The sequence below is a fragment of the Streptomyces sp. DSM 118878 genome, assembly GCF_052936595.1.
In genome coordinates this window covers 3,741,267-3,797,495 of sequence record NZ_CP193622.1, presented here as the reverse complement: position 1 = coordinate 3,797,495, position 56,229 = coordinate 3,741,267, and the positions used below count along the sequence as shown (strand labels likewise).

Below are 56,229 nucleotides of genomic sequence, written 5' to 3'. Positions count from 1 at the left end.
CTGGTCCTTGACCTTCTTGGCCTGGGCCGTGGTGTCGAAGACGGCGACGCCGATGGTGACCGCGGTGCCGTCCTTGAGGTAGCTGGCGCGGATCAGGCGGGTGCAGTCGTTCTTGGTGAGGATCGCGCCGAGGGCTGGCTGGGTGACCGAGGCGCACTTCGTGGTGCTGTCGGTTGCGCCCTTCTTGTAGACGTTCTCGCCGGAGGTGAACGTCTTGCCGGGGAAGAGGCCCTCCGCGGTGAGCGGCGCCTTGTCCTTCTTGGCGCTGGAGATGTAGTCCTTCGGGTCCGGCGGGGGCGGCGGCGTGGTCGCCTCGAAGGACGGGCCCGGGTCCTTGCTCGCGCCGGGGATGTCGGCGGTGGCCGGGAGCTCGCTGGCCGGTTTGTTCGCCACGGAGGAGTCGTCGCTGTTGGCGGAGACGACGGTGATGGCCACGGCCGTCGCGATGCCGATCGTGGCGAACGCGCCGCCGCCGATCATCAGCCACTTGCGCCGCCGGGTACGCGCCTCGGAGGCCTCGGCGAGCGCCGCCCAGTCGGGTGTGGGCCCGCCGCCGGGTCCGCCCGTTCCCCCCGGACCCCACTGAGGTCCCCCTTGCCCAAAGCTCATGGGGCGCATCTTAGACGGGCACACGCGGATGTTGAGCGGGGGCCGGAGGGGGCTTCCGGCCTAGCCTGAGGCGTATGAACGCGGACAAAACGGGGGTTACGGGGTGGTTGTCGCGGCCTGCCGAGTGGCAGGTCCTCGTGGTGCTCGGGGCGGTGCTGCTCGCCGGGGCAGTCCGGGTGGGGCTGCGCTCGCCGGACGGCGGCATGGACAACGCCATCGTGGTGCGGGCCGCCGAGGCCTGGCTGCACGGCCGCTCGCCCTACGCCGACCGGCACTTCCTCTACCTGCCGGGGGCCGTGCTCGCCGCCGTGCCGCAGGCCCTGCTGCCGACCGCCGCGGCGCGCTTCCTGGTCCCCGCGGGCGTCACCGCGGGGCTCGCCGCCGGGTGGGCGTGCGCGCTGCGGCTGTACGGGGTCCCCTGGCGCAGCAGGTTCGCGGCGTACGGGCTCCTCGCGCTCGCGCTCGGCTTCGCCCCCTTCGGGCACCTCGTGGAGCTCGGCAACTGGACGGTGGCGTCCGCGGCGGCCCTGCCGCTCGCCCTGCTGCTCGCGTCCCGGGGCCGCTGGGCCGCCGCCGGTCTGGTGATCGGCGCCGCCGTCGCCGTGAAGCCGCTGCTCGCGCCCGCCGTGCTCCTCTTCGTCTTCGCCGGGCGGTGGCGGGCGCTCGCGGCGGCGGTCGGGCTGCCCGTGGTGGCCTCGCTCGGGGCGGCGCTGGCGATGCCGGACCCCGCCGGGTTCTTCACGCGGACGCTGCCGTTCCTGCTGCGCGGCGACGACGCCTTCGTACGGCTCTACGAGGCGTCGCCGGCCGCGGTGCTCGGGCGGCTCGGGGTGCCGCAGGCCCTGGCGACGCTGCTCGCGGGGGGTGCCGCCGCGGCCGGGGTGTGGTGTGCCTGGCGGCGGTGGGGGAGAGGTGACGAGGGGCCTTCGCGGGTGGTGGAGTGCGCCACCATGCTCATGCTTTCGGCCTTTCTCGTCTCCCGGCCCTCCTACGACCACTATCTGCTGGTCGTGCTTCCGCTGCTGCTCGCCGGGGTGCTCACGCCCGGGGCGCCGGGGCGCGGCCCGTGGTTCTGGGTGGCGCTTGTGCCGCAGATCCCGGGGTTCACCTGGCCGTGGCTGGAGCCCGGGACGCGGCGGGCCTTCAAGGACGCGGCCACGCTCTGTCTCCTCGCGGGCACGCTCGGCTGGACCTGCCTGGCGGGTAGAACCGCAGGTGAGCGCGGGTTGCCGCCGAGGATCGCGCCGGGCGGGCAGCGGATCGAGGCGGAGAACGCGGCGCGCGGCGGCTGAGGCGGGGCGGGTGATGGGGCACCGGAGTCGGAGCGGTGACCGTCGCGGGGCCGGGGGCAGGGCCCGCGGCCGGTTATCCTGGAGGTTCACAGGGCCGCCATGTCGGTGGAGCCGGCGTCGCCGGTCTCCAGGCCCGCGTTTTGACCCGTACGGGGCAGCGCGGGTATTCTGCGAGTTCGTTATGTGTATTGGCTTTCTCATTCTCACGTGAGGGGCCCTTACACCGGTCCACCGGGCCGATGACCAGCGGCAGGACTCGGTTGCGTCACCGAGGTCCGCCAGGGCTGTCGTACATCGTCCGTGGTGGCCATGTCAGGACCCCACCTCTGAAGAAGCGAAGGCTACGACACCGTGCGTACGTACAGCCCCAAGCCCGGCGATGTGACCCGCCAGTGGCACGTCATCGACGCCCGGGACATCGTCCTGGGCCGTCTGGCGACCACCGCTGCCACCCTCCTGCGAGGCAAGCACAAGCCGATCTACGCCCCTCACGTTGACACCGGTGACTTCGTCATCATCATCAACGCCGAGAAGGTGCACCTCTCGGGCAACAAGAAGACCCAGAAGATGGCGTACCGCCACTCCGGTTACCCGGGTGGTCTGCGTTCCGTCCGTTACGACGAGCTGCTCTCGAAGAGCCCCGAGAAGGCTGTCGAGAAGGCCGTCAAGGGCATGCTCCCCAAGAACACCCTGGGCCGTCAGATGCTCTCGAAGCTGAAGGTCTACGCGGGCGACCAGCACCCGCACGGCGCTCAGCAGCCGGTCCCGTTCGAGATCACCCAGGTCGCGCAGTAGTTCCGGCCACCCCCAAAGACGAAAAGAAATCTGAGGAGAATCGTGGCCGAGACCACCGTTGAGCAGCCGGTCGAAGAGACCGAGATCGCCGACGTCGAGCAGTACACCACCGAGTCCGAGGTCCCCGTCGAGGGCGAGTACACCTCGGAGTCGAACGCCGCGCGCTTCGGCGACCCGCAGCCGGCCGCCGGCCTGGGCCGTCGCAAGAACGCCATCGCCCGCGTCCGGATCGTCCCGGGCACCGGCAAGTGGAAGGTCAACGGGCGCACGCTCGAGGACTACTTCCCGAACAAGGTCCACCAGCAGGAAGTCAACGAGCCCTTCAAGGTGCTCGAGCTCGACAACCGCTACGACGTCATCGCCCGCATCTCGGGTGGCGGCGTCTCCGGTCAGGCCGGTGCGCTCCGTCTCGGTGTCGCCCGTGCGCTGAACGAGGCCGACGTCGACAACAACCGCGCGGCCCTCAAGAAGGCCGGTTACCTCAAGCGTGACGACCGTGCGGTCGAGCGCAAGAAGGCCGGTCTCAAGAAGGCCCGTAAGGCCCCTCAGTACAGCAAGCGCTAATCGCTGCCTGCTTGTACTGCTTCGTTCGCCCCGGCGGCACAGAATGTGCTGCCGGGGCGTTCGTCTATCAGGAACGAACGTTCGGAGGACAGCAGTGGGACGACTCTTCGGCACGGACGGCGTGCGTGGTGTCGCCAACGCGGATCTGACGGCCGAGCTCGCGCTCGGACTCTCCGTGGCGGCGGCGCACGTACTGGCCGAGGCGGGCACCTTCGAAGGCCACCGGCCGAAAGCCGTGGTCGGACGGGACCCGCGTGCGTCCGGGGAGTTCCTGGAGGCCGCGGTGGTCGCGGGCCTCGCGAGCGCGGGCGTGGACGTCCTGCGCGTCGGTGTGCTGCCCACCCCGGCGGTGGCGCATCTCACCGGTGCGCTGGGCGCCGACCTCGGCGTGATGCTCTCCGCCAGCCACAACGCCATGCCGGACAACGGCATCAAGTTCTTCGCCCGCGGTGGCCACAAGCTCGCCGACGATCTCGAGGACCGCATCGAGTCGGTCTACGAGCGGCACCGCACGGGCGCCCCCTGGCAGCGGCCCACCGGGTCCGGCGTCGGCCGGGTGAGCTCCTACGACCAGGGGCTCGACCAGTACATCGCGCACCTCCTCGGGGTGCTGCCCAACCGCCTCGACGGACTGAGGATCGTCCTCGACGAGGCGCACGGCGCCGCCGCGCGCGTCTCGCCGGAGGCGTTCGCGCGCGCCGGTGCCGACGTCATCACGATCGGCGCCCAGCCGGACGGCCTCAACATCAACGACGGCTGCGGCTCGACCCACCTGGACCTGCTCAAGGCGGCCGTCGTCGAGCACGGCGCCGACTTCGGCATCGCGCACGACGGGGACGCCGACCGCTGCCTCGCCGTGGACGGCGCGGGCGAGGAGATCGACGGCGACCAGATCCTCGCGGTGCTCGCCCTCGCCATGCGGGAGCACGGCACGCTGCGCGGCGACACCGTTGTCGCCACCGTCATGTCGAACCTGGGCTTCAAGCTCGCCATGGAGGCGCAGGGGCTCTCGCTCGTGCAGACCGCCGTCGGCGACCGCTATGTCCTGGAGTCGATGAAGGAGCACGGCTACGCCCTCGGCGGCGAGCAGTCCGGGCACGTCATCGTCCTGGACCACGCGACCACGGGCGACGGCACGCTGACCGGGCTGCTCCTCGCGGCGCGGGTCGCCGAGACGGGGCGTACGCTCGCCGACCTCGCCGGGGTCATGAAGCGGCTCCCGCAGGTCCTCATCAACGTGCCCGACGTCGACAAGTCCCGGGTGACGACCTCGGTCGAGCTGTCCGCCGCCGTCACCGAGGCCGAGCGCGAGCTGGGCTCCACCGGGCGGGTGCTGCTGCGCCCCTCGGGGACGGAGCCGCTGGTGCGGGTCATGGTCGAGGCCGCCGACATCGAGCAGGCGCGGTCCGTGGCGGGCCGCCTCGCCGACGTGGTGAAGTCGGCGCTGGGCTAAGCCTGTCGTGACCTCGCGGTACGTTGCCGCTGCCGGGCCCAGAGTGCCTTCTGGGCCAGCAGCGTCGCCGTACCCGCGAGGACGATGCCGAGCAGGTTGAGCAGGAGCTGTTCCGTCGAGCCCCAGGCCTGGCGGTACTCGGCGTAGCTGAAGGCGACCGCGGCGTTCGCCGCCGCGGGGACCGTCGTCACCGAGATCGCGACGCCGACCAGGGCACCCGACTTCGCCGAGGTGAGCGAGAGCGTGCCCGCGGTGCCCGCGAGGACCGCCACCACGAACGAGAACCAGTCGGGGCGGTAGATGAAGTTCGTGTTCGGGCGGTCCGCCCGCAGGGCTTCGTCGCTGAACAGGTTCATCGCGTCCATGAAGTAGCTGAAGCCCACGGTCACCGCCATCGCCGCGGCGAACCCCACGAGCAGCGCGGTCACCGCGCGCAGGGCCAGCCGGGGCGCGCGCCGGACGAGGGCCGTGCAGAATCCCGCGAGCGGGCCGAACTCCGGGCCCACGGCCATCGCGCCCACGATCAGGATCGCGTTGTCGAGCACGACACCGCAGGCCGCGATCATCGTGGCGAGGGTGATGAACGCGACGTACGTGGCCGAGAGCGTCGACTCCTCGTGGGTCGCTTCCGTGAGCTGCTCCCACAGGACCGCGTCGGCGGCCTCTCCCGGTGCGTCCTTCTCCGCCTTGTCGGCGCGCTCGGAGAGGGAGAGGTCGATGCTCTCGACCGCGATCGATCCCGTCTTGTCGATGCCCAGCGCGCGGAGGCCGTCGAGCAGTTCGTCGGCCGCCTCGCGGGCGGTGTCGCACATGACGACGTCGCCCGCGGGGTCGCGGGCCGCGCCGGGGAACACGGCCAGGTGCGTGGTCCCCGTGGTCCCCTCGATCAGGCGCACCACCGAATCGGTGGTGTCCGCGGGAGTGATCAGACGCAGGTGCAGCATGCCCGCACAGTAGTCGGGCGCCGGAGTGCGGACATACGGGCCCTGGATCAGAGTTTGCGCAGGCTCAGACGCTGCACCTTGTGGTCGGGGCCCTTGCGGACCACCAGGGCGGCCCGGCCGCGGGTCGGGGCCACGTTCTCCACCAGGTTCACCTTGTTGATCGTGCGCCAGGTCGTGCGGGCGTAGTCGAGGGCCTTCTCCTCCGAGACCTGTGTGTACTTGCGGAAGTACGAGGACGGGTCCTGGAAGGCCGTGAGGCGCAGCTTCTTGAACCGGTTGAGGTACCAGCGCTCGATGTCCTCCGTGCGGGCGTCCACGTACACGCTGAAGTCGAAGTAGTCGGCGAGGCCCACGCGGGTGCGGCCGTCGCTGCCGGGGAGCGCGGGCTGAAGGACGTTCAGGCCCTCGACGATCAGGATGTCGGGGCGGCGGACCGTGAGGCGCTGACCGGGCACGATGTCGTAGATGAGGTGGGAGTAGACGGGCGCCGTCACCTCTTCCTTGCCCGCCTTGATGTCCGCGACGAAGCGGGTGAGGGCCCGGCGGTCGTACGACTCGGGGAAGCCCTTGCGGGACATCAGGCCGCGGGATTCGAGCTCCTTGGTGGGGAGCAGGAAGCCGTCGGTCGTCACCAGCTCCACGCGGGGGTGTTCCGGCCAGCGGGAGAGCAGGGCCTGGAGGAGGCGGGCGACGGTCGACTTGCCGACCGCCACGGAGCCGGCGACTCCTATGACGAAGGGCGTGCCCGACTGCGAGCCCTTCTCGCCGAGGAAGGTGTTCAGGGCGCCGCGCAGGCCGTCGGTGGCGCCCACGTAGAGGTTCAGGAGGCGGGAGAGCGGGAGGTAGATGTCGCGGACCTCGTCCAGGTCGATGACGTCGCCGAGGCCCCTGAGTTTCTCCACCTCCTCCGCCGTGAGGGGGAGCGGCGTCTTCTCCCGCAGCGCGCTCCACTCGCTGCGGGTGAGGTCGACGTAGGGAGTCGCCTCCGGCTTCTGCCGGTGGGCGCTCCGCGGCGCCTTCATTGGCGCGGAGACCGAAGAGATCACAGTTCATTGTCGCGGCTGTGCGCGCGGTGGGCGGGGTGGGGTGTGTCACGCTGATCCGGTGATTATCGGGGTTGGCATCGACGTGGCGGAGATCGAGCGGTTCGGCGCGGCGTTGCGGCGCACGCCCGGGATGGCCGAGCGGCTCTTCGTCCCGGGCGAGCTGCTGCTGCCGAGCGGGGAGCGGCGAGGGGTGGCCTCGCTCGCGGCCCGCTTCGCGGCGAAGGAGGCACTGGCCAAGGCCCTGGGCGCACCCGGTGGCCTCCGGTGGACCGACGCCGAGGTGTACGTGGAGGACACCGGCCGCCCGAGGCTGCGGGTACGCGACACGGTGGCGGACCGCGCCGCCGAACTGGGCGTCCGCGCATGGCACGTGTCCCTGAGCCATGACGCGGGGGTGGCTTCGGCGGTGGTGGTGGCGGAGGGCTGAGGTGCCCGGCCCCTGGGCCTCGGGCCCGTGACCGGCTTCGGCCCGGGCCGGGCTTCGCAGGGCGGCATCAGCTCCGGGCGTCTCGCCAGGCCGCGGGGATGGCCTTCGCGACCTCCTGCGCGGTCACGGGCGCGCCGTCCGCCGCGTGCCGGGCGGCGAGGCCGTGCAGGTAGGCGGCGACCGACCCCGCGTCCCTCGCCTCCAGCCCGGCCGCGAGCAGGGACCCCGCGAGGCCGGACAGCACGTCGCCGCTGCCCGCCGTGGCGAGCCACGCGGTGCCCGTGGGGTTGACGCGGACCGCTCCCTCGGCGTCGGCGACCAAGGTGGTCGACCCCTTGAGCAGCACGGTCGCGCCGTACCGCGACGCCAGCTCCCGCACGGCGGAGAGCCTCGCCGACTCGACCCGCGCGCGGTCGACGCCGAGGAGCGCGGCGGCCTCGCCCGCATGCGGGGTGAGCAGCGTCGGCGCGCGCCGCTCGCGCACCCTGCGCTCGTCGGCGAGCCGCAGGCCGTCCGCGTCGATCAGTACGGGTACGTCGGCGTCCAGCACGTCGAGCAGCCGGTCCTCGTCGTCACCGAGGCCGGGACCCACGGCCCAGGCCTGCACCCGCCCGGCCTTCGACGGCGGCCCCGCGGAGACCAGGGCCTCGGGGAACCGGGCGATGACGGCGTCGGCGGCGGGCCCGGCGTACCGCACGGCGCCCGCGCCCCCGTGCAGGGCTCCCGCGACGCAGAGCACGGCCGCCCCGGGGTAGCGGGCCGACCCGGCGACGACGCCCACGACGCCGCGGCGGTACTTGTCGCTCTCCCCGGTCGGCACCGGCAGCAGTCGGGCCACGTCGGCGTACTGGAGGGCTTCGAGCGCCCGCCGGCCGGCCGGCAGATCGAGGCCGATGTCGACGAGCCGCACCGCTCCCGCGTACGCACGCCCCGGGTCGACCATGAGGCCCGGCTTGTACGTCCCGAACGTCACCGTCACGTCGGCGCGCACCGCCTCGCCGGGGACCTCGCCGGTGTCGGCGTCCACGCCGCTCGGCAGGTCCACGGCGACGACCACGGCGTCCCGCACGGCTGCCACCAGGCGCGCCGCGCGTTCGCGGAGACCACCGCGGCCCCCGATGCCGACGATCCCGTCGACCACGAGGCGGGCACCGGCGACCGCGGCCTCCGCGCGGTCGTCGTCGTCCGCCACGGCGCGGCCCCCGGCGGCGCGCAGGGCGGCGAGGCCGCCGGGGTGCGCACGGTCCGGGGCGAGCAGCACCGCGGTGACCCCCGCTCCCCGGCGGGCGAGCAGGGCCCCGGCGTACAGCGCGTCACCGCCGTTGTCGCCGCTGCCCACGAGGAGCGTGACCCGGCTGCCGTACACCCGGCCGAGCAGGCGGGCGCACTCGGTGGCCAGGGCGGCCGCCGCGCGCCGCATCAGGACGCCCTCCGGTCCGCGGGCCATGGCTGTTCGTTCGGCGGCCCGTACTGTTTCCACGTCGTAAGCACTTCGCATGCCGTCAGTCTTCCCCCGGACCGCCGCGGGAGCGACCGGCCCCGCCCGGGTGCTCTGAGACACTTGTGCGCGATGAACGAGACAGCCCCCTACCGCGTCCGCGCCGAGATCGACCTCGCCGCCCTCCGTGCCAACGTGCGCTCGCTGCGCGCCCACGCGCCGGATGCCGCGTTCATGGCCGTGGTCAAGGCCGACGCGTACGGCCATGGAATGGTGCCCTGCGCCAAGGCCGCCCGCCAGGCGGGTGCCACCTGGGTCGGGACCGCGACGCCCGAGGAGGCGCTGGCCCTGCGCGCCGCCGGTGTGCCGGGGCGGCTGATGTGCTGGCTCTGGACGCCGGGCGGACCCTGGCGCGAGGGCATCGAGGCGGACCTCGACATGTCGGTGAGCGCGCTGTGGGCGCTGCGCGAGGTGACGGCCGCCGCGCGCGAAGCGGGCCGCGCCGCCCGTATCCAGCTCAAGGCCGACACCGGCCTGGGCCGCAACGGCTGCGCGCCCGCCGACTGGCCCGAGCTCGTGGCGGCGGCCCTGCGCGCCGAGGCCGACGGGCTCGTCCGGGTCACCGGCCTCTGGTCGCACTTCGCGTGCGCCGACGAGCCGGGGCACCCCTCGATCGCCGCGCAGCTGACCGTCTTCCGGGAGATGGTGGCGTACGCCGAGGACCAGGGCGTCCGCCCCGAGGTCCGGCACATCGCGAACTCCCCCGGGACGCTCACGCTCCCGGAGACGCACTTCGACCTCGTACGGCCGGGCATCGCGATGTACGGCATCTCGCCGAGCCCCGAGGTGGGCACGCCCGAGGACTTCGGGCTGCGGCCCGTGATGACCCTCAGCGCCTCGCTCGCCCTGGTCAAGCACGTCCCGGCGGGCCTCGGCGTCAGTTACGGGCATCACTACGTCACCCCCGGTGAGACCACCCTCGGCCTCGTCCCCGCCGGGTACGGCGACGGCATCCCGCGGCACGCGTCGGGCACCGCCCCGGTCCTGGTCGCCGGCAAGTGGCGGACGGTCGCGGGCCGCGTGGCCATGGACCAGTTCGTGGTGGACCTCGGCGGCGACGAGCCGGAGGCGGGCGCCGAGGCGCTGCTGTTCGGGCCCGGCGACCGCGGGGAGCCGACCGCCGAGGACTGGGCGCAGGCGGCGGGCACCATCGCGTACGAGATCGTCACCCGCATCGGACCCCGCGTACCGCGCGTCCATGTGAATGAGCGGCCGGAGCCGGGAGAGACATCTACGAGCGGTCCGATCACTGACTAGGAGCGGCACGTGAGCGAGAGCAGCACGGGGGCCGCCGCGGCGGACGCGGCGGTGGAGGCCGTCGCCGCGGCCGGGAACTGGCGGCGCGCCGGGGTCGCGGGCGCCGCGATCGGTGTCATCGCCGCGGGCGCGGCGGCGGGCGTCGCCATAGAGCGGCTCACCGTCGGCCGCGGGATGCGCAAGAAGGCACGGCTCGCGCTCGACGCCGCCGGTCCTTACGGCTCGCTGCGGGGCATGCCGGGCACGGCGTACGCGGACGACGGCACCGAGATCTCGTACGAGGTCGAGGACGTCGGGACGGAGGAGAGCGGCGCGGAGACCGAGCCCGGCGGCAGGGGCGCCCGCGCGCGCCGCCTCTTCGGGCGCGGACGCGCGGCCCCGGCGCCCGTCACCGTCGTCTTCAGCCACGGCTACTGCCTGAACCAGGACTCCTGGCACTTCCAGCGCGCCGCCCTGCGCGGGGCGGTCCGCGCGGTCTACTGGGACCAGCGCAGCCACGCGCGGTCGGCGCGCGGCGTCGACCAGCTCGAACGGCGGGTGCCGGTCTCCATCGACCAGTTGGGGCGCGACCTGAAGGCCGTCATCGACGCGGCGGCGCCCGAGGGGCCGCTCGTCCTGGTCGGACACTCCATGGGCGGCATGACGACGATGGCCCTCGCCGACCAGTTCCCGGAGCTGATCCGCGAGCGCGTCGTCGGCGTCGCCCTCGTCGGTACGTCGTCGGGGCGGCTCGGTGAGGTGAACTTCGGTCTCCCGGTGGCCGGGATGAACGCGGTGCGCCGGGTGCTGCCGGGGCTGCTGCGGACGCTGGGCTCGCAGGCCGAGCTGGTCGAGCGCGGGCGGCGGGCCACCGCGGACCTCTTCGCGAGCGTCATCAAGCGGTACTCGTTCTCGCGCAAGGACGTGGACCCCGCCATCGCGCGGTTCGCGGAGCGGATGATCGAGGCCACGCCGATCGACGTGGTCGCGGAGTTCTATCCCGCCTTCGCCGAGCACGACAAGACGGAGGCGCTGGAGCACTTCGCCGGTCTGCCGGTGCTCGTGCTGGCCGGGGCCAAGGACCTGGTCACGCCGAGCGAGCACAGCGAGGCGATCGCCGCGCTGCTGCCGGGCGCCGATCTCGTCCTCGTGCCGGACGCGGGGCACCTCGTCATGCTGGAACACCCCGACCTGGTCACGGACCGGCTCGCGGAGCTGCTCGCCAGGGCGTGCGCGGGGCGCGCGTCGGCCAGTACGGGGACAGGGACGGGTACGGGTACCGGGACGGGTACGTCGGACCGGTGACACGGCGGGGCCCGGGGTGGCGCAGCGGCTAACGTGGACGCCATGGAAGCACCGCACCACCAGGCCCCCGCCAACGTCGCCGCGATCACCGTCAACTCCCCCGAACAGATGGGCGAGTTGGGTCGCCGCCTGGCCAAAATCCTGCGCCCCGGCGACCTCGTCATGCTCACCGGTGAGCTCGGCGCCGGCAAGACGACCCTGACCCGCGGCCTCGGCGAGGGCCTCGGCGTGCGCGGCGCCGTCACGTCGCCGACCTTCGTCATCGCCCGCGTCCACCCGCCGCTCGGCGCGGGGCCCGCGCTGGTGCACGTCGACGCGTACCGCCTGGGCGGCGGGCTCGACGAGATGGAGGACCTGGACCTCGACGTGTCGCTCCCCGACTCGGTGATCGTCGTGGAGTGGGGCGACGGCAAGGTCGAGGAGCTGTCGGACGACCGCCTGCACGTCGTCATCGACCGGGCGGTGGGCGACACGGCGGACGAGGTCCGCGAGGTGACCCTCACGGGTCTCGGTGCCCGCTGGACCGAGGCGGATCTGGCCGCGCTGTCCGCGTAGTCCCGGGCCCCACGTGGTTCCCCGGCCGGAGTTTCCGACAAGGCGTCGGGAAATTGTTGCGCTGCGCGGTCCGGGCGTGGTCACATGGGTGGTGGAACTGGTTAGGTCTACCTAACCACGTCTGCCCGAAGCCCCCAGGAGGCATCCATGTCGGCTTCAGAACGTGACGCAGATCCGCAACCGGAGCCGCAGCCACGGCCGCGGCCGCGGGGACTGCCGGGGCCGTCCGGCGCCGGGCACGCGGGGGCGCTGTCGATGAGTGACCTGCTGGCCTCCTGCGCGGCGGCGAGCGCGGTGTCCACGCCGCCCAGGGACCCGGCCGCCGCTACGGAACGACGACGACCTTGTCGCTGATGCCGGCGAACTCCCACATCGCGTCGCCGTGCTCGCGCGACTGACGGATGCCGCCGGTCTTCTTCGACGGGTCCGCCTTCGGCGTGGCCCCGTCGACCGCCGCGCTGAAGCCGATCGTGACCCCTTCGGCGTTCGTGAACCGCACGACGTGCTCGATCGCCACGCCGTCCGTACCGGTGACGGCGCCCTGGCGTGAGCCGACGGTGTAGGTGCCCGGCGCCGGGTCGACCGAGCCGGGCGTCACCTTGTACGTGGTGCGCGCCTTGCCGGAGTCCTCGACCAGCCAGACGCGGTCGGCGCCCAGGGAGTACACGACCCGCTCGCCGTCACCGGACTGCCGCGGCACCGCCACCGGGCCGGTCTTCTCCTTGGGGGAGCCCGATGCGGAGGCGGCGGGGGACTTGGACGAGGGCTTGGCCAGGCTGTCCGGCGCACTGGCCGAGGCCTGGTAGGCGAGGAACCCGACGGCGGCGAGCGCGGCGGCGGTGAGCCCGGCCACGATTCCCGAGCTGCTCCTTGACACCTTGCGCCACCCACCTTTTCGTACTGCGTACGGCTACGTGTTGACGGTAGCAGCAGGGGCCCCGCATCCCGGGGCGGCCGTGCGACGTGCGCCGGAGCCGTAGGCTGTTCGCGTGCTCTTGCTCGCTCTGGATACCGCAACGCCCGCCGTCACCGTCGCCCTCCACGACGGCTCCCGAGCCGTCTCGGAGTCGAGCCAGGTCGACGCCCGCCGCCACGGGGAACTGCTGCTTCCGGCCGTCGACCGCGTGCTCGCCGAGGCGGGGCTCCGCCTCGACGCCGTGACCGGCATCGTCGTCGGCGTGGGCCCCGGCCCCTACACCGGCCTCCGGGTCGGCCTGATGACCGCCGACACCTTCGGCCTCGCGCTCGGCGTCCCGGTGCACGGCGTGTGCACCCTGGACGGCCTCGCGTACGCCTCGGGCATCGACAGCGGCCCCTTCGTGGTCGCCACCGACGCCCGGCGCAAAGAGGTCTACTGGGCGCGTTACGACGACGCACGCACGCGTACGGGTGAACCCGCCGTCGACCGGCCCGCCGACATCGCCGCCGAGGTCGAGGGCCTGCCCGCGGTCGGCGCGGGCGCCCTGCTCTACCCCGACACCTTCCCCGACGCCCGCGGCCCCGAGCACGTCTCGGCCGCCTCGCTCGCGGCCCTGGCCGCCGAGCGGCTCGCGGCGGGCGAGGAGCTCCTGGAGCCCCGGCCGCTGTACCTGCGCCGCCCGGACGCGCAGGTGCCGAAGAACTACAAGGTGGTCACCCCCAAGTGACCCAGGTGACCGCCCAAGCCGTGCTGCGCGAGATGCGCTGGTGGGACATCGACCCGGTGTTCGCCCTGGAGAAGGAGCTCTTCCCGGACGACGCCTGGTCGCGCGGGATGTTCTGGTCCGAGCTCGCCCACGCGCGCGGACCGCAGGCCACCCGCCGCTACGTGGTCGCCATGGACGGCGACCGCCTCGTCGGGTACGCGGGGCTCGCCGCCTCCGGAGACCTGGCCGACGTCCAGACGATCGCCGTCGCCCGCGACCACTGGGGCACGGGCCTCGGCGCCCGCCTCCTCACCGACCTGCTCCAGGCCGCCACCGCGTTCGAGTGCGCCGAGGTGATGCTGGAGGTGCGGGTCGACAACACACGGGCCCAGAAGCTGTACGAACGCTTCGGCTTCGAGCCCATCGGCTTCCGGCGCGGCTACTACCAGCCCGGCAACGTGGACGCCCTGGTGATGCGCCGCACCGACCCCTCCACTACCGCAACAGGCGTACAAGGAACCGAGATTCATGGCTGACTCGCGCGACGAACCCCTCGTCCTCGGCATCGAGACCTCCTGCGACGAGACCGGCGTCGGCATCGTCCGCGGCACCACCCTGCTCGCCGACGCCGTCGCCTCCAGCGTCGACGAGCACGCCCGCTTCGGCGGCGTCGTGCCCGAGGTCGCCTCCCGCGCGCACCTGGAGGCCATGGTGCCGACCATCGAGCGCGCCCTGAAGGACGCCGGGGTCAGCGCCAGGGACCTCGACGGCATCGCGGTCACCGCGGGCCCCGGGCTCGCGGGCGCGCTCCTCGTCGGCGTCTCGGCCGCCAAGGCGTACGCGTACGCCCTCGACAAACCGCTCTACGGAGTGAACCACCTCGCCTCGCACATCTGCGTGGACCAGCTGGAGCACGGGCCGCTGCCCGAGCCGACCATGGCGCTCCTGGTCTCCGGCGGCCACTCGTCGCTGCTGCTCTCCGCCGACATCACCTCGGACGTGCGGCCGCTCGGGTCGACCATCGACGACGCGGCGGGCGAGGCGTTCGACAAGATCGCCCGCGTGCTGAACCTCGGCTTCCCCGGCGGCCCCGTCATCGACCGGTACGCGCGCGAGGGCGACCCGGCGGCGATCGCCTTCCCGCGCGGCCTCACCGGGCCGCGCGACGCCCCGTACGACTTCTCCTTCTCGGGGCTCAAGACGTCCGTCGCCCGCTGGATCGAGGCGAAGCGGGCCGCGGGCGAGGAGGTGCCGGTGCGGGACGTGTCGGCGTCCTTCCAGGAGGCGGTCGTCGACGTGCTGACCCGCAAGGCCGTACGCGCCTGCAAGGACGAGGGCGTCGACCACCTCATGATCGGCGGCGGCGTGGCCGCCAACACGCGGCTGCGGGCGATGGCCCAGGAGCGGTGCGAGAAGGCGGGCATCCGGCTGCGCGTGCCGCGCCCCAAGCTGTGCACGGACAACGGCGCGATGGTCGCCGCCCTCGGCGCGGAGATGGTGGCGCGCAACCGCTCGGCGTCCTCCTGGGACCTGTCGGCGGACTCGTCGCTGCCGGTGACGGAACCGCACGTCCCGGGGCACACCCACGACCACGACCACGTGCACGAGGTCAGCAAGGAGAACCTGTACCCGTGACCGTCGCGCTGATGTGGGAGGCCCGTGCCGCCGAGGGGCGGGGCGAGGAACTGCTCGCGTGGGCCAGGGCGCGGGAGCTGCCCGGTGAGCCGGTCCGCCGTGAGCACTTCAGGGCGCCGGGGGACCGCGTCCTCGTCATCACCTGGTGGGACGCGGCCTACGACGCCGACCTGCCGGAGCTGCCGGAGCCCGCGCCGGACCTCGTGACGCGCGCGGTGCACCGCTGGCGGTTCGAGTCGGCCGACGCCGGCTGAGCGCCTGTGCCGTGCCCCGGATCTGACGCTCAGTGCCTCCGGTACGTCAGCAGGTACCGCCAGAACAGCAGCTGCCGCACGCTGCTGCCGGGCAGGAGGCGTGCGGCCTCCGCGCGGATCTGGGGGAGCGTCATGTCCGGCTGCCGCACGGGAGCCTGGAGCGGCGGCGCGTGTGCGCCGCGCAGGCGCTCACCCGCGTACACCGTCACCCGGGCCACCGCGTTGGCGGGCGACGCGGCCAGGTCCCACCACGTCATTCCCGCGTAGCAGCCGAGGACCAGCAGGGTGCCGCCGGGCGCGAGGGCGGCGCGCAGGCGCGTGACCGTGGAGAACGGCATGTGGTGCAGGCTCGCCAGGCAGGTGATGACGGCGTAGCGGCCCTCGGGCAGCTCCTCCTCGGTCACATCGGCCCGCCGGAAGCGGGGGCCGCCGCCGGTCGCCCGGGCCTCGGCGATGACCTCGGCGGAGGGGTCGAGCGCGTCGACCTCGTAGCCGCGCGCCGCGAGGAGGCGGGCGAAGCGGCCGGTGCCGCAGCCGATGTCGAGGGCGGCGCGGCCGTGCGGGGGCAGGTCCCGCGGCTTCGCCAGGTTCCGCAGGAGCAGCCGGTGGTAGTGGTCGTTGTGGTCGAAGGGCATGCGGGCGAGCCTGACACGGCCCCGCGCGGGCCCGCGCGGCCCCGCGGAAAAAAGAATTCCGAGAAAGTTCGGCGGCGGTGTCGATCCCGGCGTTCCCCGTTCGACGCCATGGTGAGAGGCGGGGAGAGGCCCCGCCGCCACCTGTGGGGAGACCACCATGCCGCGCTTCATGACGATGCTCCGCGTCGACGAGAAGACCGCGCCCGAGGGCGGCCCGAGCCCCGAGCTCCAGGAGCGCATGGGCGCGCTGCTCGAAGAGATCACCAAGGCCGGGGTCATGCTCGACACCGGGGGCCTCAAGCCGATCACCGAGAGCGCCCTCGTGACCTGGTCCGGAGGTGAACTGACCGTCACCGACGGCCCGTTCACCGAGACCAAGGAGGTCATCGGCGGCTACTCCATCATCCAGGCCAAGGACAAGGCCGAGGCGATCGAGTGGACGAAGCGATTCCTCAAGACGCACGAGGAGTACTGGACGATCACCGCGGAGGTACGGGAGCTCGAAGAGGGCTGAGAGCCTGTGTCATAGCCCCGCCGGGGCTTTGCGGCGGTTGCGCCGGGGTGCTCTGATGGACGGCCGTGAGCCAACCGCCGGAGTATCCCCGCCGCCCCATGGACCCGACCGCCCGCCACGCCATCGAGACCGTCTTCCGCATCGAGTCACCGCGTGTCATCGCGGGAGTCGCGCGGATCGTACGAGACGTCGGCATCGCCGAGGAACTGGCGCAGGACGCCCTGGTGGCCGCCCTCGAACAGTGGCCCGAGCAGGGCGTCCCGGACAACCCGGGCGCCTGGCTCATGACCACCGCCAAGCGCCGCGCGATCGACCTCGTGCGCCGCCGCGAGCGCTATGCCGACAAGCTGGCGGAGATGGGCCGTGACCTGGAGTCGGCGCCGCCCCACACCGACGAGCCCACCGACCCCGACGACATCGACGACGACCTGCTCCGGCTGGTCTTCACCGCCTGCCACCCGGTGCTCTCCGCCGAGGCCCGCGTGGCGCTCACCCTGCGTCTGCTCGGCGGTCTGACCACCGGGGAGATCGCCCGCGCGGTGCTCGCCCCGGAGTCGACCGTGGCGCAGCGGATCGTGCGGGCCAAGCGGACGCTGGCCGCCAGGGCCGTCGCCTTCGAGGTCCCGTACGGCACGGACCGGGAGGCCCGCGTCGGCTCGGTCCTCGAAGTCATCTACCTGATCTTCAACGAGGGGTACGCGGCCACGGCGGGCGACGACTGGCTGCGCCCCGGGCTCTGCGAGGACGCGCTGCGCCTCGCCAGGGTCCTCGCCGGGCTCATGCCCAAGGAACCGGAGGTGCACGGCTTGGCCGCACTGCTCGAACTCCAGGCCTCCCGCGCGGCGGCGCGCACCGGACCGTCCGGCGAGCCCGTGCTGCTCAAGGACCAGAGCCGGGCCCGCTGGAACCAGATGCTGGTCCGGCGCGGCTTCGCCGCCCTGGCCCGCGCGCAGTCCGCGGCCTCGGGGCGGGCCCTCGGGCCGTACGCGCTCCAGGCCGCCATCGCCGCCTGCCACGCCAACGCACCCACCTACGAGGAAACCGACTGGAGGCAGATCGCCGCCCTCTACGGCCTGCTCGCCGCCCGTGCCCCGTCCCCGGTCGTCGAGCTGAACCGGGCCGTCGCGGTCTCGATGGCGGAGGGGCCCGTGGCGGGCCTCACCCTGGTCGACGCGCTCGCCGGCGAACCGGCCCTGCGGGACTACCACCTGCTGCCCAGCGTGCGCGGTGACCTCCTCGTACGGCTCGGACGGACGGCGGACGCCCGTGCGGAGTTCGAGCGCGCGGCCTCGCTCACGCGCAACGCCCGCGAACGGGAACTGCTCCTCGGGCGGGCGGCCGGCTGCTGAGCACGACGACGGACAACCACCGCATCACCGACGACAGACACCGACCACAGACACCGACAACACAGGAGAAGCCGCGTGCAGCAGCTACTGCGGGTCCAGAACTTCACCGTCTCGACGGACGGATTCGGTGCCGGTGAGCACCAGAGCCTGGAGAAGCCGTTCGGCGACGCCGACCCCAGCTCCATGATGGCCTGGTGCGGTGCCACGGCGAGCTGGCCCAACCGCACCGAACCCGGCGGCAGCCGGGGCCTCGACGACTACTTCACGCGTGACTTCGCCCGGAACATCGGCGCCGAGATCATGGGCCGCAACAAGTTCGGACCCCAGCGCGGGCCCTGGGAGAACCACGACTGGCGCGGCTGGTGGGGCGAGGAGCCCCCGTTCCACACCCCCGTGTTCGTCATGACCCACCACGAGCGGCCCTCGTTCACGCTCTCCGACACCACGTTCCACTTCGTCGGCGGGGACCCGGCCACGGTCCTCGCCCGGGCCAGGGAGGCGGCGCGCGGCAAGGACGTCCGGCTCGGCGGCGGGGCCTCCATCATCCGGCAGTTCCTCGACGCCGGCCTCGTCGACACCCTGCACGTGGCGGTGTCGCCGGTGCGGATCGGCTCCGGAACGCGGCTGTGGGAGTCCCCCGACGAGCTGCTCGACCGCTACCACCTGGACGTCGTGCCGAGCCCGAGCGGTGTGACGCACCACCTGTTCTGGCGGAAGTGACGCCCGCCCCCGCGAGGGGTCAGCAGGGTGGCGCAGGGTGCCCGATCAGCATGGTCGGGGCGCCCGCCACCCGGGTGAGGAAGACGGTCGCGGAGTTCTTCCCCTGCGGCTTCACCTTGCGCCGCAGCTCCTCGGGCTCCACCGCCGAGCCGCGCTTCTTCACGGTGAGGACGCCGACCCCGCGCTCCCGCAGCAGCGCCTTGAGCTTCTTCACGTTGAAGGGCATCCGGTCGGTGATCTCGTACGCGGTGGCGTACGCGGTGGCGTGGAGCTCGTCGGAGGTGACGTACGCGATGGTCTCGTCGATGAGCCCGCCCGCGACCCGCTCGGCCACGTCGGCGACCAGGTGGGCGCGGATGACGGCGCCGTCGGGTTCGTAGAGGTAGCGCCCCACGGGCCGTACGGCGGGGTCGGGGAGCATGGTGGCGGGCGCGGCGCCGATCGTGGCCCCGGTGGGCAGCAGCGTCGCCCGCCGGGCCCCCGGCGTCACGTCGTCGCCGAACCACAGCACGGCCTCCTTCACGTCGCCGCGGTCGGAGATCCACTCCGCCGTGGCCTCGGCGGGGACCGCCTCGTGCGGGATGCCGGGGGCGATCTTCAGGGCGGCGCGCGGGGCCTCGCGCGCCGCCTCGACGGCCCAGGACAGGGGCGGGGAGTACGCCTCGGGGTCGAAGATCCGGCCGCGTCCGCCCCGGCGTGCCGGGTCCACGAACACCGCGTCGTACGCGGCGGTGTCGACCTCGGTGACGTCGGCCTCGCGGACCTCGATCAGCTCGGCGAGGCCGAGGGCGTCGGCGTTGGCGCGCGCGACGGCGCAGGTCAGCGGATCCCTGTCGACGGCGAGCACGGAGATCCCGGCCCGCGCGAGGGCGATCGCGTCCCCGCCGATGCCGCAGCACAGGTCGGCGAGGGAGCGCACGCCGAGCGCCGCGAAGCGCTCGGCGCGGTACGTCGCGACGGAGGCGCGGGTGGACTGCTCGAAGCCGTTCGGCGTGAAGAACATCCGCGCCGCGTCCCCGGCGGCGAACTTCGCCGCAGCGCGCTGCCGCAGGCGGGCCTGGGCCAGCGCCGCCGAGACGAGGGACGCGGGGTGCTCGCGGCGCAGCCGGGTGGCCGCGGCGAGCTCCTGGGCGGGCTCGACGTCCCGCACCTCGTCGAGCAGGGCCCGGCCCTCCTCGGTGAGAAGGGCGGCGAAGGCGGCGAGGGTCCCGCCGGGGTCGGCGTCGTGGGCGCTCGGCGTGTTCGGGTCGTTCACCTGCCCCATTGTGGGCCAGTCGGTGGATGGTGCCGGTCCCGGCGGCGGTGTCAGACCCTCGGCAGGGCGTTGAGCTGCGAGGATCCGGCGCCATGCAACTAGTACGACAAAAGGAAGATTCCGCCGTAAGGCGGAAGAACCAGACGCGTGCCGCGGTGGCCGTACTCACCGTCGCGGCGATCGCCTCGGGGTGCGCCTCCGGGGACGGCAGGGACGGCGCGCAGGGCGCCCACGGCCGCCGGGCGCTCGCGGCCCCGCCCGCCGACGCCCTCGACCTCTACGCCCACCGGCTGGACGCCGCCCAGGCCGCACGCGCTGCCGCCGCCAAGCGCTGGGGCCTGGCCGACCCCCCGCTTCAGGCGCCCGAGCCGCCCGCGACCAAGCCGCGCATCACGACCCGCAAGGGCTTCGAGGTGGCGGGGCAGTCCCGGCTGCCGCCGGTCTTCACCACGGTCCCGACCAAGCAGAAGGTCGTCTTCCTGACCATCGACGACGGCGACGAGAAGGACCCGGCGCTGCTGCGGATGATGAGCGACCTGAAGATCCCTTACACCGCCTTCCTCAGCGACTACCTGGTCAAGAAGGACTACGGGTACTTCAAGAAGATGCAGGACCGGGGGGTCACCCTGAACAACCACACCCTCCACCACCCCTACCTGCCCGGCCTCACCTACCAGGAGCAGCGCCGCGAGATCTGCGGGATGCAGGACGTCATCGGGAAGCGGTACGGCAAGCGCCCCGAACTCTTCCGCCCGCCCTACGGCAACTACAACCGGGACACCCTCCGCGCCGCCAAGTCCTGCGGCATCAAGGCCGTGCCGCTCTGGGCCTCCGAGGCCTTCGCCGACCACATGGAGTGGCGCGAGTGGGACCGGGACCTGCACCCCGGCGACATCATCCTCACCCATTTCCGTGGCCGTGAGGACTGGCAGGGCACCATGCCGGACATGGTCCGCGAGGTCATGAGGACGGTCACCGACAAGGGTTACGCGGTGGCCAGACTGGAGGACTACCTGTGACCCCCGGGGCGCGAGCGCACCGCCGCCTCCTGGCCGGAGCCGCCCTGGGCGCGCTGCTCGCGCCCGCACTCCTCACGGGCTGCGCGGAATCGGTGGACCCGATCGAGAGGCTGGGCAGGAAGGCGGCGGCGAAGGTTCCCTCGCGACTCACGGAGGAGCCGCGGAAGCCGGGGGCGCCGCAGAAGCCGGGGGCGCCGGGGGCGCCGAAGGGACCGCGGGCCAAGGAAGACCGTTGTCCGGGCAAGGCCACGCAGGGCGCGGCGAAGCCGCGGAGAACCCCGAATCCGTGAAAGCCAGGCGCCGCCAATTGGCACTCCGCTTGACCGAGTGCTAATCGCCGTCCTAGTCTCGCTTCTGGCACTCCCCGTTGGAGAGTGCCAACAGCGACGGGCAGGTCCGGCACCCGCGACGACGGATCCACCTGGTTGCCACACCTAAGATTTGACCCCGTGAGATCTCCGAAGGGGGAGACCGGATCGTGACGACCGCCAGCTCCAAGGTTGCCATCAAGCCGCTTGAGGACCGCATTGTGGTCCAGCCGCTCGATGCCGAGCAGACCACCGCCTCTGGCCTGGTCATTCCGGACACCGCGAAGGAGAAGCCCCAGGAGGGCGTCGTCCTGGCCGTGGGCCCGGGCCGGTTCGAGAACGGCGAGCGCCTGCCGCTTGACGTGAAGACCGGCGACATCGTGCTGTACAGCAAGTACGGCGGCACCGAGGTGAAGTACAACGGCGAGGAGTACCTCGTCCTCTCGGCTCGCGACGTGCTCGCGATCGTCGAGAAGTAATTTCACCCCGAAGCAACCTACTGCTTTGAGCTGCGCCCCTGGTCACCCCGCTGATTGCCGGGCGGCGAGGGGCGCAGTTCGTTCACCTGAGTTTTCGAGAGGGCTGAACCGCTCCCATGGCGAAGATCCTGAAGTTCGACGAGGACGCCCGTCGCGCCCTTGAGCGCGGCGTCAACAAGCTTGCCGACACGGTCAAGGTGACGATCGGCCCCCGTGGCCGCAACGTCGTCATCGACAAGAAGTTCGGCGCCCCGACCATCACCAACGACGGCGTCACCATCGCCCGTGAGGTCGAGGTCGACGACCCGTACGAGAACCTCGGCGCCCAGCTGGTGAAGGAGGTGGCGACCAAGACCAACGACATCGCGGGTGACGGCACCACCACCGCCACCGTGCTCGCCCAGGCCCTGGTCAAGGAAGGCCTGCGCAACGTCGCCGCCGGCGCCTCCCCGGCCGCCCTGAAGAAGGGCATCGACGCCGCCGTCGCGGCCGTCTCCGAGGAGCTCCTCGCCACCGCCCGTCCGATCGACGACAAGGCCGACATCGCGGCCGTCGCCGGTCTGTCGGCCCAGGACCCGCAGGTCGGCGAGCTCATCGCCGAGGCGATGGACAAGGTCGGCAAGGACGGTGTCATCACCGTCGAGGAGTCCAACACCTTCGGTCTGGAGCTCGACTTCACCGAGGGCATGGCCTTCGACAAGGGCTACCTGTCCCCGTACATGGTGTCCGACCAGGAGCGTATGGAGGCCGTTCTCGACGACCCGTACATCCTGATCCACCAGGGCAAGATCTCCTCCATCCAGGACCTCCTGCCGCTGCTCGAGAAGGTCATCCAGGCCAACTCCTCGAAGCCGCTCCTCATCATCGCCGAGGACGTCGAGGGCGAGGCCCTGTCGACCCTGGTCGTGAACAAGATCCGCGGCACGTTCAACGCCGTCGCGGTGAAGGCCCCCGGCTTCGGCGACCGCCGCAAGGCGATGCTCGGCGACATGGCCACCCTCACCGGTGCCACCGTCATCGCCGAAGAGGTCGGCCTCAAGATCGACCAGGTCGGTCTCGACGTGCTCGGCACCGCCCGCCGCGTCACCGTCACCAAGGACGACACCACGATCGTCGACGGCGGCGGCAACAAGGGCGACGTCGAGGGCCGCGTCAACCAGATCAAGGCCGAGATCGAGTCCACGGACTCCGACTGGGACCGCGAGAAGCTCCAGGAGCGCCTCGCGAAGCTGGCCGGCGGCGTGTGCGTCATCAAGGTCGGCGCCGCCACCGAGGTGGAGCTGAAGGAGAAGAAGCACCGTCTGGAGGACGCCATCTCCGCGACCCGCGCCGCGGTCGAGGAGGGCATCGTCTCCGGTGGTGGCTCCGCTCTGGTGCACGCCGTCAAGGTGCTCGAGGGCAACCTCGGCAAGGAGGGCGACGAGGCCACCGGTGTCGCCGTCGTCCGCCGCGCCGCCGTCGAGCCGCTGCGCTGGATCGCCGAGAACGCCGGCCTGGAGGGTTACGTCATCACCTCCAAGGTCGCCGAGCTCGAGAAGGGCTTCGGCTTCAACGCCGCGACCGGCGAGTACGGCGACCTGGTCAAGGCCGGCGTCATCGACCCGGTCAAGGTCACGCGCTCCGCGCTGGAGAACGCCGCGTCCATCGCCTCCCTGCTGCTCACGACCGAGACCCTGGTCGTCGAGAAGCCGGCCGAGGAAGAGGCCGACGCCGGTCACGGCCACGGCCACGGCCACTCCCACTGAGCCGCTGCGCTCGGCTTGAACGGTGACCGAGGCCCGGCTTCCCCTTACGGGGGAGCCGGGCCTCAGCCCTTTTCCGGTTCGCCGCCGGGCGCGGGTTGTTCGTGGCTGATCGCGCAGTTCCCCGCGCCCCTGAAACGGGGCTGCGCCCCGTCAGGGGCGCGGGGAACTGCGCGAGGACGGACCACGAGCCGCGGTCGGCAACGGCGAGAACCCGGCAGACGCGACGACCCCGAAGGGGCAGCTCTACTGGGGCCCGTACTTACGCCCCGTGCGAGACGTGATCCCGCCCAGCAGAGGGCGAGGCGCCAGCTTCGCCACACCCATGAGGGCCTTGTACCGAGGATCGGGAATCGACAGCGTCCGGCCACGGGCGAGGTCGGCCAAGGCGGCACCGACGACCTTGTCGGGATCGAGCCACATCCACTTGGGGATGCTGTCCGTGCCCATCCCGGCCCGCTCGTGGAACTCCGTGCGGACGAAGCCGGGGCAGAGCGCCATCATCCGTACCCCCGACCCCGCGAGGTCCTTCGCCGCGCCCTGGGTGAACTGCACCACCCACGCCTTCGAGGCCCCGTACGTCCCGCGCGGCAGGAACGCCGCCACCGACGCGACGTTCACCACCCCGCCCCTGCCGCGCTCGCGCATCGACTCCGCCGCCGCGGACGTCAGCCGGAGCACCGCCTCGCAGTGCACCTTGAGCATGGTCAGCTCGTCGGCGACGGGCACCTCCAGATAGCGGCCCTTGTTGCCGAACCCGGCGTTGTTGACCAGCAGGTCCACCGGGTCCCTGCGGCGGGCGAGCCGCCGCGCCACGGCCTCGATGCCCTCATCCGTCGCGAGGTCGGCGGTCAGCACCTCCGCCTCGATACCGTGCCGGTCGTGCAGCTCGGTCGCCTGGTCCCGCAGCCGTTCGGTGTCGCGCGCCACCAGGACGAGGTTGTGCCCGTCACCGGCGAGGCGGCGCGCGAAGGCGGCGCCGATGCCGGCGGTCGATCCCGTGATCAGAGCCGTAGTCATGGTCCAAGGCTAGTGAGATCCGGTGCCGGGCGCGTCGCGCGGCCCGGTCACCGCGGAGATCAGGAGGCCTGGGGCCCGTACCGCGCCACGTAGGCGCGCGCCTTCTCCGCCGCGCCGGGGTGCAGCGCCTCGCCCGCTTCGAGCAGTCGCGGCAGCAGTTCCTTCTCCGTGGTGACGGCACGGAACTGGAGCGCGGCGGTGATCCCGTGCTCCGGCCTGTGCACCACCTCGACCGCGTCCCCGGCCCGGACCACACCCGGTTCGAGCACCCGCAGATAGGCGCCCGTGACGCCCTGCCGGGTGAACCGCCTCACCCAGCCCTTCTCGCCCAGACGCCCCTGGAACGTCCGGCAGGGGATGCGCCCGCTCGTCACTTCGAGCAGCGGTCCGCCGCCGATCCGCCAGCGCTCGCCTATCCGCGCGCCGTTCACGTCGACGCCGGCCGTCGTGAGGTTCTCGCCGAAGACGCCGTTGGCCAGCGAGCGCCCGAGCTCGCGCTCCCAGGCGTCGAGGTCCTCGCGCGCGTAGGCGTACACCGCCTGGTCGTTCCCGCCGTGGTGCCGCAGGTCGCCGATCTCGTCGCCCGCGAGACCGCTGCCGCCGACGCCCTTGGGGCCCGGGGCCACGATGTGCACCGGCTCGTGCACGGGACGCTTGTCGATGCCGGTCAGGCCGGAGGGCGCGTCGGTGTACGAGGCGGCGACACGGCGCCCGATGTTCACGGAGAGGAGCTTCATGGCAAGCCAGATTAGGCGATCCACCTCAAAGCGGCGACGCAATATTTCGCTGGCTGCCCAAGCGTCGCTTATGCTCGAAGAATGATCGAGGCCCGTCATCTCCGTGTCCTGCGCGCCGTGGCCACCACCGGCTCCTTCTCGGCCGCCGCCCGCGAGCTCGGCTGCACCCAGCCCGCCGTGAGCCAGCAGATGAAGGCCCTCGAATCCTCGACCGGCACGCCGCTGCTGATCCGCACCGGCCGCGAGATGCGCCTGACGCAGGCGGGCGAGGCCCTGGTCCGGCACGCCGCGGGCATCCTCGCCGGGCTCACCGCCGCGGAGGAGGAGGTCGCCGCCATCGCGGGCCTGCGCGCGGGGCGTGTCCGGCTCGTCTCGTTCCCCAGCGGCAGCTCGACGCTGGTCCCCGGCGCCCTCGCGGCGCTGCGCGCGGAGCACCCCGGCACCCGCGTCTCACTCGTGGAGGCCGAGCCGCCGCGCTCGGTGGAGATGCTGCGCGAGGGCGACTGCGACGTGGCTCTCGCCTTCCGTTACGAGGGCCGGCGGCCGGCGCCCGAGGACAAGGGGGCCGCCGCGCCCACCGGGGAGGACTGGGACGACCTCGTCGTACGGCCGCTGCTCGCGGACCGGCTCGTCGGCCTCGTGCCCGAGCGGCATCCGCTCGCCGATGCGGAGGCGGTCACCATCGGTGAGTTCGCCGACGAGCCGTGGATCGCGGGGTGCCCGCGCTGCCGCAGGCAGCTCGTGGACGTCTGTGAGGGTGCGGGCTTCGTGCCCCGGATCGACTTCGCCACCGACGACTATCCGGCGGTGATCGGCCTGGTCGGCGCCGGCCTCGGGGTGGCGGTCCTGCCCGAGCTCGCGATCGAGTCCGTACGCCCGAGAGGGGTCCGTACGGTGACGGTGGAGCCGCCGGTGCGGCGGGAGATCGTGGCGCTCACGCTGCCGGACCTGGCGCAGGTCCCGGCCGTCGCCGCCACCCTCGACCACCTCGCGCGGGCCGCTGCCCGCTGAACTGCCCGGCTCCTCTGTACTGCCCGGCTCCGCCTGAACTGCCCTGTGCTGTCTGCTGCAACTGGCCCGTGCTATCTGAAAAAACGTTCCTTCAGTGGTGCGACGGCGCGGCCGCCGACGTCGTGGGTGACGCCGTGACGAGCCGGTTCCTGGCGCGCCCCATGAGCTCCTCGCGCTCGTCCTCCGTAAGGCCGCCCCACACGCCGTACGGCTCGCGGACCGCCAGGGCGTGAGCGGCGCATTCCGCGCGCACCGGGCACCGCATGCAGACCTCCTTGGCGGAGTTCTCACGGGCGCTGCGCGCCGCCCCCCGCTCACCCTCCGGGTGGAAGAAGAGCGAGCTGTCGACCCCGCGGCAGGCCGCGAGGAGCTGCCAGTCCCACAGATCTGCGTTCGGTCCGGGAAGGCGGGAGAAATCTGCCATTACTGGTCCCCTTGAAGCCGTGCTGACGCGGATACAGTGCCCAACAACCGTACATCTACGATCTAAGGAGATGAAAATATGACTCATTAGGAATCTAGCCTCAGACACCGCAAAAAGGGAAGAAAAGGCGCTAAATGGGGCAGCGCTTGTGATGAAAGCTTGAGGGTCTGCCGTGCCCACTCCGCCGTATCCGCGTCCTCACGTAGAGTGCCGAAGATGGCTGACTGCCCCGTAACTCTTTCGGGTGACCGTCGTTGAGAGTGCGAGGCGGTTGAAAGAAGAAGCGCTCGGGCAGGTGTCCGAGAGCGTCAACCGCACAGGTGACGAATAAGTACCAGCCTGGAGGCTCAAGGTGACGCGCAGCAGCTGTGAGAGCCGCGGAGGACAGTCATGACATCCGTCCTCGTGTGCGACGACTCCCCGCTTGCCCGAGAGGCGCTCCGCCGCGCGGTCGCGACCGTGCCCGGCGTCGAGCGTGTGACGACAGCGGCCAACGGCGAGGAAGTCCTCCGCCGCTGGGGCGCCGACCGCTCGGACCTGATTCTGATGGACGTACGCATGCCCGGCCTGGGCGGCGTCGAGACCGTCCGGCGGCTGCTGTCCGCCGACCCCGGTGCGCGCATCATCATGCTCACCGTGGCCGAGGACCTGGACGGGGTCGCACTCGCCGTCGCCGCCGGTGCCCGCGGCTATCTGCACAAGGACGCCTCCCGCGCGGAGCTGCGGGCGACCGTCACGCAGGCGCTCGCCGATCCGACGTGGCGGCTCGCCCCGCGCAGACTGCGTTCGGCCGAGATGGGCGCCGCGCCCACGCTCACCGCGCGGGAGATCCAGGTCCTTGAGGGCATGAGCCACGGCCGGTCGAACGCGGAGATCGGGCGTGAGCTCTTCCTCTCCGAGGACACCGTGAAGACGCACGCCAGGCGGCTCTTCAAGAAGCTCGGCGCCTCCGACCGGGCGCACGCGGTGGCGCTCGGATTCCGCTGGGGTCTGGTTCGCTGACATGTGCCGCCGCGGGGGCACGGCACTGCCCGTCCGCCCTGCGGTGAGCGGGGCGGGGCGGGGCCGCTGCCGGGCGCCGCGGGCGCGGTTGACGCCGCTTCGCGGCGGATGCCGCATCCTTGAGGGGTGGAGTTCCTCGGGGACGAGTCGATCGAGCGGGATGGGAGGGCGCAGGAGATGAGTTCCGGCGCACCTGCTCATAACGCTTCAGTGCACAACTACGGACGCGGTGCCGCGGACCAAACGCCGTCAAGGCACCATGGACCGATGCGCGATGACAAGACGACGGTGATCCGTGCCCTCGTCCTGCACGCCGTCGAGGGGGACGAGCAGGCGACGCACGACCTCCTCGCCCACGTCCACCCCCTCGCGCTGCGCTACTGCCGCACCCGGCTGTCCCGGCTGCCGGGTGACGCGCGGCACTTCGTGGAGGACCTGGCGCAGGAAGTCTGCGTCGCGGTCCTGCTCGCCCTGCCGCGCTACAAGGACACCGGGCGCCCCTTCGAGGCGTTCGTCTTCGCCATCGCGGCGCACAAGGTGGCCGACCTCCAGCGCGCGGCGATGCGCCACCCCGGGTCCACCGCGGTGCCCTCGGACGAGATGCCCGAGCGGCCCGACGACTCGCTCGGCCCGGAGGAGCGCGCGCTGCTCAGCAGTGACGCGGAGTGGGCCAAGAAGCTCCTCGCCAACCTCCCGGACAACCAGCGCGAGCTGCTGCTGCTCAGGATCGCCGTCGGGCTCACCGCCGAGGAGACCGGGCAGATGCTGGGGATGTCGCCGGGGGCGGTGCGGGTGGCCCAGCACCGCGCGCTGAGCCGCCTGCGGGCGCTCGCCGAGCAGTGACCTCCCGCACCTTCCCGGCCGTACGAACGCACAAAGCCAACGGATGATCTTGCTCGTGGAATGAGACACCCTCCACGGCCGTTAGCATGGACATCCGCACCGATCAAGGCCATTTGGGGAAGGTGTCATGACTGCAAACGTCGACGGAGTGCCCGAGAAATTCGCGACACTCGGGCTGACCTACGACGACGTGCTGCTGCTGCCGGGCGCGTCGGAAGTGCTTCCCAACGCGGTCGACACCTCGTCCCGCATCTCCAGGAACGTCCGGGTGAACATCCCGCTGCTCTCCGCGGCGATGGACAAGGTCACCGAGGCCCGCATGGCGATCGCCATGGCCCGCCAGGGCGGTGTCGGCGTGCTGCACCGCAACCTCTCCATCGAGGACCAGGTCAACCAGGTCGACCTCGTGAAGCGGTCCGAGTCCGGGATGGTCACCGACCCGATCACGGTGCACCCCGACGCGACGCTCGCCGAGGCCGACGCCCTCTGTGCGAAGTTCCGCATCAGCGGTGTCCCGGTGACCGACCCGGCGGGCAAGCTGCTCGGCATCGTCACCAACCGCGACATGGCCTTCGAGAACGACCGCAGCCGTCAGGTCCGCGAGGTCATGACGCCCATGCCGCTGGTCACGGGCAAGGTCGGCATCTCCGGCGTGGACGCCATGGAGCTGCTGCGCCGCCACAAGATCGAGAAGCTGCCGCTGGTCGACGACGCGGGTCGGCTCAAGGGCCTCATCACCGTCAAGGACTTCAAGAAGGCCGAGCAGTACCCTAACGCGGCCAAGGACGCCGAGGGCCGGCTGCTCGTCGGTGCCGCCGTCGGCGCCAGCCCCGAGGCGCTCGAACGCGCCCAGGCGCTGGCCGGGGCCGGGGTCGACTTCCTGATCGTCGACACCTCCCACGGTCACAACAGCAACGCCCTCAGCTGGATGTCGAAGATCAAGTCGAGCGTGGGCGTCGACGTGATCGGCGGCAACGTCGCCACCCGCGACGGCGCCCAGGCCCTGATCGACGCCGGTGTCGACGGCGTCAAGGTGGGTGTCGGACCGGGCTCGATCTGCACCACCCGCGTGGTCGCCGGCATCGGCGTTCCGCAGGTCACCGCGATCTACGAGGCCGCGGTCGCGGCCCGCGCGGCCGGCGTCCCGGTCATCGGCGACGGCGGCCTCCAGTACTCCGGTGACATCGGCAAGGCGCTCGCCGCCGGCGCCGACACCGTGATGCTCGGCTCGCTCCTCGCGGGCTGTGAGGAGTCCCCGGGTGAGCTGATGTTCATCAACGGCAAGCAGTTCAAGTCGTACCGCGGCATGGGTTCGCTCGGTGCCATGCAGTCCCGTGGCCAGGGCAGGTCCTACTCCAAGGACCGCTACTTCCAGGCCGAGGTCGCCTCCGACGACAAGCTCGTGCCCGAGGGCATCGAGGGCCAGGTGCCCTACCGCGGCCCGCTGGCCAACGTGCTGCATCAGCTCGTCGGCGGACTGCGCCAGACGATGGGCTACGTCGGCGCGGCGAGCATCGACCAGATGGAGAGCAAGGGCCGCTTCGTCCGCATCACGTCCGCGGGCCTCAAGGAGAGCCACCCGCACGACATCCAGATGACGGTCGAGGCGCCGAACTACAGCCGTACGAAGTAGCCGACGGACCCCACGCGCGCGTGCAGGGGCGGTCCCGGGTCACCGGGGCCGCCCCTGCGGTGTGTGTCGGGGATACTGGACAGGCAGACCAAGAGGGAAAGGCCACACAACGTGACTGAGATCGAGATCGGGCGCGGCAAGCGCGGCCGCCGCGCGTACGCCTTCGACGACATCGCCGTCGTACCGAGCCGGCGCACCCGCGACCCGAAGGAGGTCTCGATCGCGTGGCAGATCGATGCCTACCGCTTCGAGCTGCCCTTCCTGGCCGCTCCCATGGACTCGGTGGTCTCCCCGCAGACCGCCATCCGCATCGGCGAGCTGGGCGGCCTCGGCGTCCTGAACCTCGAAGGCCTCTGGACGCGGTACGAGGACCCGCAGCCGCTGCTCGACGAGATCGCCGGGCTTGACTCGGAGACCGCCACGCGGCGCCTCCAGGAGATCTACGCGGCCCCGATCAAGGCCGACCTGATCGGGCAGCGCATCAAGGAGGTGCGCGACTCCGGTGTGGTCACCGCCGCCGCGCTCTCCCCGCAGCGCACCGCCGAGTTCTCCAAGGCCGTCGTGGACGCCGGGGTCGACATCTTCGTCATCCGCGGCACCACCGTCTCCGCCGAGCACGTCTCCGGAGCCGCCGAGCCGCTGAACCTGAAGCAGTTCATCTACGAACTCGACGTACCGGTCATCGTCGGCGGCTGCGCCACCTACACGGCCGCCCTGCACCTGATGCGCACCGGTGCCGCGGGCGTCCTGGTCGGCTTCGGCGGCGGCGCCGCGCACACCACGCGCAACGTCCTCGGCATCCAGGTCCCGATGGCCACCGCCGTCGCCGACGTCGCGGCCGCCCGCCGTGACTACATGGACGAGTCCGGCGGCCGGTACGTGCACGTCATCGCCGACGGCGGCGTGGGCTGGTCCGGCGACCTGCCCAAGGCCATCGCGTGCGGCGCCGACTCCGTGATGGTGGGCTCCCCGCTGGCCCGCGCCACGGACGCGCCCGGCAAGGGCCACCACTGGGGCATGGAGGCCGTCCACGAGGACGTGCCGCGCGGCAAGAAGGTGGACCTCGGCACGGTCGGCACGACCGAGGAGATCCTCACCGGTCCCTCGCACATCCCGGACGGTTCGATGAACTTCTTCGGGGCGCTGCGCCGCGCCATGGCGACGACGGGCTACAGCGAGCTCAAGGAGTTCCAGCGCGTCGAGGTGACGGTCGCGGACGCGCAGCACAAGCGCTGAGGCAAGCGCTGAGGCAAGCGCTGAGGCAAGCGCTGACGATGACGCAGACACACGGAAGGGCCCCGGTACGCACGTACCGGGGCCCTTCTCGTCGTCACGGCCGGTGCGTCGTCACAGCCGGTGTGCCGCGCCCGCCGGGGTCGCGCCCCGCGTGTCCAGCAGGAGCTGGGCCTTCACGGCGAGCCCCTGGAGGTCGTACGTGCGGTGGTGCTGGAGGAGGATCGTGAGGTCGGCGTCGGCAGCCGCCTCGTAGAGGGCGTCCGCGCGCGGAACGGGGTGCCCGAGGACGTTCCAGGTCGGCACGTAGGGGTCGTGGTAGCTGACGGCCGCGCCCAGCTCCATGAGGCGCGTCGCCACCTCCTGGGCGGGGGCGCCCTGCTGGTCGGCGAGGTCGGGCTTGTAGGTGACGCCGAGCAGGAGCACGCGCGCGCCGCGGGCGGACTTGCCGTGCTCGTTGAGCAGGGTCGCCGAGCGCTGGATGACGTACTGGGGCATGCGGTCGTTGACCTGCTGGGCCAGCTCGACCATGCGCAGGGGGCGGGCGCCGCGGGCGGGCCCCGGGATGTCCATGGGGACGCCGTGGCCGCCGACGCCGGGGCCGGGGCGGAAGGCCTGGAACCCGAAGGGCTTGGTCTCGGCGCAGCGGATGACGTCCCACAGGTCGATGCCCATGTCGTGGCAGAGCACCGCCATCTCGTTGACCAGGGCCATGTTCACGTGCCGGTAGTTGGTCTCCAGGAGGTGCACGGTCTCGGCCTCGCGGGGGCCACGCGCGCGTACGACCTTGTCGGTGAGGCGGCCGTAGAAGGCGGCCGCCGATTCGGTGCAGGCCGGGGTGATGCCGCCGATGACCTTGGGGGTGCCGGCGTAGCCGTGGTCGCGGTTGCCGGGGTCGAGGCGGCCGGGGGAGTACGCCAGGTGGAAGTCGCGTCCGGCCTTGAGCCCCGAGCCGGATTCGAGGATCGGACGGACGAATTCCTCGGTGGTCCCCGGGTACGCGGGGGACTCAAGGATCACCGTGGTGTGCGGGCGCAGGCGCGCGGCCAGCGCTCGGGCGGCCTCGGCCACTTGGCTGAGATCGAGCGAGCGGTCGGCGGCGGGCGGAGTGGGCGCGCAGACGACGGCGGTGCGCACGCGGCCGAGCTGGGCGGAGTCGGTGGTCGGCCGGAAGCCCCTGGCGAGCATCCGGCGGACGTCCGCGGCGGTGAGGATCCCCTCGGCGCCGTCGCCTGGCAGTCGGCCGCCCGCCAGGTCCGTGGCGCGGGCGGGGTCGTAGCCGATGGTCGCGATGCCGTGTGCGACGGCGGTCTGGGCCAGGGGCAGGCCTAGGTGGCCGAGACCGATGACGGCGAGATCTGCGGGCATGGCGGTGGGCCGTCCTCCCAATAGCCGGAGCGGTACGAGCGCGCAAGCCCTGTGGACAAGAGGGGCGAGTGCAATGTCAGACTAGGAGTAAATATGACCGTTTTGCGGTATTGCGCCGTGCCGGGCTCCGGAGTGTTGTCCACAGGCTGCGGTTCGAGATCAGCGGGCGCGACGGAAATCTGGGCATGATGTGAGTCGGACCACACCCGATCCATGCGGGAGGCAGCGGTGAGGACAGCGACACTGGGACCGGCGGAGCGTGCCGAGTCACTGGCGGCGATGGCCGACCGGGAGCTGGACATCCTGGTAGTAGGCGCAGGCGTGGTCGGTGCCGGCACGGCGCTGGACGCCGTGACCCGCGGCCTGTCCACCGGACTGGTCGAGTCCAGGGACTGGGCTTCGGGCACATCCAGCAGATCGAGCAAGCTGATCCACGGCGGGCTGCGCTATCTGGAGATGCTCGACTTCGCGCTGGTGCGCGAGGCCCTGAAGGAGCGCGGGCTGCTCCTGGAGCGGCTCGCCCCGCATCTGGTGAAGCCCGTTCCGTTCCTCTACCCCTTGCAGCACAAGGGCTGGGAGCGGTTGTACGCCGGATCGGGCGTCGCGCTCTACGACGCCATGTCGATGTCACGCGGACACGGCCGCGGTCTGCCCGTGCACCGCCATCTGACGCGGCGCCACGCCCTGCGCGTGGCCCCGTGCCTGAAGAAGGACGCCCTGGTCGGCGCGATGCAGTACTACGACGCGCAGATGGACGACGCCCGCTATGTGGCCACCCTGGTGCGCACCGCGGCGGCGTATGGCGCGAAGGCCGCCAACCGCGCCAAGGTCACCGGCTTCCTGCGCGAGGGCGAGCGCGTGGTCGGCGCCCGGGTGCAGGACGTCGAAGGCGGCGGGGAGTACGAGGTCCGCGCCAAGCAGGTGGTGAACGCCACCGGCGTGTGGACGGACGACACCCAGGCGATGGTCGGCGAGCGTGGCCAGTTCCACGTGCGGGCGTCCAAGGGCATCCATCTGGTCGTACCGAAGGACCGGATCAACTCCACGACGGGCCTGATCCTGCGGACCGAGAAGAGCGTCCTCTTCGTCATCCCGTGGGGCCGGCACTGGATCGTGGGCACGACCGACACCGACTGGGACCTCGACAAGGCGCACCCGGCCGCGTCCAGCGCCGACATCGACTATCTCCTGGAGCACGTGAACTCGGTGCTCGCGAGGCCGCTCTCCCGCGACGACGTCCAGGGGGTGTACGCGGGACTGAGGCCCCTGCTCGCCGGGGAGTCGGACGCCACGAGCAAGCTCTCCAGGGAGCACACGGTCGCCCACCCCGCGCCCGGCCTGGTGGTCATCGCGGGCGGCAAATACACGACGTACCGCGTGATGGCCAAGGACGCCGTCGACGAGGCCGTGCACGGCCTCGACCAGCGCGTCGCCGACTGCGTCACGGAGGACATCCCCCTGGTGGGCGCCGAGGGATACCGGGCGCTGTGGAACGCACGGGCGAGGATCGCGGTCCGGACGGGCCTTCATGTGGTGCGCGTGGAACACCTGTTGAACCGGTACGGCGCACTGGCCGAGGAAGTGCTGGAACTGGTCACCGCGGACCCCGCCCTGGGCGCGCCGCTCCAGGCGGCGGACGACTATCTGCGGGCCGAGGTGGTCTATGCCGCCTCCCACGAGGGCGCCCGGCACCTGGACGACGTGCTGACACGCCGGACACGCATCTCCATCGAGACGTTCGACCGGGGCACGCGCAGCGCCCGGGAGTGCGCCGAGCTGATGGCTCCCGTCCTCGGCTGGGACAAGGACCAGATCGAGCGGGAGGTCCAGCACTACGAGAAGCGGGTGGAGGCCGAGCGGGAGTCGCAGCGCCAGCCCGACGACCTGACGGCGGACGCGGCGAGGCTGGGGGCGCCGGACATCGTGCCCCTCGGCTGACGCGGCGGACGCGGCTGACGCGGCCTGGATGCGGCGGACGTGGCTGTTGCGACCGAGGTGGGACCGCTTGTCCGTATTGGGCACGGTATATGACGAGGCGTCGGCTGACGCGAGCGACCGGGGAGGCCACGGCTTCGGGCGTGGCGACCTCGGCCGCAAGGGTCTACCGGGCTTGCTGTGAGGGCTGTTGGGCGCAGGGCCGCGGCCTGGGCCTTGCCTCGGCCGATGAGCGGCGGAAGAGTGGCCTCCGTGGCCGGCGCCGCGGGTTCCGGGTGCCCGGCGGGCAGACCGATCAGGTCCGCCGCGAGGAGGATCGGCCGCCGGCAGCCCGCTGTTGGCGCGTTGGTCCCGCCCCGCGCACGGTCCCTCATGGGGGTCGGTGGACCCTGGGCGCCGGGCGGTCCCCGAGTAGGGGACAATGAAGGCTCTGTCAGGGCGGGTTGCGCGGGTAGCAGCGGTAGCAGCAGAGGGGACGCATGTCGGACGCGGAGCAGACGGGTGAGGCCCGTCGGGACAAGAGCGAACGTCTCCTCGCCGGCCGGTACCGGCTGGGAGAGGTGCTCGGCCGCGGCGGCATGGGCACGGTGTGGCGCGCCAAGGACGAGACGCTGGGCCGTACGGTCGCGGTGAAGGAACTGCGGTTCCCCTCCAGCATCGACGAGGAGGAGAAGCGGCGGCTCATCACGCGTACGTTGCGTGAGGCGAAGGCGATCGCGCGCATCCGCAACACCAGCGCCGTGACGGTCTACGACGTCGTCGACGAGGACGACCGGCCGTGGATCGTGATGGAGCTGGTGGAGGGCAAGTCCCTCGCCGAGGTCATCCGCGAGGACGGAGTGCTCACGCCGAGGCGGGCGGCCGAGGTCGGTCTCGCCGTGCTCGACGTGCTGCGGTCCGCGCACCGCGAGGGCATCCTGCACCGCGACGTGAAGCCGTCGAACGTGCTGATCGCCGAGGACGGCCGGGTGGTCCTCACGGACTTCGGCATCGCGCAGGTCGAGGGCGACCCGTCGATCACGTCCACGGGCATGCTCGTCGGCGCGCCCTCGTACATCTCGCCCGAGCGCGCCCGCGGTCACAAGCCGGGCCCGGCGGCCGACCTCTGGTCACTGGGCGGCCTGCTGTACGCGGCGGTGGAGGGCGTGCCGCCCTACGACAAGGGTTCCGCCATCGCGACCCTCACCGCGGTGATGACCGAGGACGTGGAACAGCCCACGAACGCCGGGCCCTTGGAGAAGGTCATCTACGGCCTCCTCGTCAAGGACCCCGAGCAGCGGCTCGACGACGTGGGGGCGCGTGCGCTCCTGCGGGACGTCATCCACGCGCCGGAGACCAAGGCGGTGCCGGAGCCGGTCGAGGCCACGAAGGCGGTGCCGCTGCCGCCGGTCCCGAAGAGGCAGGCCAAGCCGGCCAAGCCGTCGAAGCAGGGCGGTCAGTCCAAGTCCGAGAAGAAGGCGGTCGCCGCTGCCGCCACCGGTGCGGCCGGCAGGTCCGGCAGCGGGGCCGGCCATGGTGCGGGCGGTACGGGTGCCGGGAGCACGCTCGGGGCCGCCGCCGTTCCGCCGCGGCCCGGAGCTTCGCCGAGGGTGCCGCCCAAGGCGTCGCTCACCGATGTGGTGCCGCGGCGGACGCTGGTGATAGTCACCGTGGTGGCCGTGCTCGCGGTGCTCGGCACGGTCCTCGCCTTCGCGCTCTCCGGCGGCGATGACAGCGGCTCCGGCAACGACAACAAGGGCAGCGACAAGGCCGCGTCCAGCGGGGCCAGTGCCGGGAACGACAAGAGCGACGACGAGAAGGACTCGGACAAGGCCACTGGTTCGGGCGGCGGCAAGGACCAGGCCCAGGGCGAGGACAAGAACAAGGACCAGGGCAAGGACGAGGACGAGGGCCAGGGGCATGACCCGGGCAAGGACGACGGCGACAAGCCCGCGGACGGCGCGGAGTCGACGTACAAGCACGACCAGGGCTTCAAGATCGGGCTGCCGAAGGGGTGGAAGTTCCAGTCCACGGGCCGCGCGGGCGCGCGGTTCAGCGGTCCCGACGGGCAGAAGCTGCTCATCGGGTGGACGACCACGCCCAAGGACAACCCGGTGAGCGACTGGAAGAACCAGGAGAACTACATGGTCCGGTCGCAGTATCACCGGATCCGCATCGAGAAGGTGGATTTCCGCGGCTGGAACACCGCTGACTGGGAGTTCACCTATGTGGACGGCGGGACCAAGTACCGGTCGGTGGACCGCGGCTTCGTCGTCAACGGCGGCCTGGGCTACGGACTGATGTACACGGCCAAGGCCGACGACTGGGGCAGTGACCAGCGGCGTTCCGCGTGGAAGACCTTTACCCGGACATTCCAGCCGAAGTCCTGAGCCGGACCGGCCATGGTCCCGGGCCGGCCATGGTCCCGGGCCGGGTCAGGCCGGGTCGGGCAGGGCCGGGACGCAAGCTTGGGCCTGAGATTTGGGCGCCGAGATCTCGTATCCCCTCATTGCGGTGCGGGTAGGGCACGTATCGTGAGTGCTTGCGGACCCTGCGCAGCCGCAATGAGCCGTAAGACGAACGGAATTGACCACCGGGCGGACGGGGAAGGCATCGTGGAGGACTACGCGGGTCGGGTGCTCGCCGACCGCTACCGCCTGCCGTTACCGCCCACGGATGAGTACGAACTGGCCGAGTCGCGGGCCTTTGACACGTACAGCGGGCAGGAAGTGCTGGTCAGGCAGGTTCCGTTGCCCGAGGTCGTCGAGGCGGAGGTCCTCGGCGAGGACGATCTGCCCGAGGGATTCGCGCCCCGGGCCGGAGCGGGAGCCGGTGGCGGCATGCGGCGGGCCTCGGCGCGGACGACGCGCAGGCCCACGGATCCCGCGGTGCGGCGCGCCATGGAGGCGGCGCAGACGGCCGCGCAGATACCTGATCATCCGCGGCTCGACCAGGTCTTCGACGTGTTCGCCGAGGACGGGTCGCTGTGGATAGTGAGCGAACTGGTGGCGGCGAGGCCGCTGGCCGCGCTCCTCGCGGACCGGCCCCTGAGCCCGTACCGGGCGGCCGAGGTCGCCGCGGACGTCCTCGCGGCGCTGCGCGTGCTGCACGCGCACGGCTGGGTGCACCGGAACATCACCACGCGTACGGTGCTGATCTGCGACGACGGCCGCGTGATGCTGACGGGCCTGGCGGCCGGGGCGGCCGAGGAGGCCCTGTGCGGGTACGACCCGCGGCCGGTGGAGGCCGGGGAGGCGGCCGGCTCCGCGGGCTCGGTAGGGAACGTGTCGGCGTACGAAGGGGCCTTCGAGCCGGGCCTGGACGGTGCCACCGAGTACGAGTCGGGGGAAGAGCCGCTGGAGCCCGCCCCGGAGGCGGGATTCGCGAGGACCACGGAGACCACGGAGGTCGCGGTGCGGCGGGCCGCCGAGGCGGCGGACACCGCTGGGGCGGCGTGGGGCGAGGCGCGGACCGCCCGTGCGGGGGCGGCCATCGCGGCGTACCGGGCGGGCACGCGGGCCGCGGCGCGCGTCGGCGACCAGGAGACCGGCGGAGCCGGGGGGCCGCAGCCGCGGAGTGGCCGCGGTGAGGCCGGGCAGGTCCGGTCGGCCGACCCCTCCGACCCCTCCGACCCCGCCGGGCACGACACGGACCCGGGGCCGCCCGGACGCATCACGGACCCGTACGGAGTGGCCGAGACGAAGCCGTGGCACGGCGCGGTGCCTCGCGGCAGCGCCCCGCAGGCCCCCACACCGCGGGCAGGCCGCGAGGCCGAGGGCCCGTACGCCCCGCGAGGCCCTCGCGAGGGCGGCGGCCCGTTCGCCCCGCAGGGCGCCGGTGAGAGCCGTGGCCTGCGCGAGGCCGGCGCCCCGGACACCCCCCGAAGCCCCGGCGAGGCCCGCGGCCCGTTCGCCCCGCGGAGCGGGCACGACGCCCGAAGCCCCCGCGAGGCCGGCACCACGCAGGCCCCGGAGCCCCCCGGCGAGGTCCAGCCCGTCCCCGCCCCCACCGGTGACTCCGGTGCGTGGGGAGACGATGGTGAGGCGCGGCGTGGGCCAGGTACTGCTTTGGACGCCGAGCGGGCCCGGCATGCGCGCATGGTGGTTGTCGGGGCCGTCACCGAGCGGTGGGCGCCCGAGCAGGCGGGCCCCGTGCACGAGAACTGGCAGCTCGCCGCGCCGATAGGACCGGCCACCGACCTGTGGGCCCTGGGCGCCCTCCTCTTCCGGGCCGTGCAGGGACACGCGCCCTACCCCGAGGACAGCACCGCCGAGCTGGTGCAGATGGTGTGCGCCGAGCCGCCCGCCTTCGCCGAGGAGTGCGGGCCGCTGCGGCCCGTGGTGGAGTCACTGCTGCGTCAGGACCCCACGGAACGCCTCGACTTCGAGGAGGTCAGCGGCTGGCTCCGCTCGCTCGTGCGGTCCGCGCCGGAGCCGGAGGCCGGGGCGCACGTCGTGCCGGTGCCGCCGTACGACGCCGGACGGCTGCCCGTCGTACGCCGCCGTGGCGAGGTCGTGCGCAAGCGCCGCGCGTCCGCTCCCGCCACCACCGGCGGGCACGGGCGGCACAAGCGCGGCCGGGGCAAGGCCGTGCGGGCGCCCAAGCCGCCGCGCGAGTCGCGGAAGCTGCGCGGGGCCCCGCGCCCCCACGAGGCCCCGCCCGCGCGTGAAGCCGCCCCCACGTCACGGGAGCGCGGCCCGTCGGGCCCGCGTTCGCTGGGGCGGCTGCTGCTGATCGCCATCCTGATCGGCCTGGTCGCGGCGATCGCGTACGCCATGCTGTTCATGCCCGAGAACGACGAGGGAGGCTCGGGCGACCGGGTCGGCTCCGCGGGCGAGGCCAGTTCGTCGGCCCCGCCGAGCCCGGACCCCAGCCACGAGGACACGGGCAAGGGCAAGCGCGAGGGCCGGGACGAAGACACGTCCGGCAAGAATTCCGGGTCGCAGAAGCCGCAGACCACCGGGCCCGAGCTGCCGCAGGGGTTCACACTCCGCAAGGACACCGAAGGGTTCCGCGTGGCCGTCGCGAGCGGCTGGGACCGGCAGGCCAAGAACGGCCGGGGCCAGATCCGTTACACCCACGCCGACTTCGAACTCCTCGTGGTGCCGGGACGCGACACGACCGACGGCTACGGCCGCGACCCCATGAAGTACCAGCGCGAGCACGAGCGCGAACTACAGCCGTTCCGCGACTCCTCCTGGGCCACCTCCAGCGGCATGCGGCGCGTGGACGTCGGCGGCCGGGCCATGGCCGAGGGCCAGTTCACGTGGCAGGACGACGCGGGTCGCGAGATCTACGTACGCAATCTCGCGATGGTCGTCGACGGCAGGTACCACGTGGTGCAGGTGCGGGGGCCGGAGGCGGAGCGGGACGAGGTGACGCGGCTCTACGAGCAGGCCTCGGCCACCTACCAGGTCGCCGACTGACCCTCAGAACACCACCGCGGCAGGCCGGACGGGCCTGTCCGAGTCCACCGCGGCAGGCCGTACGGCCCCGTCAAGACCCGCCCGGACATGACCGGCAAGCGTCACATTGAGGTCTACGTAACCCCCCTGCGGTTCCCTGCACGCGCCCCGCTCCTTAACCTGGGCCTGTCAAGACCATTGCGGGGGAACGTGAATCAGAGCCAGGGCCTGCTCCTCGCGGGCCGCTACCGACTCGGTGAGTCCATCGGCCGCGGTGGCATGGGACGGGTGTGGCGCGCGCAGGACGAGGTGCTGCACCGGACCGTCGCCGTCAAGGAACTGACGGCCGCGCAGTTCGTGCAGGAGGCCGACCGCGCGGTCCTTTTCGCGCGCACCCAGACGGAGGCGCGGGCCGCCGCCCGGATCAACCACCCCGCCGTCGTCACCGTCCACGACGTCATCCAGTACGACGACCGGCCGTGGATCGTCATGGAGCTGGTCGAGGGCTGTTCGCTGGCGGACGCCGTCAAGGACCAGGGCCGCGTCGAACCGGTCGAGGCCGCCCGTATCGGCCTGTGGACGCTGAGGGCGCTGCGGGCCGCGCACGCCGCCGGGGTGCTGCACCGCGACGTGAAGCCCGGCAACGTACTGCTCGCCGACGACCGCCGGATACTGCTCACCGACTTCGGCATCGCCGCGATCGAGGGCGACTCGACGATCACCCGCACCGGTGAGGTCGTGGGTTCGGTCGACTACCTGGCGCCCGAGCGGGTGAGCGGCGCCAACCCGGGGCCCGCGTCCGACCTGTGGGCGCTCGGGGCCACGCTGTACACGGCGGTCGAGGGGACGTCGCCGTTCCGGCGCACGTCGCCGCTCGGCACCATGCAGGCCGTGGTCACCGAGGAGCCGCCGCCGTCCGAGCACGCGGGTGTCCTGGCCCCGATCATCGAGGCGCTCCTGCGCAAGGACCCGGCGGCCAGGCCGACCGCCGAGGAGGCCGAGTCGATGCTGGCCGAGGCGGCGGAGGGACGGCGGCCGCATTCGGCGCAGGCGTACGTGCCGACGCAGGCGCACACCAGCCATCGGCATCCGGTCACCCCGTACGGCCAGACCACCCCGTACGGCTCGGTGGCCCCGCACGGCTCGACGCCCCCGCACGGCTCGATGGCCCCGCACTCCACCGGGGCCCCCACGGCGGTCCAGGGGGGCCAGGGGGGCCGCGGAGGCCACGACGTGCACGACACCCGCGGCCAGGGCTTCGTGCCGGCTCCGGCGAAGCCGCGCCGCCGCGGGTTCGCCGTCGCGGCCCTCGTGGTCGCGGCCGCCCTGCTCGGCGGCGCGGGAGTCCTCGGCTTCCTCCAGCTCACCGGGGACGAAGGGGGCCAGTCGCAGAGCTCCGGCGAGGACGCGGGGGAGTCCATGCGCGGCATACCCGCCGACTGGGTGCGCGTGCACGACCCCGACGGCTTCAGCCTCATGCTGCCCAAGGGGTGGCAGCGCCAGGTGAACGGTTCCCAGGTGGACTACACGCCGGACGACGGACGGCGCTTCCTGCGGATCGGTGTCGACAAGAACCCGCAGTTCGAGTCCCCGTACGCGCACCAGTTGAGCCTGGAGAAGAACCTGCGGAAGCTCACGGACTACCGGCGGCTGCATCTGGACTCCAACATGTTCCGCGACCAGCGGGGCGCGCTCTGGGACTTCAGCTGGACGGCGGGGGCGAACGACACCACCGCGGGGCCCCGGCGGGCCATCTCGCAGACCTATGTGAGCCGTGACGGCGTCGAGTACGCCATCTACCTCTCGGCCCCCGCCAAGGGCTGGGACAAGACCCGGCAGCAGTTCGACTCGATGCTCCGGGGCTGGCGGGAGGGCTGACCCGGGCCGCGAGTGCCCCGGCGTACCAGAGGGGCGCCCGGTGGCTGCGGCCGGAACCAGCCGCCCCGCGGCGAGACCCATTTCGTTCGTACACGTGTGGGGCATGATGGCCGCATGGGGAGCCTGGGAGACCACGCCGGCGCGGCCGGCGCCGGCGCGGGCAGAGCCGGCGGCGAGGGCGCCGACTCCATGGGGGGCGACGGCAACGCCCGCGTGATCGCGGGCCGGTACCGTCTGGACGCGCGGCTCGGCCGGGGCGGCATGGGCACGGTGTGGCGCGCCACGGACCTGCTGCTCGGCCGTCAGGTCGCCGTCAAGGAGCTGGACAGGGACGAGACGCTCTCGGACACCGAGGCCGCGCAGCAGCGTGAGCGCACCCTGCGGGAGGCCCGCGCGGTCGCCCAGTTGCGGCACCCGCACATCGTCGTCGTCCACGACGTCGTCGAGCACGGCGAGCAGCCCTACATCGTCATGGAGTTGATCGAGGGCGGATCGCTGGCCCGGCAGATCGGCCGGACCGGGCCGCTCGACGCGCAGGCCGTCGCCCGCATGGGCATCGACCTGCTCGGCGCCCTGAGCACCGCCCACGAGGCGGGCATCCTGCACCGCGACCTGAAGCCCGCCAACGTGCTCGTGGAGCGGGCAGGCGGCCGTGTCGTGCTCACGGACTTCGGGATCGCGCAGGTCAGCGGGGCGACGACGCTCACGGAAGTGGGGTCGTTCGTCGGCTCGCCGGAGTACACCGCGCCCGAGCGCATCGCGGGGGAGCGGACCGGGCCCGCCTCCGACCTCTGGTCGCTCGGCGCGCTGCTCGTCACCGCGCTCGCGGGCGAGTCGCCCTTCCGCAGGGACTCGATCGGCGGTGTCCTGCACGCCGTCATATACGAGGACATCCGGCCGCCGGAGCGCGCGGCACCGCTCCTCCCGGTCGTCACCGGCCTCCTGGAACGGGACCCGAGGCGGCGCCTGGACGCGGCGGGGGCGGAGCGGCTGCTCCAGGAGTACGTCGACACGGGGCGCATGTCCGCGCTGCCGCACGGCGGGAGGGGAGCGGGCCGTGAAGGCGCCGGACGTGGCCGCCTGGCGGATGCGCGCCGCGCGCTGCTGCCGAGGCGCGGCCGTGCCCTGGGCCCTCGGGGGCGCCAGAGACGGGCGGTGCTGATCACGGCCGCGGTGGTGGCGGCCGTGACCGGGGGCGCGGTCTCGGCCACCGCCCTGCTGCTCGGCAGGGACGGTGACGACGGCAAACCGGCCAGCACGGCGTCGCCCTCGCCCCCCGACGGCACCGCGAGCCCGAGCCCGAGCCCCACGGTCACCGTCACCAAGGAGACGCCCTCGTCCGGCGCCTCCACCCCGCAGGCGCCCGACGGCTACCGCCTGGCCGAGGACCCCGCGGGTTTCACGATCGCGGTGCCCCGCGGCTTCGTGCGCCAGAGCGACGGGGTCCGGATCTTCTACGCCTCGCCGAGCGGCACCTACCGCGTCGGCATCAAGGAGGCCGACCCGGAGCCGGGCGGTCCGCTCGCCGCCCAGCGCCGCGCCGACGACGAGGGGCCGCGCATCAACCCCGGCTACCGCAACGGAGAGGTCACCGAGACCACCCGCAACGGCCGCCCCGCGGCGCTCTGGGAGTTCATCTGGGACGACCCCGGCAAGGCGGGCGGCGAGCGGCAGACGTACGACCTGTGCTGGCGGGAGGGCGGCAAGATGTACGACGTGTGGGTCTCGGGGCCCGCGGAGGAGTCGGAGCAGGTGCGGAAGTACTTCGACACGGCTGTCGACACGTTCGTACGCCGGTAGCCGTCAGCAGCCTTGTCGTTGCCCGGCCGTGCATCACCCAGGTCACAAGTGTCCTGCTTGGCTGGAAACCGAGGTGTCGCACACGGTAGTGATGTGTGCATGAGTAACGACGGGGGATCCACGCATGGCCCGTACGACCCCACGACCTTCCGCCTTCAGCCGCCGCGACAGCAGCCCCCGCACGAGCCCCCACCCACCCAGGTGGTGCCGGAGCAGCAGGCCGCGGCCGACTCCGGCGCCGGGCGGCTGATCGCGGGCCGCTACCGGCTCCTCGCCAAGCTCGGGCACGGCGGCATGGGCACGGTGTGGCGCGCCAAGGACGAGACGGTCGACCGCGAGGTCGCGGTGAAGGAGCCGCGGCTCCCCGACCACCTGCCCGAGCGTGAACGCGCCAACGCGTTCGAGCGGATGCGCCGCGAGGCGCGCGCCGCGGCCCGCCTCGACCACCCGGCCGTGGTCAACGTCCATGACGTGGCGGTCGAGGACGGCCGGCCCTGGATCGTCATGGAGCTGGTGCACGGCCGCTCGCTCGGCGCCGCGCTCCAGGAGGGCACGCTGGGCGCCCGCGACGCCGCGCGCGTGGGCCTGGACGTCCTGAACGCCCTGGACGCCGCCCATCGGGCGGGCATCCTGCACCGCGACGTGAAGCCGGACAACGTGATGCTCGGCAACCACGACCGCGTCGTCCTCACCGACTTCGGTATCGCCCAGATCGAGGGCGAGACCAACCTGACGGACACCGGCGGCTTCGTCGGCTCGCCCGAGTTCATCGCCCCGGAGCGGGTGCTCGGCCAGCGCCCGGGACCGGCGTCCGACCTCTGGTCGCTCGGCGTCGTCCTGTACGCGGCGACCGAGGGCGTATCGCCCTTCCGCCGCAACAACACCCCCGCGACCCTCCAGTCCGTCCTGAACGCGACGCCCGCCGCGCCCGCGTCCGCGTCGGGCCCGCTCGCCGAGGCGATCAACCGCCTCCTGGCCAAGGACCCCGTCCAGCGGCCGAACGCCGCGCAGGTCCGCGCGCTCCTGGAGGAGGCGGTCAGGCCGCCGCAACCGCCGCCGCCGACACAGCACGTCACGGTCGTGGGCGGCGCCGACCAGGAGCGCGGCAAGGGGATCTTCCTAGGCCGCAAGGCGCTGGCCGTCGTCGCCGGTGTGGTCCTCGCGGCCGTGGCGGCCGGCGTGCTCGTGGCGCTGAACCCCTTCGGCGGCTCGGACGCGGAGGGCTGGGAGCGGCACGAGTCGAAGGAGCTGGCGGCGACCGTCGCCGTGCCGGAGGGGTACAAGAAGACCGAGGACGACAACAAGGAGCCGAAGAGCCACTGGGTCCAGTACACCGATCCGAGCGGCAGCGTCTGGATCAGCCTTGCCCTGGAGAAGAAGTCCGAGGACACCAGCGGCGAGATCGCCGAGACCGCCAACGCCGAGATGTGGGACGACAACGCCGACTTCAAGCAGTCCGGCAGCTCCGGCCTCGACATGGCCTCCGACCCCGCGCCCGTGAGCGACGGCAAGGAGACCACGTATCGGGGCCGCAAGGCCGCGGAGAACACGATCGTCTACTCCACCACCGACTCCCTGAACCCGCGTCCGCGCGAGCTGCGGATCCTGTACTACAAGACGGAGTCCGGCGACATGTACAAGCTGACGATCGGCTACCCGGGCAAGGGCGACTTCACCGGGCGCGGCCGTGAGGTCGCGGAGACCGCCGTCGCCGATCTGGAGCTCGACAAGCTCTGAGAAGCTCTGAGCGGCCGCCTCGGCGAGGTGGTAACGGCCTGATCAGCGGCTTTGTCGCCAGCAATTACTGGCGTCGTGTGAGTGACCCGTGAAGCCCGTTACCGATGGGTACCCAAAAGGCTCGGGTGGGCCTACTCTCACGAGCATGACGGACTCGCAGGCCACCGCAGCGCCCCTCGGTACGAACCCGACCGCCCCGGCTCCTGACGGCGCGCGCACCGCCGCCGACGTGGTCACGCCCGAGCTGATCGCCCAGCTCACACGTGACGTCATCGGCTCGGGGCGTACGGCCAACCACACGCCGCTCACCGGCGAGAAGCTGGCCGACCTGCCCGAGTCCACCCCCGACGACGTGGCCACCGCGTTCCAGCGGGCCCGCACCGCCCAGATCGCCTGGGCGCGGACCCCGGTCAGGCAGCGCGCCGCCGTCCTGCTCCGCTTCCACGACCTGGTGCTCCAGCGCCAGGCCGAGGTGCTCGACCTGATCCAGCTGGAGACCGGCAAGGCCCGCCTCCACGCCCACGAGGAGATCCAGGCCGTCGCGGTCGCCGCCCGGCACTACGGCCGCAAGGCCCCCTCGTACCTGAACCCCAAGCGGCACACAGGCGTCGTCCCGGTCCTGACCAAGGTCACCGAGAACCGCCAGCCGCGCGGCGTGGTCGGGCAGATAGCCCCGTGGAACTACCCGCTCGAACTGTCCATCGGCGACGCGCTCCCCGCCCTCGTCGCGGGCAACGCGCTCGTGATGAAGCCCGACACGGAGACCTGCCTCACCGCCCTGTGGGCCCGTGACCTGATCATCGAGGCAGGCCTGCCGGCCGAGGCCTTCCAGGTCGTGCTCGGCGAGGGCCCGGTCATCGGCCCCGAGGTCGTCAGGCACGCCGACTACGTCTCGTTCACCGGCTCCACGCGCACGGGCCGCGAGGTCGCGCAGGGCGCCGCCGCCCGCCTGGTCGGCGTATCGCTGGAGCTCGGCGGCAAGAACGCCATGCTGGTCCTCGACGACGCCGACGTGGGCAAGGCCGCGGCCGGCGCGGTGCGCGCCTGCTTCTCCTCCGCGGGCCAGCTCTGCATCTCCATCGAGCGGCTCTACGTCCACGAGTCCGTCGCCGACCGGTTCGTGGCGCGCTTCGCGGAGCGCACGAAGGCGATGCGGCTCGGCACGTCCCTCTCGTACGGCGCCGACATGGGCTCGCTCGTCGGCGAGCGGCAGTTGGAGACCGTCGTCCGGCACGTCGAGGAGGCCGTCGCGAAGGGGGCCACGCTCGTCGCGGGCGGCGTCGCGCGCCCGGACATCGGCCCCTACTTCTACGAGCCGACCATCCTGGACGGCGTAGAGGCGCCGATGGCGGTCTGCGGCGAGGAGACGTTCGGCCCGGTCGTCTCCATCTACCGTTTCACGGACGAGAACGAAGCGGTCGAGCTCGCCAACGCCACGCCGTACGGGCTCAACTCCTCGGTGTGGACGAAGGACGGCAGCCGGGGCCGCAAGCTCGCCGCCCGCCTGCGCACCGGCACGGTCAACGTCAACGAGGGCTACGGCCCCGCCTACGGCAGCGTGCAGTCCCCGATGGGCGGCATGAAGGACTCGGGCCTCGGCCGCAGGCACGGCTCCGAGGGCATCCTCAAGTACACCGAGGCGCAGACCGTCGCCCATCAGCGGCTGATGCCGCTCGCGCCCTCCTTCGGCATGGACGACGAGAAGTACACGGCGTTCATGAGCACCAGCCTGAAGGTCATGAAGGCCCTGCGGCTGCGCTAGGGCCCACGACCGACCCCGGCCGAAGCCTGACGTCTTCGTCAGTTCTCAACGAGGAGAGTCAATGTCACAGGAGAGCTCTGTCCCGAACCGGGCGGCCGACGACGCTTCGTACGACGGTGCGTCGCGCGACGGCGCTTCGTACGGCGACGGCTACGGTGATGACGGCTACGACTATGACGTCATCGTCGTGGGCAGCGGCTTCGGCGGTGCCGTGTCCGCGCTGCGCCTGACGGAGAAGGGCTACCGCGTCGGCGTCCTCGAAGCGGGCCGCCGCTTCACCCGCGAGTCCCTGCCCAAGAACTCCTGGGACCTCAAGAACTACCTCTGGGCCCCGGCCCTCGGCCTCTTCGGCATCCAGCGCATCCATCTGCTCGGCAACGTCATGGTCCTCGCCGGAGCGGGCGTCGGCGGCGGCTCACTGAACTACGCCAACACCCTCTACGTACCGCCCGCCGCGTTCTTCAACGACCCGCAGTGGAAGGACATCACCGACTGGCAGGCCGAGCTAGGCCCGTACTACGAGCAGGCCAAGCGCATGCTCGGGGTGCGCATCAACCCGACGACGACGCCCTCGGACGTCCACCTCAAGGCCACGGCCGAGGCGATGGGCGTCGGCGACAGCTTCCACATGGCGCCGGTAGGGGTGTTCTTCGGCGACGGCGCGGACGGGGACGGCACCTCGACCGCGCGGCCGGGCGCAGAGGTCCCCGACCCGTACTTCGGCGGCGCGGGCCCCGCCCGCAAGGCCTGCAACGAGTGCGGCGAGTGCATGACCGGCTGCCGGCACGGCGCGAAGAACACGCTCAACGAGAACTACCTCTACCTCGCGGAGAAGGCCGGCGCGGTGATCCACCCGATGACGTCGGTCGTCGCCGTCACCGAGGACTCGCGGGGCGGGTACGCGGTGTCGACGCTGCCCACGAACGACAAGCGCAAGGGCAAGGGCCGTACGTTCAAGGCCCGCGAGGTCGTCGTCGCCGCCGGTACGTACGGCACCCAGACGCTGCTCCACCGCATGAAGGACACCGGCCTGCTGCCCCGCCTCTCGCCACGGCTCGGCACGCTGACGCGCACCAACTCCGAGGCCCTGGTGGGCGCCCAGACCACCGACCGCCGCTACCGCAAGCGGCACGGCGCGCCCAAGGCCGACTTCACCAAGGGCGTGGCGATCACGTCGTCGATCCACCCGAACGCCACCACGCACATCGAGCCCGTCCGCTACGGCAAGAAGTCCAACGCGATGGGCAGCCTGACGGTGCTCCAGGTCCCGTACAGCTTCAAGGGCGGCAAGGCGCGGGTCGCCGGGTGGCTCGGCAACGTGGCCCGTCACCCGTGGCTGATGGCGCGCTCCCTCTCCAACCGGCGGTGGTCGGAGCGGACCATCATCGGGCTGGTCATGCAGTCGCTCGACAACTCCCTGACCACGTACCGCAAGGAGAAGGGCCTCGGCAAGGGCCTGCTGACCGCGCGGCAGGGCCACGGCGCGCCCAACCCCGACCAGATCCCCGAGGCCACGCGCGCGGCCACCATCCTCTCCGAGGAGATCAACGGCTTCCCCGGATCGAACATCGGCGAGCTCATGGGCACCCCGCTGACCGCCCACTTCCTCGGCGGCTGCCCCATCGGCGACTCGCCGGACACCGGCGTCATCGACCCCTACCACCGGCTCTACGGCCACCCCGGCATCTCGGTGGTCGACGGGGCGGCGGTCTCCGCGAACCTCGGCGTGAACCCGTCCCTGACGATCACCGCGCAGGCCGAGCGGGCCATGTCCTTCTGGCCCAACAAGGGCGCCGAGGACCCGCGACCCGCGCAGGGCCGGCGGTACGCGCGCCTCGCGGCGGTCGAACCGAAGAGCCCGGCCGTCCCCGCGGACGCCTTCGGCGCGCTGAAGCTGCCGTTCCTGGGGATGCCGACGGTGCCGCCCAAGAAGTAACCGACCGGCTCCGCGTCCACGTCCTCGGATAGTCCAGGTCCTCGGATACGCGGAAGGACCTGCGGATACACGTAAGGACCTGCGCCCCCCTCCGAGCGCAGGTCCTTCCGCGTGATCGTGGGCCGCTGTTACGCGGCGGTGTCGGTCTTGCGGCGACGGACGACGAACAGCGCGCCCGCACCGACGGCGACGGCGGCGCCGCCGACGAGACCGATGGTCGGCAGCATCGAGCTGGAGCCGGTCTCGGCGAGGCTGCCGGTCACGGGGAGCTCCTTGGCGCCGCCCTGGGGCACCTTGACGTCCGACGGCTTGACGTCGGGCTTCGGGGTGGGCTTGCCCGGGTTCTCGTTGGGGGTGCCGGGCTTGAGGATCGTCAGCGGGTAGTACGCGAACGAGTTGTGCACGCAGTTCGCCTCGCTGTCGACGTAGCCGCCGAGGCCGATCGCGTAGCCCTCACCGGTCGGGGCCTTGGCGCTGACGTTGAGGCGCAGCTTGACCGTGGCCTTGTCCTTGGGGCCGAGCTCGGGGGTGACACCGAAGGCGAGGCCGCCGTTCAGGTCACCGTCGATCGACGCCCAGGCATCGGTCTCCGAGTCCCAGTACTGGAGGTCGGCGTAGGTGCTCAGCCAGTCCTTCTCGGAGTCGCTGTCCGAGAACTTGTCCACGGCGGCGATCCAGTTCACCTCGCCGAGCGTCTTGTTCGTCGGGTTGGCGGCGGTCAGCTTGAACGCGTGCCAGCCGCTGCCCGCGACGATCTTGCCCGGCAGGCCCGTGAGCTTGATCCGGAGGTCCGAGCCCGCGTCCACGCCGTCGTCGTCGACGGGGCAGTCCACCGGCTCCTCGGTGGGCTCGTCGGTGGGCTCATCAGTGGGCTCGTCGGTGGCCGTGGGTTCGGTGGTCGGCTTGCCCGTCTTGGTCGGCTCGCCCGTCTTGCTGGGCGTCTGGCTGGGCGTCTGGGAGGGCGTCTGGGAGGGCTCGTTCGTCTTGGGCGGGGCATCCGTCGTGGACTTGGAGGGATCCGGCGTCCCCGTGGGCTTCTTGGCCGGATCGTCCGTCGTGGACTGCGAGGGGTCAGGCGTCTCGGCGGCCGCGAGCGGCGTCTGCGTGGTGGTGTCCCCGGTCGCGAAGGCGGCCGGAGCCGAGAGGAGCGCGATCGGGGCCAGAGCAGCCGTGGCCGCTGCTGCTGCCATGGCACGGCGAAGCTTCATGAAGACCTCAGGAAGTCCGGCGCACTGCCTGGGCGGCAGCACGGAGGTGGAGGCCTCCGCGGTGTGGACGCGGGTGTGGCCGTAGTTACTGCATGCATGACCTGCGATGGCTGTGAATGGTTGTCCCTGAATTCACATAATCCTTATGTGGCATGGATCACATTGCTTGTGCGGCCGCGAAGGGGTGCCGTAGAACTGCCACCGCCCTGAGGGGTGATGGGGGCAACCGACGGGTCTCACGGAGAAGGGGAGGGGACGGCGTGGCCATACCCGACGAGGTGTGGGAGAGGTTCGAGAACGACAGCGAGCGTGACATCCGTTCGTCGGCACCGAAGGAGCCGTCCGCGCGCGCCCGCATGGTGGCCGAACGGCTTCGGCGGCTCGACGAGGAGGCGGCCCGGCAGGAGGCCGCGCGGGCCGGGCGGTTCCGCCGCCGGCGCGCGAAGCGGGACGCCGAGCCCACGCGCTGGCGTCCCGACGACTGGCGCGCGGCGCCGACGGGCCCGGCCCGGGGAGGCCGCTCCGAGCGCTCGCGGCGGAGCCGCCAGGTGTGGAGCGTGGTGATCGTCTTCGGCGGCATGGCCCTGGCGATCGTGCTGCTCAGCCCGCTGCGGTTCTGGATCTGGGGCTGGTGAGCGGCGGGGCGCAGCACGGCGTACGGGGTACGGGGTACGGGGTACGAGGTACGGCGTACGGGTTTGATGGAACCGGTGGATCCGGTGGATCCGATGGAACCGGTGGTGATCTTCCTCCGTCGTAGGAGTGGTGCGCGTTCGTCAGGCGCAGGATGCCGGGGGAGAAGTCCGTGAAGTCAGTTGTGTCGCGTGCCGTGGTGGCCGTCTCGGTCGTCGCCGTTCTCGGTTCGACCGCCGCCTGCGGTGGGAGCGGGGGCGGGAGTGGGGCCGGGGACGGGCGAGGTGAGGGCGGCCCGGACGGCGGCGGGGGCGGTCGTGGTGGCGGCAGGCCGAGCGCGAGCGCGGCTCCCTCGCAGGGCCCCGGCGCACGGCTGGAGAGGGCGGCTCTCGCGGCGGGCGACATCAAGGGGTACGAGGTCGAGGAGCCGAAGGCTTCCGGCGGCGCCGCGAAGCCCACCGCCGCCCCCGACCCGCAGGCGTCCCCCGCGAAGTGCGCCCCGCTCGCCGCCCCGCTCGCCGCAGTTCCACAGAAGCCGAAGGCCCAGGTCGACAGAGTCGTGACCAGCGTGGACGACAAGGACCACACCACGACCGACGTCCGGCTCTCCGCCTACGCGGCAGCCGATGCCGAGCGCGTCATGGCGGACCTGCGCGAGGCGACGAAGGCGAAGCGGTGCGCCACCTTCCGCGTCGGCGGCCACCGCTACTTCGGCGTGCACCCGCTGCCCGCGCCGGACAAGGGCGACGCGTCGGTCTCGTACGCGTACGCGCACCGCGTGGGCGAGTTCGTGACCCGGGAGACCGTCACGGTCGTACGCAGCGGAGGCACGATCGCGACCTTTGCGGCATCGAACCTCTACAACCCCCAGGGTGTCCAGGACGACCGGCAGGCCGAGCGGGACGGCATGGAAGGCGGCGGCACACCCACTGCCGACGAGAACCCGAAGGTGGCGGCCGTGATCGTCGACGCGCAGCTCGCCAAGGTCTGACAAGTCCTAACTCACATGGGTGTAGTACAACCTTTTCGACGGTTTCCGATCGTTACGCAAATCACTGGCAAAGTCGGCGTGTCAGCCGCTTTTATTCGCTTCGGGCGGGGGGCCTGCAACCCGCAGGATGCGAACTGAAGGCGAGAAGAACGTGAAGTCAACTGTGTCCCGGGCCATCGTGGCCACTACGGTCACGGTCACGCTGGGGCTGACCGCGGCGTGCGGCGGCGACTCCGGCGACTCCGGTGACGGCAAGAAGCCGTCGGAACCGGCCAAGTCGTCCCAGCAGAAGGAGGACCCCAAGCCGGAGCCGGCGGAGAAGGAGTCGCTCTCCTCCGCCGACCTGGAGAAGGCCGTGCTCGCCAACGGCGACCTCAAGGGATACAAGGTCGAGAAGCTCTCCGCGGCGGACATGCCCGAGCAGACCGTGCCCGCCGACCCGGCCGACTGCCAGCCGTTCGCCGACATGTTCATGTTCGCCGGCGCCCCGGCGGCCGAGGCCCGCGTCGGCCGCACCATGACCGGCCCGGACGAGCTGGACGCCACGGTCATCTCGCTCGCCCTGCTCGCGCACGAACAGGCCGACGCCGAGAAGGTCATGGACGGACTCCGTACCGCCACGAAGAAGTGCAAGGCCTACGAGCACGCCGGCTCCAAGTACAGCGACGTCGGCGCCCTGACCGCCCCGAAGCTGGGCGACGAGGCCGTCTCGTACAAGGTCGTGGGCCTCATCGAGGACCAGAAGACGCCGATGAGCTTCACCGTCGTGCGCAGCGGCTCGACGCTCGCCGCCTTCTACTCGATCAACCTGCTCAAGCCGGAGAAGTTCGGCGTACCCGAGAAGGCCGTCGAGGCGCAGGTCGCGAAGCTCGAAAAGCTGTAGCCGCCGGAAGCCACGGCTGCGGTGCGTTGCACTGCGTCGTGTTGCGCTGCGGTGCGTTGCACTGCGTCGTGTTGCGCTGCGACGCACTGGGTTGCGCTGTGGGTGGCAGAGCGGAGGGCCCCGCGGGACGGATCCGCGGGGCCCTCCGCTGTCAGCACCGACGTCAGGGCAGCGTCGGTGCCGCGGGGCGGCGCCGGGGGAATTGCGCCGCTGGTCCGTGCGCGGAGTGTTTGACGCGCGGTGCACTGCGCGAGGTGGCCGACGGTGGCCGCCCCGGCGCACTAGGGGCGCACGCGTGGTCTCGACCATTGGCAATGAAGATGTGGACGGAGGCCGTCAGGCTCTCCTCGTACGCATCGTGCTCGATGGCCGACGGGGGGCGCAACCGTTCCGACCGCTTCTGTTCGACCGTTTCTCCCGGGAAACGGGGCGGAGGCCGGCCGACCCCGGGCGTCCCCGGAGCCGACCGTTCTCATGGGTGACCGGGCTGCTGTCCCCTGCCGTCCGGTCACGTCACTGAAGCGAGGTCCCACGGCGTACGGACACGATCCGTGCGCCTCATCGCTCCAGCGGAGCCACGCGTGGTTCTTGCGGGCCCGCCCCTGGCTGACACGGACACCGGGACCAACGAAGCCCGCCCGGAACCGGTCACGCGCCGTACGGGTGAGAGCCGATCCGAATTCAGGTTGACGCCGCTCTGCCGGCGGGGGCCGGTGGGGCGATCAGACGCGGCCCCGGCTCAGCTCCAGGAGCGTCATCGCGAGCGCGGTGCCGGGCTTGCCGAGCGCGTCGCTGTAGTGACCGAGGATCTCCATCTCGCGCGAGAGGTTCACGCGGCGCCCTCCCGAGGTGATGCGGGCCTCCTGGATGACGGCCGAGACGGCCATCCGTTCCTGGACCAGACCGATGATGCGGTCGTCGAGCGCGTCGATCCGCTCCCGAGCGTTCTCGATCGTGCCGACGGCCTCGGGCGTACGCGCGCCGGTCCTGTCGGCAGCGGCCTCACCGGAGGTGACTGGACTGGTCGTGCCGGCGGAGGCGGAGGCGGTCGTGGCGGAGGCGGTCGTGGCGGTGACAGGCGCGGCGGCGGTGGTGGCGATGGCGGCGGTGGTGGCGACGGCGGTGGTGGCGGCGACGGCGGTGGTCGTGGTCATCGGAGGCTCCTCGGGGGTTCGGTTCGGCCGGAGAGCCCCGGAGCGGCAAGGTCCGGATACGACGAAGCGCCCCGGGCCTTGTCGGCCCGGGGCGCCCGGTAAGTCGCTTGTCAGGTGATCAAGCAGCTCGACCATGGCAGCCGGCAGGCCGGTTGCCATAGGTAAAGAGGAAGTCGTAGCGCTTGGTCACGGAGTCAGTATGCCCCCACCGTCCCGCGCGGGGTCAAACGGCCCCGCGCGGGCGGCCCGGATACTGAGACACCCGCGCCGCCCGCCGCCCCCCTCCGCAAGCCCCGCTGCCCTGATCGACGTCTCTTGTCGCCACCGGTGGCCTCTTGTCGCCGTCCGGTGGCACCTTCTGGCGCGAGGGCCGTCGGATGCGACGAGGGTGCTCCCGTAGAGCCCGGTAGAATCGACAAAACAGCCCCTCTGCTCACGCACTGAGCCTCTCGCTCACCGCTCAACGCCGGAAGGCCGCCGCCGTGCCATCAGCGCCCCCCGCTGCCGCCGCTCCCGACACCGTTCTGGTCGTCGACTTCGGAGCGCAGTATGCCCAGCTCATCGCCCGTCGAGTCCGTGAGGCGCGGGTCTACAGCGAGGTCGTGCCGAGCACGATGCCTGTCGCCGAGATGCTCGCCAAGAAGCCCGCGGCGATAATCCTCTCCGGCGGCCCCTCCTCGGTGTACGCGGAGCACGCGCCCACCGTCGACCGCTCCCTCTTCGAGGCCGGCGTCCCCGTCTTCGGCATGTGCTACGGCTTCCAGCTCATGGCGACCACCCTCGGCGGCACGGTCGACAACACCGGCGCGCGTGAGTACGGCCGTACGCCGCTCGCCGTCTCCAAGGGCGACTCCACCCTCTTCGAGGGCACCCCGACCGACCAGTCCGTGTGGATGTCGCACGGCGACGCGTGCAGCGCCGCGCCCGAGGGCTTCACGGTCACCGCGTCCACGGACGTCGTACCCGTCGCGGCCTTCGAGGACGACGAGAAGAAGCTGTACGGCGTGCAGTACCACCCCGAGGTGATGCACTCCACGCACGGCCAGCAGGTCCTCGAGCACTTCCTCTACCGCGGCGCCGGCCTCAAGCCCGACTGGACGACCGGCAACGTCATCGACGAGCAGGTCGCCGCCATCCGCGAGCAGGTCGGCACCAAGCGCGCCATCTGCGGCCTCTCCGGCGGCGTGGACTCCGCCGTCGCCGCCGCGCTCGTACAGAAGGCCATCGGCTCGCAGCTCACCTGCGTGTACGTCGACCACGGGCTGATGCGCAAGGGCGAGACCGAGCAGGTCGAGAAGGACTTCGTCGCCGCGACCGGCGTCAAGCTCAAGGTCGTCGACGCCGCCGAGCGGTTCCTGAACGCCCTCGCCGGGGTCTCCGACCCCGAGGAGAAGCGGAAGATCATCGGGCGTGAGTTCATCCGTGTCTTCGAACAGGCCCAGGCGGAGATCATCGCCGAGGCACCGGGCGACCAGCCCGTGGAGTTCCTCGTCCAGGGCACGCTCTACCCCGACGTGGTCGAGTCCGGCGGCGGCTCCGGCACCGCGAACATCAAGTCCCACCACAACGTGGGCGGCCTTCCCGAGGACCTTGAGTTCCAGCTCATCGAGCCGCTTCGCAAGCTGTTCAAGGACGAGGTCCGGATGGTCGGCGCCGAGCTCGGCCTGCCGGACGAAATCGTCCAGCGCCAGCCGTTCCCCGGCCCCGGCCTCGGCATCCGCATCGTGGGTGACGTCACCAAGGAGCGCCTGGACCTCCTCCGCGAGGCCGACGCCATCGCCCGCGAGGAACTGACGGCAGCCGGTCTCGACCGGGAGATCTGGCAGTGCCCGGTCGTCCTGCTCGCCGACGTCCGCAGCGTCGGCGTCCAGGGCGACGGCCGCACCTACGGCCACCCGATCGTGCTGCGCCCCGTCTCGTCCGAGGACGCCATGACGGCCGACTGGACCCGCATGCCCTACGAGGTCCTCGCGAAGATCTCGACGCGCATCACCAACGAGGTCGCCGACGTGAACCGCGTCGTGCTCGACGTGACCTCGAAGCCGCCGGGGACCATCGAGTGGGAGTGACCTCCCTCCTGCCGTGAACGGTGCCGTCCGCCTCCCGCGAGGTGGGCGGCACCGTTCTTTCGCGTCACCCGGCCGGTCGGCGGGACCGGCAGGGCCTCTCAGGTGCGTCGCGTCGTCCGCAGCGGAGAACCCGGCTTCCACACCTGCACCGCGAGGTACTTCCCGTCCTCGATGTGCGTACGGACCACCTCCGTCAGCTCGGCACGGAAGAGATGGAACTCGTCCGGGTCCGGCGGGTGCACCGTGTCGGCATAGCGCGCGATGACCTGGGGGTCCCGCACCTCGACCGCACGGCCCGCGACCCGGACGTCCCCGTCGGCCATCTCCGG

Annotated in this window: 50 protein-coding genes (2 of these 50 running past the window's edge); 36 read left to right on the top strand and 14 right to left on the bottom strand. The window is 72.1% G+C overall.

Translation table 11 applies throughout. The features are described 5' to 3' along the window. Nucleotides 1–609, bottom strand: partial view of a hypothetical protein gene (locus ACRAKF_RS16650; RefSeq protein WP_447037968.1) — the 5' portion only. Its footprint begins 258 nt before the window's first position; the window shows 609 of its 867 coding nt (coding positions 1–609); it begins with the start codon at nucleotides 607–609; its stop codon lies beyond the left edge, outside the window. Between the two features lie 74 nt (nucleotides 610–683). Between ACRAKF_RS16650 and ACRAKF_RS16645 the strand changes: the two genes are divergently transcribed. The 4 genes from ACRAKF_RS16645 (at nucleotide 684) to glmM (ending at nucleotide 4,713) form a co-directional block, all read left to right on the top strand. Beyond that, a complete protein-coding gene (locus ACRAKF_RS16645) occupies nucleotides 684–1,901 on the top strand; it encodes a glycosyltransferase family 87 protein (RefSeq protein ID WP_447037967.1) in 1,218 nt (405 codons plus the stop codon). Between the two features lie 351 nt (nucleotides 1,902–2,252). Then, a complete protein-coding gene (gene rplM / locus ACRAKF_RS16640) occupies nucleotides 2,253–2,696 on the top strand; it encodes a 50S ribosomal protein L13 (protein ID WP_447037966.1) in 444 nt (147 codons plus the stop codon). A gap of 42 nt (nucleotides 2,697–2,738) precedes the next feature. Next, a complete protein-coding gene (rpsI, locus tag ACRAKF_RS16635) occupies nucleotides 2,739–3,260 on the top strand; it encodes a 30S ribosomal protein S9 (protein WP_447037965.1) in 522 nt (173 codons plus the stop codon). 94 nt (nucleotides 3,261–3,354) lie between these two features. Next, nucleotides 3,355–4,713 carry a phosphoglucosamine mutase gene (glmM, locus tag ACRAKF_RS16630; protein WP_447037964.1) on the top strand — a complete coding sequence of 453 codons (1,359 nt, stop codon included), beginning with the start codon at nucleotides 3,355–3,357 and terminating at the stop codon, nucleotides 4,711–4,713. Here the strand turns inward: glmM and ACRAKF_RS16625 are convergent. Continuing rightward, nucleotides 4,710–5,657 (bottom strand): DUF389 domain-containing protein, encoded by a 948-nt coding sequence (locus ACRAKF_RS16625; protein ID WP_447037963.1) that lies wholly within the window; start codon nucleotides 5,655–5,657, stop codon nucleotides 4,710–4,712. The two genes, glmM and ACRAKF_RS16625, sit on opposite strands and share 4 nt — an antisense overlap. Before the next feature lie 47 nt (nucleotides 5,658–5,704). After that, on the bottom strand, nucleotides 5,705–6,703 hold the full coding sequence (gene coaA / locus ACRAKF_RS16620) for a type I pantothenate kinase (RefSeq protein WP_447037962.1): 999 nt from the start codon (nucleotides 6,701–6,703) through the stop codon (nucleotides 5,705–5,707). A 58-nt stretch (nucleotides 6,704–6,761) separates the two neighbouring features. On the opposite strand from coaA, the gene ACRAKF_RS16615 reads away from it, so the two are divergent. Further along, a complete protein-coding gene (locus tag ACRAKF_RS16615) occupies nucleotides 6,762–7,130 on the top strand; it encodes a holo-ACP synthase (protein WP_447037961.1) in 369 nt (122 codons plus the stop codon). Nucleotides 7,131–7,197: 67 nt separating this feature from the next. Here ACRAKF_RS16615 and ACRAKF_RS16610 read toward each other — a convergent pair whose 3' ends face one another. Continuing rightward, complete coding sequence (locus ACRAKF_RS16610; RefSeq protein ID WP_447037960.1) at nucleotides 7,198–8,628, bottom strand: NAD(P)H-hydrate dehydratase; 1,431 nt, start codon at nucleotides 8,626–8,628, stop codon at nucleotides 7,198–7,200. Between the two features lie 72 nt (nucleotides 8,629–8,700). On the opposite strand from ACRAKF_RS16610, the gene alr reads away from it, so the two are divergent. The 3 genes from alr to tsaE are packed head-to-tail and all read left to right on the top strand — an operon-like array spanning nucleotide 8,701 to nucleotide 11,724. Then, nucleotides 8,701–9,885 (top strand): alanine racemase, encoded by a 1,185-nt coding sequence (gene alr / locus ACRAKF_RS16605; RefSeq protein WP_447037959.1) that lies wholly within the window; start codon nucleotides 8,701–8,703, stop codon nucleotides 9,883–9,885. A 9-nt stretch (nucleotides 9,886–9,894) separates the two neighbouring features. Beyond that, a complete protein-coding gene (locus ACRAKF_RS16600; RefSeq protein ID WP_447037957.1) occupies nucleotides 9,895–11,169 on the top strand; it encodes an alpha/beta fold hydrolase in 1,275 nt (424 codons plus the stop codon). Nucleotides 11,170–11,211: 42 nt separating this feature from the next. Then, nucleotides 11,212–11,724 carry a tRNA (adenosine(37)-N6)-threonylcarbamoyltransferase complex ATPase subunit type 1 TsaE gene (gene tsaE, locus ACRAKF_RS16595; RefSeq protein WP_447037956.1) on the top strand — a complete coding sequence of 171 codons (513 nt, stop codon included), beginning with the start codon at nucleotides 11,212–11,214 and terminating at the stop codon, nucleotides 11,722–11,724. A 325-nt stretch (nucleotides 11,725–12,049) separates the two neighbouring features. Here tsaE and ACRAKF_RS16590 read toward each other — a convergent pair whose 3' ends face one another. Next, nucleotides 12,050–12,601, bottom strand: a complete 552-nt coding sequence (locus ACRAKF_RS16590; RefSeq protein ID WP_447037955.1) for a hypothetical protein — start codon at nucleotides 12,599–12,601, stop codon at nucleotides 12,050–12,052. Between the two features lie 112 nt (nucleotides 12,602–12,713). Between ACRAKF_RS16590 and tsaB the strand changes: the two genes are divergently transcribed. Genes tsaB through ACRAKF_RS16570 form a run of 4 tightly spaced genes read left to right on the top strand, consistent with a single transcriptional unit; the run spans nucleotide 12,714 to nucleotide 15,238 of the window. Continuing rightward, complete coding sequence (gene tsaB, locus ACRAKF_RS16585; protein ID WP_447037954.1) at nucleotides 12,714–13,370, top strand: tRNA (adenosine(37)-N6)-threonylcarbamoyltransferase complex dimerization subunit type 1 TsaB; 657 nt, start codon at nucleotides 12,714–12,716, stop codon at nucleotides 13,368–13,370. Between the two features lie 32 nt (nucleotides 13,371–13,402). Next, a complete protein-coding gene (rimI, locus tag ACRAKF_RS16580) occupies nucleotides 13,403–13,885 on the top strand; it encodes a ribosomal protein S18-alanine N-acetyltransferase (protein ID WP_447042022.1) in 483 nt (160 codons plus the stop codon). Next, complete coding sequence (gene tsaD, locus ACRAKF_RS16575; protein ID WP_447037953.1) at nucleotides 13,878–14,984, top strand: tRNA (adenosine(37)-N6)-threonylcarbamoyltransferase complex transferase subunit TsaD; 1,107 nt, start codon at nucleotides 13,878–13,880, stop codon at nucleotides 14,982–14,984. The genes rimI and tsaD overlap by 8 nt, the downstream gene beginning before the upstream one ends. Further along, nucleotides 14,981–15,238: a hypothetical protein gene (locus ACRAKF_RS16570; protein WP_447037951.1), complete on the top strand. Its 258-nt coding sequence runs from the start codon at nucleotides 14,981–14,983 to the stop codon at nucleotides 15,236–15,238. The genes tsaD and ACRAKF_RS16570 overlap by 4 nt, the downstream gene beginning before the upstream one ends. A gap of 29 nt (nucleotides 15,239–15,267) precedes the next feature. Here ACRAKF_RS16570 and ACRAKF_RS16565 read toward each other — a convergent pair whose 3' ends face one another. Beyond that, nucleotides 15,268–15,873, bottom strand: coding sequence for a class I SAM-dependent methyltransferase (locus ACRAKF_RS16565; protein ID WP_447037949.1), 606 nt, complete (start codon nucleotides 15,871–15,873; stop codon nucleotides 15,268–15,270). Between the two features lie 157 nt (nucleotides 15,874–16,030). Here ACRAKF_RS16565 and ACRAKF_RS16560 point away from each other — a divergent pair, with 157 nt between their 5' ends. The 3 genes from ACRAKF_RS16560 to ACRAKF_RS16550 all read left to right on the top strand — a co-directional run bounded on the left by ACRAKF_RS16560 (nucleotide 16,031) and on the right by ACRAKF_RS16550 (nucleotide 18,456). Further along, the gene (locus tag ACRAKF_RS16560; RefSeq protein ID WP_447037948.1) at nucleotides 16,031–16,387 is read left to right on the top strand and encodes a YciI family protein; all 357 of its coding nucleotides are present in this window, start codon (nucleotides 16,031–16,033) and stop codon (nucleotides 16,385–16,387) included. 98 nt (nucleotides 16,388–16,485) lie between these two features. Continuing rightward, nucleotides 16,486–17,736, top strand: a complete 1,251-nt coding sequence (locus tag ACRAKF_RS16555; RefSeq protein WP_447042021.1) for an RNA polymerase sigma factor — start codon at nucleotides 16,486–16,488, stop codon at nucleotides 17,734–17,736. A 75-nt stretch (nucleotides 17,737–17,811) separates the two neighbouring features. Further along, a complete protein-coding gene (locus ACRAKF_RS16550) occupies nucleotides 17,812–18,456 on the top strand; it encodes a dihydrofolate reductase family protein (RefSeq protein ID WP_447037947.1) in 645 nt (214 codons plus the stop codon). A 19-nt stretch (nucleotides 18,457–18,475) separates the two neighbouring features. Here the strand turns inward: ACRAKF_RS16550 and ACRAKF_RS16545 are convergent, their stop codons facing one another. Further along, the gene (locus ACRAKF_RS16545; RefSeq protein ID WP_447037946.1) at nucleotides 18,476–19,720 is read right to left on the bottom strand and encodes a THUMP-like domain-containing protein; all 1,245 of its coding nucleotides are present in this window, start codon (nucleotides 19,718–19,720) and stop codon (nucleotides 18,476–18,478) included. An 83-nt stretch (nucleotides 19,721–19,803) separates the two neighbouring features. Here ACRAKF_RS16545 and ACRAKF_RS16540 point away from each other — a divergent pair, with 83 nt between their 5' ends. From ACRAKF_RS16540 to groL, 4 genes are all read left to right on the top strand, one after another. After that, nucleotides 19,804–20,730 carry a polysaccharide deacetylase family protein gene (locus ACRAKF_RS16540; protein ID WP_447037945.1) on the top strand — a complete coding sequence of 309 codons (927 nt, stop codon included), beginning with the start codon at nucleotides 19,804–19,806 and terminating at the stop codon, nucleotides 20,728–20,730. Beyond that, on the top strand, nucleotides 20,727–21,020 hold the full coding sequence (locus tag ACRAKF_RS16535; protein ID WP_447037944.1) for a hypothetical protein: 294 nt from the start codon (nucleotides 20,727–20,729) through the stop codon (nucleotides 21,018–21,020). The genes ACRAKF_RS16540 and ACRAKF_RS16535 overlap by 4 nt, the downstream gene beginning before the upstream one ends. Before the next feature lie 188 nt (nucleotides 21,021–21,208). After that, nucleotides 21,209–21,517: a co-chaperone GroES gene (gene groES, locus ACRAKF_RS16530; RefSeq protein WP_016434667.1), complete on the top strand. Its 309-nt coding sequence runs from the start codon at nucleotides 21,209–21,211 to the stop codon at nucleotides 21,515–21,517. A gap of 116 nt (nucleotides 21,518–21,633) precedes the next feature. After that, nucleotides 21,634–23,262, top strand: coding sequence for a chaperonin GroEL (gene groL / locus ACRAKF_RS16525; protein ID WP_447037943.1), 1,629 nt, complete (start codon nucleotides 21,634–21,636; stop codon nucleotides 23,260–23,262). Between the two features lie 243 nt (nucleotides 23,263–23,505). On the opposite strand, the gene ACRAKF_RS16520 is transcribed toward groL, so the two are convergent. Both ACRAKF_RS16520 and ACRAKF_RS16515 read right to left on the bottom strand, forming a co-directional pair. Then, nucleotides 23,506–24,279, bottom strand: a complete 774-nt coding sequence (locus ACRAKF_RS16520; protein ID WP_447037942.1) for an SDR family NAD(P)-dependent oxidoreductase — start codon at nucleotides 24,277–24,279, stop codon at nucleotides 23,506–23,508. Between the two features lie 59 nt (nucleotides 24,280–24,338). Next, nucleotides 24,339–25,016, bottom strand: a complete 678-nt coding sequence (locus ACRAKF_RS16515) for an MOSC domain-containing protein (protein ID WP_447037941.1) — start codon at nucleotides 25,014–25,016, stop codon at nucleotides 24,339–24,341. An 81-nt stretch (nucleotides 25,017–25,097) separates the two neighbouring features. Between ACRAKF_RS16515 and ACRAKF_RS16510 the strand changes: the two genes are divergently transcribed. Beyond that, complete coding sequence (locus ACRAKF_RS16510; RefSeq protein ID WP_447037940.1) at nucleotides 25,098–26,027, top strand: LysR family transcriptional regulator; 930 nt, start codon at nucleotides 25,098–25,100, stop codon at nucleotides 26,025–26,027. A 91-nt stretch (nucleotides 26,028–26,118) separates the two neighbouring features. On the opposite strand, the gene ACRAKF_RS16505 is transcribed toward ACRAKF_RS16510, so the two are convergent. After that, the gene (locus ACRAKF_RS16505) at nucleotides 26,119–26,451 is read right to left on the bottom strand and encodes a WhiB family transcriptional regulator (RefSeq protein WP_447037939.1); all 333 of its coding nucleotides are present in this window, start codon (nucleotides 26,449–26,451) and stop codon (nucleotides 26,119–26,121) included. Between the two features lie 390 nt (nucleotides 26,452–26,841). On the opposite strand from ACRAKF_RS16505, the gene ACRAKF_RS16500 reads away from it, so the two are divergent. From ACRAKF_RS16500 to ACRAKF_RS16485, 4 genes are all read left to right on the top strand, one after another. Further along, on the top strand, nucleotides 26,842–27,453 hold the full coding sequence (locus ACRAKF_RS16500) for a response regulator transcription factor (RefSeq protein ID WP_003948568.1): 612 nt from the start codon (nucleotides 26,842–26,844) through the stop codon (nucleotides 27,451–27,453). Between the two features lie 267 nt (nucleotides 27,454–27,720). Continuing rightward, complete coding sequence (locus tag ACRAKF_RS16495) at nucleotides 27,721–28,296, top strand: sigma-70 family RNA polymerase sigma factor (protein WP_447037938.1); 576 nt, start codon at nucleotides 27,721–27,723, stop codon at nucleotides 28,294–28,296. A gap of 127 nt (nucleotides 28,297–28,423) precedes the next feature. Further along, the gene (gene guaB, locus ACRAKF_RS16490; RefSeq protein WP_447037937.1) at nucleotides 28,424–29,929 is read left to right on the top strand and encodes an IMP dehydrogenase; all 1,506 of its coding nucleotides are present in this window, start codon (nucleotides 28,424–28,426) and stop codon (nucleotides 29,927–29,929) included. A gap of 111 nt (nucleotides 29,930–30,040) precedes the next feature. Continuing rightward, nucleotides 30,041–31,165 carry a GuaB3 family IMP dehydrogenase-related protein gene (locus tag ACRAKF_RS16485; protein WP_447037936.1) on the top strand — a complete coding sequence of 375 codons (1,125 nt, stop codon included), beginning with the start codon at nucleotides 30,041–30,043 and terminating at the stop codon, nucleotides 31,163–31,165. Nucleotides 31,166–31,276: 111 nt separating this feature from the next. Here ACRAKF_RS16485 and ACRAKF_RS16480 read toward each other — a convergent pair whose 3' ends face one another. Continuing rightward, entirely contained in the window at nucleotides 31,277–32,530 is a 1,254-nt protein-coding gene (locus ACRAKF_RS16480; protein WP_447037935.1) for a nucleotide sugar dehydrogenase, read from the bottom strand. Nucleotides 32,531–32,758: 228 nt separating this feature from the next. Here ACRAKF_RS16480 and ACRAKF_RS16475 point away from each other — a divergent pair, with 228 nt between their 5' ends. The 8 genes from ACRAKF_RS16475 to ACRAKF_RS16440 all read left to right on the top strand — a co-directional run bounded on the left by ACRAKF_RS16475 (nucleotide 32,759) and on the right by ACRAKF_RS16440 (nucleotide 48,962). Further along, a complete protein-coding gene (locus tag ACRAKF_RS16475; protein WP_447037934.1) occupies nucleotides 32,759–34,468 on the top strand; it encodes a glycerol-3-phosphate dehydrogenase/oxidase in 1,710 nt (569 codons plus the stop codon). A gap of 476 nt (nucleotides 34,469–34,944) precedes the next feature. Then, complete coding sequence (locus ACRAKF_RS16470; protein WP_447037933.1) at nucleotides 34,945–36,834, top strand: protein kinase domain-containing protein; 1,890 nt, start codon at nucleotides 34,945–34,947, stop codon at nucleotides 36,832–36,834. 174 nt (nucleotides 36,835–37,008) lie between these two features. Continuing rightward, nucleotides 37,009–39,870 carry a protein kinase domain-containing protein gene (locus ACRAKF_RS16465; RefSeq protein WP_447037931.1) on the top strand — a complete coding sequence of 954 codons (2,862 nt, stop codon included), beginning with the start codon at nucleotides 37,009–37,011 and terminating at the stop codon, nucleotides 39,868–39,870. Between the two features lie 258 nt (nucleotides 39,871–40,128). Continuing rightward, on the top strand, nucleotides 40,129–41,727 hold the full coding sequence (locus tag ACRAKF_RS16460) for a serine/threonine-protein kinase (RefSeq protein WP_447042019.1): 1,599 nt from the start codon (nucleotides 40,129–40,131) through the stop codon (nucleotides 41,725–41,727). A 189-nt stretch (nucleotides 41,728–41,916) separates the two neighbouring features. After that, nucleotides 41,917–43,527, top strand: coding sequence for a protein kinase domain-containing protein (locus ACRAKF_RS16455; RefSeq protein WP_447042017.1), 1,611 nt, complete (start codon nucleotides 41,917–41,919; stop codon nucleotides 43,525–43,527). 99 nt (nucleotides 43,528–43,626) lie between these two features. Then, complete coding sequence (locus ACRAKF_RS16450) at nucleotides 43,627–45,264, top strand: serine/threonine-protein kinase (RefSeq protein ID WP_447037929.1); 1,638 nt, start codon at nucleotides 43,627–43,629, stop codon at nucleotides 45,262–45,264. A 145-nt stretch (nucleotides 45,265–45,409) separates the two neighbouring features. Continuing rightward, the gene (locus ACRAKF_RS16445) at nucleotides 45,410–47,026 is read left to right on the top strand and encodes a succinic semialdehyde dehydrogenase (RefSeq protein ID WP_447037928.1); all 1,617 of its coding nucleotides are present in this window, start codon (nucleotides 45,410–45,412) and stop codon (nucleotides 47,024–47,026) included. Nucleotides 47,027–47,087: 61 nt separating this feature from the next. Then, nucleotides 47,088–48,962, top strand: coding sequence for a GMC oxidoreductase (locus tag ACRAKF_RS16440; RefSeq protein WP_447037927.1), 1,875 nt, complete (start codon nucleotides 47,088–47,090; stop codon nucleotides 48,960–48,962). Nucleotides 48,963–49,090: 128 nt separating this feature from the next. On the opposite strand, the gene ACRAKF_RS16435 is transcribed toward ACRAKF_RS16440, so the two are convergent. Beyond that, entirely contained in the window at nucleotides 49,091–50,152 is a 1,062-nt protein-coding gene (locus tag ACRAKF_RS16435) for an LAETG motif-containing sortase-dependent surface protein (protein WP_447037926.1), read from the bottom strand. 278 nt (nucleotides 50,153–50,430) lie between these two features. On the opposite strand from ACRAKF_RS16435, the gene ACRAKF_RS16430 reads away from it, so the two are divergent. From ACRAKF_RS16430 to ACRAKF_RS16420, 3 genes are all read left to right on the top strand, one after another. Beyond that, entirely contained in the window at nucleotides 50,431–50,805 is a 375-nt protein-coding gene (locus tag ACRAKF_RS16430) for a hypothetical protein (RefSeq protein ID WP_447037925.1), read from the top strand. 170 nt (nucleotides 50,806–50,975) lie between these two features. Next, on the top strand, nucleotides 50,976–51,794 hold the full coding sequence (locus tag ACRAKF_RS16425) for a hypothetical protein (protein WP_447037924.1): 819 nt from the start codon (nucleotides 50,976–50,978) through the stop codon (nucleotides 51,792–51,794). Nucleotides 51,795–51,945: 151 nt separating this feature from the next. After that, complete coding sequence (locus ACRAKF_RS16420) at nucleotides 51,946–52,677, top strand: hypothetical protein (protein ID WP_447037923.1); 732 nt, start codon at nucleotides 51,946–51,948, stop codon at nucleotides 52,675–52,677. Nucleotides 52,678–53,399: 722 nt separating this feature from the next. On the opposite strand, the gene ACRAKF_RS16415 is transcribed toward ACRAKF_RS16420, so the two are convergent. Further along, nucleotides 53,400–53,777 carry a chorismate mutase gene (locus ACRAKF_RS16415; RefSeq protein WP_447042015.1) on the bottom strand — a complete coding sequence of 126 codons (378 nt, stop codon included), beginning with the start codon at nucleotides 53,775–53,777 and terminating at the stop codon, nucleotides 53,400–53,402. Between the two features lie 536 nt (nucleotides 53,778–54,313). Here ACRAKF_RS16415 and guaA point away from each other — a divergent pair. Further along, a complete protein-coding gene (gene guaA / locus ACRAKF_RS16410) occupies nucleotides 54,314–55,900 on the top strand; it encodes a glutamine-hydrolyzing GMP synthase (RefSeq protein WP_447037922.1) in 1,587 nt (528 codons plus the stop codon). Between the two features lie 98 nt (nucleotides 55,901–55,998). On the opposite strand, the gene ACRAKF_RS16405 is transcribed toward guaA, so the two are convergent. Continuing rightward, a protein-coding gene (locus tag ACRAKF_RS16405; protein ID WP_447037921.1) for a pyridoxamine 5'-phosphate oxidase family protein crosses the window boundary here: on the bottom strand, nucleotides 55,999–56,229 show its end. The gene runs 252 nt beyond the window's last position; 231 of the gene's 483 nt are visible here — the last part of the coding sequence; its start codon lies off the right edge, out of view; the stop codon is at nucleotides 55,999–56,001.

What these genes read in the sequence shown, in the direction of transcription:
- ACRAKF_RS16645 (WP_447037967.1), top strand. Translation starts at nt 684, where the DNA reads ATGAACGCGGACAAAACGGGGGTTACGGGGTGGTTGTCGCGGCCTGCC.
- ACRAKF_RS16625 (WP_447037963.1), bottom strand. Translation starts at nt 5,657, where the DNA reads ATGCTGCACCTGCGTCTGATCACTCCCGCGGACACCACCGATTCGGTG.
- ACRAKF_RS16610 (WP_447037960.1), bottom strand. Translation starts at nt 8,628, where the DNA reads ATGCGAAGTGCTTACGACGTGGAAACAGTACGGGCCGCCGAACGAACA.
- alr (WP_447037959.1), top strand. Translation starts at nt 8,701, where the DNA reads ATGAACGAGACAGCCCCCTACCGCGTCCGCGCCGAGATCGACCTCGCC.
- tsaE (WP_447037956.1), top strand. Translation starts at nt 11,212, where the DNA reads ATGGAAGCACCGCACCACCAGGCCCCCGCCAACGTCGCCGCGATCACC.
- rimI (WP_447042022.1), top strand. Translation starts at nt 13,403, where the DNA reads ATGCGCTGGTGGGACATCGACCCGGTGTTCGCCCTGGAGAAGGAGCTC.
- tsaD (WP_447037953.1), top strand. Translation starts at nt 13,878, where the DNA reads ATGGCTGACTCGCGCGACGAACCCCTCGTCCTCGGCATCGAGACCTCC.
- ACRAKF_RS16565 (WP_447037949.1), bottom strand. Translation starts at nt 15,873, where the DNA reads ATGCCCTTCGACCACAACGACCACTACCACCGGCTGCTCCTGCGGAAC.
- ACRAKF_RS16560 (WP_447037948.1), top strand. Translation starts at nt 16,031, where the DNA reads ATGCCGCGCTTCATGACGATGCTCCGCGTCGACGAGAAGACCGCGCCC.
- ACRAKF_RS16555 (WP_447042021.1), top strand. Translation starts at nt 16,486, where the DNA reads ATGGACCCGACCGCCCGCCACGCCATCGAGACCGTCTTCCGCATCGAG.
- ACRAKF_RS16545 (WP_447037946.1), bottom strand. Translation starts at nt 19,720, where the DNA reads ATGGGGCAGGTGAACGACCCGAACACGCCGAGCGCCCACGACGCCGAC.
- ACRAKF_RS16540 (WP_447037945.1), top strand. Translation starts at nt 19,804, where the DNA reads ATGCAACTAGTACGACAAAAGGAAGATTCCGCCGTAAGGCGGAAGAAC.
- groL (WP_447037943.1), top strand. Translation starts at nt 21,634, where the DNA reads ATGGCGAAGATCCTGAAGTTCGACGAGGACGCCCGTCGCGCCCTTGAG.
- ACRAKF_RS16520 (WP_447037942.1), bottom strand. Translation starts at nt 24,279, where the DNA reads ATGACTACGGCTCTGATCACGGGATCGACCGCCGGCATCGGCGCCGCC.
- ACRAKF_RS16515 (WP_447037941.1), bottom strand. Translation starts at nt 25,016, where the DNA reads ATGAAGCTCCTCTCCGTGAACATCGGGCGCCGTGTCGCCGCCTCGTAC.
- ACRAKF_RS16510 (WP_447037940.1), top strand. Translation starts at nt 25,098, where the DNA reads ATGATCGAGGCCCGTCATCTCCGTGTCCTGCGCGCCGTGGCCACCACC.
- ACRAKF_RS16505 (WP_447037939.1), bottom strand. Translation starts at nt 26,451, where the DNA reads ATGGCAGATTTCTCCCGCCTTCCCGGACCGAACGCAGATCTGTGGGAC.
- ACRAKF_RS16500 (WP_003948568.1), top strand. Translation starts at nt 26,842, where the DNA reads ATGACATCCGTCCTCGTGTGCGACGACTCCCCGCTTGCCCGAGAGGCG.
- ACRAKF_RS16495 (WP_447037938.1), top strand. Translation starts at nt 27,721, where the DNA reads ATGCGCGATGACAAGACGACGGTGATCCGTGCCCTCGTCCTGCACGCC.
- guaB (WP_447037937.1), top strand. Translation starts at nt 28,424, where the DNA reads ATGACTGCAAACGTCGACGGAGTGCCCGAGAAATTCGCGACACTCGGG.
- ACRAKF_RS16480 (WP_447037935.1), bottom strand. Translation starts at nt 32,530, where the DNA reads ATGCCCGCAGATCTCGCCGTCATCGGTCTCGGCCACCTAGGCCTGCCC.
- ACRAKF_RS16470 (WP_447037933.1), top strand. Translation starts at nt 34,945, where the DNA reads ATGTCGGACGCGGAGCAGACGGGTGAGGCCCGTCGGGACAAGAGCGAA.
- ACRAKF_RS16465 (WP_447037931.1), top strand. Translation starts at nt 37,009, where the DNA reads ATGAGCCGTAAGACGAACGGAATTGACCACCGGGCGGACGGGGAAGGC.
- ACRAKF_RS16460 (WP_447042019.1), top strand. Translation starts at nt 40,129, where the DNA reads ATGGGACGGGTGTGGCGCGCGCAGGACGAGGTGCTGCACCGGACCGTC.
- ACRAKF_RS16455 (WP_447042017.1), top strand. Translation starts at nt 41,917, where the DNA reads ATGGGGGGCGACGGCAACGCCCGCGTGATCGCGGGCCGGTACCGTCTG.
- ACRAKF_RS16450 (WP_447037929.1), top strand. Translation starts at nt 43,627, where the DNA reads ATGAGTAACGACGGGGGATCCACGCATGGCCCGTACGACCCCACGACC.
- ACRAKF_RS16445 (WP_447037928.1), top strand. Translation starts at nt 45,410, where the DNA reads ATGACGGACTCGCAGGCCACCGCAGCGCCCCTCGGTACGAACCCGACC.
- ACRAKF_RS16440 (WP_447037927.1), top strand. Translation starts at nt 47,088, where the DNA reads ATGTCACAGGAGAGCTCTGTCCCGAACCGGGCGGCCGACGACGCTTCG.
- ACRAKF_RS16435 (WP_447037926.1), bottom strand. Translation starts at nt 50,152, where the DNA reads ATGGCAGCAGCAGCGGCCACGGCTGCTCTGGCCCCGATCGCGCTCCTC.